Here is a 57,671-nt window from a genome sequence, read left to right on the forward strand (position 1 = left end):
GACACCGCCTGTATCTTGAAAAGTGGATGCAGATTGCTGCATATCATTCATTAACCGAAAGCAATCCTCAGCAGAGATCTTTATGCGAATATCATTCATTTCTTTCGCAGTCAGCGCATCATTTGCGAACACAAACCCTTGCCTACTCATTCCACAGCACGAAGTAATATAACGTTTGTTTTGCATGTCACGATAATAAGGATTGATTTTCGTCGTTTTCACATGAACATACCCTTCTTTTTCCTGTACCCATATTTCATCAATATCTTCATACTTTCGGATAATGCCTTCAGATGCTAGAAAGCCTATTACCATGTCTTCAATATACTCTGGAGTACTAACCATTGTAACAAATTCCTGGCCGTTAATTTTAACCGTAACAGGAAACTCTGTTACAATGCTGTCCTCTATATATTTAAATTCGCCTTGCTCATATTTAAAAATTCCCCGTTCCACCTGAATCGATTTCACGATGAGTATCCTTCTCTCACGTTATATTTTTATCAAAGACAAACACTGAAACTGCAATATCTTCATCTACTTTCATATCAGAAAACAGATGAACTAACTTCGCACCAACAAGTTCTTCTAAATGTTCATGAGGATTAGCCGCATACACTTCTTGAATCATTTTCGTGCGGGCCATATGAACCATTTCCGCCCCATCCATAGTTCCCGAAATGAATTTCTCTGTAGGTGTCAAATTCCCATAAAGTGTAGCAATCGCCATGTTTTCGGTAAATACAGTATGAATTCGTTCCGGCCCTTTCCCGAATAACTCTTTTCGAAGCTTTCGGATCATATCATTAAATTCATGTACCATTTTTGACATACTCTCATTCCTCCCCTGTTCATTACCAATAACTTATCACATATTCTTTCATCATAACTATTTTAACAACATAACCTTTTCGTCTAAACTATTCACGAAAATAATAAGACGAAAAGGTTCATTTTTAAAAATCACTTCAACATGCATACAACGTATGAAATACTATTATTGTTGCTTACCTACTCTTCTTTTAATCCTTTACCCATACCTTTTAAGAAATGAAGCCCAAATCCGATAGCACGGTTAATATCTGGATCCTTTAGTACTTTCATAAGATCGAATACACCAACCTTTTTATTACTTTGCAGATGCTCATTACCTTCTTCCAGCCCTACTAATAAACTACCTATAAGCTTTTTCGTAAGTTCTGGGTCAAGTTCTGTTAAAGCACCTGCAGCGCCCATCATATTATTAATTAAATTTGTAACAGGTTCACGAGTAACTTGACCGAGAATAATTTTTGCGATTGGTTCTTTCGCTTTCAACATTGAGTTTGCCGCTTCCAGCATCCCAATGTCATTCAGTTCACCTACTATATTAAACATTTGATTTAACGCTTCTTCATTATTCGTTAAAAGTTCTTTTAAATCTTCGAGTTTTTGTTGTTTTATTTCTTCCTCAGTTAGCTCCTGCTTTTGAATCGCTTGAATAGGTGCTGCCATCTCCTTTTCTCCTCCCTATTTATCTGTTAAGTGTACGTACCCTGGACGAGCCCACTTACGATTTACCTCAATACCTTTTTGAGGATGGCGCTTTTTATTACGTGGATTCGTTTTCGGCATCGGATTTTCACCTTCTACTTCTAACACTTCCATACGTACTTTCGTTTGTTTATATGCAGGCGTATTCGTACGTTGATCGACAGCAGGACCTGTTAAGAAATTAATCGCTGTTTCGTTATCTGTCGAGTTCATCGGTAAATATAGCTCATTCGCTTTTACACGATCCGTTACAAGTGCACGTAATTTAAGCGCTCCAAAAGGAGATACAAGGCGTACTAATGAACCTGTTTTCACTCCGCGTTCTTTTGCAAGTTCTGAAGAAATCTCAACGAAAACACCCGGAACTTTCGATTGAATACCATTTGATTTATTCGTCATATTACCTTCATGGAAATGTTCCAGCATACGACCATTATTAATATGGAGATCATATTCTGCTGGGAATTCAGCAGGACGTACCCAATCAGCAATTGCAAAACGAGCTTTTTTGTCTGGGAAGTTAAATCCATCTTTGAAAAGAAGCGGCGTATTCGTTCCATCAAAACTTCCCCAATGGAAACTGTTCCACCCTTCAAGCACTTCATAGTTTGCATGTGCAAATAATGGTGATAAACTTGCCATTTCAGCAAAGATTTCACTTGGATGATTATAATTCCAGTTTGCACCTAATTTATTGGCAATCTGCTGTACAATCCACCAGTCTGGTTTCGCATCACCTAACGTCGGCAATACTTGATATAATCTTTGTACACGACGCTCAGTATTTGTAAACGTACCTTCTTTTTCAAGAGATGGTGCTGCCGGTAATACAACATCAGCGTATTGAGCCGTTTTAGAAAGGAACACATCTTGAACGACAAAGAATTCAAGACTTGATAGCACTTCATGTACATGATTTGCGTTCGAGTCTACAAGAGCCATATCTTCCCCAACAAGATACATTGCTTTCATTTTTCCTTCTTCAATTGCATGAAGCATTTCAATGTTATTCAGACCTGGTTTGTTATCAATTTTCACTCCGTAAGCTATTTCAAATTTCATACGTTCTATGTCGTCAGTAACGTGCTGATATCCCGGAAGCCAACCTGGGAGGGTTCCCATATCACAAGCACCTTGTACGTTGTTATGACCACGAAGTGGATATGCACCAGCACCTGGGCGACGATAATTTCCTGTTGCAAGAAGTAAGTTTGAAATCGCAGCAGAAGTATCTGAACCACCAGTATTTTGCGTTACACCCATTCCCCAAAGAATACACGTACCATCTGCATCACGAATCATTTCTGCCATTGTAACGAGCGTTTCTTTTGAAATGCCTGTAATCTCTTCTGCATATTCAAGCGTATATTCCGCGAGACTATCTTTGAAATCATCAAAGAAGTTTACATTATCATCGATGAACTGCTGATCATGCCAACCTTGATCAATCATATATTTCGTAACAGCCATTAACCATACTTGGTCTGTTCCTTGCTTTGGACTAATAAAGATATCTGAACGCTCTGCCATTTCAGTTCTACGAAGATCTGCAACAATTAGTTTTTGACCGTGAAGCTTATGCGCACGTTTCACACGAGTCGCTAATACTGGGTGACCTTCTGTTGGATTACAACCGACGATAATAACAAGACCCGATTGCGCAATATCTTTAATCGTTCCTGCATCTCCGCCCATACCAATTGTACGGAATAATCCATCTGTCGCTGGCGATTGACAATAGCGTGAGCAGTTATCAATGTTATTCGTTTCAAACACTTGGCGCGCTAATTTTTGAATAACATAATTATCCTCATTCGTAATTTTAGAAGAAGAAATAAAGCCGATAGAACCTTTACCGTGCTCTTCTTTAATAGAGCCCATTTTATTCGCCACTACATCAAGCGCTTCTTCCCAAGTTGATTCAATGAACACTCCATTTTTACGGATTAAAGGTTTCGTAAGTCGTTTTTCAGAATTAACGAAATCCCAACCGAATTTTCCTTTTACACAAGTAGAAATTGCATTAACTGGCGCCTCAGAAGTTGGTTGCACCTTTAAAATTTTGCGCCCTTTCGTCCATACTTCAAATGAACAACCTACACCACAAAACGTGCATACTGTTTTCGTCTTCTTCGTACGAGTGTCGCGCATCGCAGCTTCTACTTCTGACACAGCGAAAATACCACTATATCCAGGTTCAACCTCTTTAATAAGATCAACCATAGGCTCAAGAATATCAGGCTTTAACCCTGTCATAAATCCAGCTTCACCGAGCATCGATTTCTCCATTAATGCATTACAAGGACAAATTGTTACACATTGACCGCAGCTTACACATGAAGAATCGTTAATATCTACTCCTTCGTCCCAAATAACACGCGGGCGCTCTGCCTCCCAATCAATAGATAACGTTTCATTTACTTGTAAGTTTTGACACACCTCTACGCATTGACCACACGCGATACATTGATTCGGGTCATAGCGGTAAAATGGATGGGACATATCAACTTCGCCTGCATCAACTTTTGGTTCGTAAGGATATTTTTGATGCTCAATTTCCATTAATTCGGCCGTATTATGCAATTTACAATTCCCGTTATTGTTGTCACATACCGTACAGTAAAGCAAATGATTTTCCAATAAACGGTCCATCGCCTCATGTTGTGCTGCCTTCGCACTAATAGAAGCTAGTTCGATATTCATACCGTCCGTCACTACTGTAGAACACGATCGCACTAACTTTCCATTCACTTCTACAATACAAGTATCACACGTTTGAATAGGATCCACTTCTGGCACGTAACAAATTTGTGGATGTTCAATTTCGTTCTCATTAATAATGCCTAGTATAGTTGAACCAGGCTCAGCACTATATTCTTTACCGTCAATTGTAATATGAACCATGCTGTCGTTCATGGTTACTCCCCCTTTTTGAGAATAAAAAAACTCCACCACGGAAATATACGCACCACACTTTTGGCACGTTATCATCATGGTGGAGTAGTTTATTAGCACATCTTGCTAAAATACCAATCCATTTATTCATAAATAAAATGATAGATTCATAACAGGTCATATCACGATTCCATCTTTAACACCGTAATTATAGCGTTAAATCGGAAAATACACAATATAATTATCAATAAAAAGGACAAAGCACATAATGCTCTGACCTTTTTATTACCTTTCGGGATTATTTTTGGCTGAATTATTTCCCGGTGTAAACCAACCAATTAGTGCGATAGCAACTAATACTCCATAGAAGATTAAAGTCCACGTTGTACTGTGCGGAAAATCATGGTCTAAAATACCAATATCCTCATGGGCCAGCGTAATTACAGCTAATTTGACACCAACCCAAGCAACAATCGCATATGCTGTTGTCTCCAATGCTGGCCGTTTCTCAAGTAATTGTACAAACCAAGTTGCCGCAAATTTAATTAAAATAAGTCCAGCAATCCCACCAAGAAGTACAACAATGAACTGTCCTCCATCCATACCTCCGAAATCGTCAAGCGGTGAATCCGGAAGCCCCAAAGCAAGAGCAACTGCGGCTAATATTGAATCAATCGCGAAAGCAAGGTCAGCTAATGCAATTTTACCTACTGTGAACCAGTAGCTTTTACCTGCGGCTTCCTTTTCATCTTCCTCATGAATATTTTGATTGTCTTTTCCAAATTGCGCCTGAATGACATGCTTCAATCCTAAATAAAGAAGATAGGCGGCGCCTATTGCTTGTATTTGCCAAACATTTGCAATAAATGAAATCGCAAATAGGGCTGCAAATCGAAAAACAAAGGCCATAATGATTCCGTAATTTATAGCTTTTTTTTTCTCTTCTTCAGGTAAATGTTTCGCAATAACCGCTAGGACAAGGGCATTGTCAGCCGATAACAAGCCTTCTAATCCAATTAGAATTAATAATGCCCAAGCGTACTCTAGCCATATTGACTCCATCCGCTTCTCTCCTTTCTAAAACAAAAATGAGGTAAAGACTTTGCTAACAATAGAATTTCCTATTAGGCAAAATCAAATCCTAGAAATGGCGGCTACAATATTTTAACAGTTACTTTACTGTCCCCTATTTGTTATAATTTCAACAAAAAAAGAGATAGATTGTGCTTTTCATCCGTATCAAAACCGCAAACTAATGATATGACCTCTTTTTCCAGGTCACATCCATATCTGGTTTATTGTTGACCACACATCATTTATTTCAGTTTCACTACCCATGTTTTTACAAAATACATATTTTTTTAGAACATTTTCATACAAAACAAAAGGGAAATACATAGTGTATATGTATTTCCCTTTTGTTTTGTACCCATTTTTTATTATGATATGGTCATAAGACCGCTACTATCAACCACAATTTTCATTTTTCCGTCTTGAGCGTTATATAATCCCAGCTTATGTAAATCTTGTTTACACTCTTTTACGAAGAAAGGCAACGTACGAATTTGATCGATATCAGAGCTCGCAATGAAATGAATTAAATGGTGCGTCATTTCTTTAATATCATGTACAAGGTCTTCCTTCTCTCTTTTTAACCTTTCATTTTCAGTTCGTAATGAATGTACCTCACCTTCAAGACTTCGAGCATTCTTTTCTTCTTTCGAACGCTCTGCAGCCATACTAGAAAGCTTATAGATTCCCTCCATAAACTGATGTAATTCATACTCTTTCTTTTCACGGGATTGACTAATTGTCTCAAAATTATCAACGATACCAGATATAACAGTTACGAGATTCTTTTCGTCCTCTTCACTTTGGAAATCTTCTTTTACTTCCTGTTTTCTTTCTTGTTTCGTCTCAACAACGGTAGCCTTTACAGGTGTATATTTGCGTTTTCGACCCGGCTTCTGTTTTTCAATATTTTCAAACGGGATTTCTTGTTTTTTTAATTTATAATACGTATTCTGTAATTGACTTTCTGTTTTTGGAAATAAATTCAGTTCATTTTTACTAACATATTTTGAAATATTCGCTATATTTAAGCCTTGACGCTGACAAAATTGATATACTTCATACAGTAATTCTAGTTCAGACTTTAACCATGTAATTCCTGATTTTTCATATACTCGCATACCGCCATTTTTTTCTATATCTATTTGAAATAATACCATTTTATTATATAAATCGATTAGTTCTTCATACTTTACTCGGAATTGTTTCTCTATTTTTTTAAATTCCGCCTCTAATTTCATATTGTTCGTTTTATTATTTGACATGTTTTGTAAAAGTTTTAATACATTGATTGCTGTGTGGTGATACATACTCTGTGTCACTCCCCCTCATCCTTTCACAATTCTCATCTGACTCCCATGTCTTTTAAGAAAATAGCAATTTTTACATATCCATATTATAGCATTTCGAAATTGTCTGTCAAATAATTAACACACTAAAAAGTATATAGAGTATATAAAAATAGAATAGATTTTTAAGTAAATCATACAAAATCTAACACGATGTTATATCGATAAAATTCATTCAATTCTATTATATGGTATTCCTAATATAATTTCACCGAAATTTTTTGAGCTATCGCGAAATATTACTAACACACTCCAGAGATACACTCTCTTATATTTTCAAATAAAGAAATCCTACCACTTATTAATTAAACCAATCAATAATCCCTAAATAAGAACAGCTAAATACTTGAAAGAGAGTATTGTCATAAACACTCTAGAGACGTTTGATTTTTTATACCTGTACATACTAAAAAGAAACTAGCCAGTACTATACGGCTGTTCCTCTTTTCAGCTAAAAATGTATTTTACGCCGACTCTTCCAACTAAAAACGCTTTTCAAAACCTTTTACAACACTAGCTTATCAACTAAACCAATTAACTCTTGAATGTCTGGCTTACTCACTTGAGCATCCGCCCCAACTGTCTCACCTTTATAGAATAATTCGTTTGTAATTAACGAAGAGAAAATAATAACTGGTAATTGCTTCATTACTTCACTATCTTTAATTATTTTCGTTAAATGATGTCCATCCATTTTTGGCATTTCAATATCTGTAATAAGCAGATGAATATGTTCAAACATTTTTTCATCTTGCTCTTTTGCTAGTTTTTCAATTTGTGCTAATGCTTCTGCACCATTACTGAAGAAATTCATTTTCGTATATCCAGCTGTTGATAATGTTTCTTCTAATATTTGGCGAAGCATCGCTGAATCTTCCGCAATATAAATAACTTTTTCAGCTCGATCTGTTTTTTGTTCTAATCCTGAAAGTGTTTTATTCTCATAACCACTGTTACTAATTTCGCAAACAATTTTCTCATAATCTAACAATAAGATGATTTTCCCATCTAGTTTTACAATTCCTGACGTCGTTTGTTCTAGTCCCATAGATAATGAAGCTGGTTCATCAATTTGTTCCCAAGAAATACGTTGAATTCGATGCACTTCATCAACACGGAAAATAACTTTCATTTGGTTTAATTCCGAAATGATAAATTTCGTTTGATCAAGTGGCTTTGTAGATCTTAAATTAAGGGCTGTCGCTAAATTAATAACAGGTAAAATTTCACCGCGTACTTGAACAACACCTTCAACTGCATGATGAGATTCCGGTACAGTTGTAACAGGGAATGGATTAATAATTTCACGCACTTTCATTACATTGATGCTAAATAAATTTTCACCAACAGTATAAGTTACGATTTCTAATTCGTTTGTTCCACTTTCTAATAAAATACTTTGTGCTTGTGACATAAAAGTGTCGCTCCCCTTCCATTAATTCTGTATATCTATTTATTAAGCTTTATTAAACATCAAAAGTCAATTATCTATATAAAAAATATAGATAATTGAGTGAGCCTTACAGTTTAAAAATAATAAAAACAGTGGTAAAGCTTAATCTTGTATAAACGAAGCAAGTGCCTCTAATAACACTTCTTGCGCTCCTACAATTTCTGTTGGCATCGCTTCCCATTTTTTCGAAAGCTCTATTTCCACTCTCACTCTAAGCTCTGGATTCATTTCTCCTAGCACATAATCCTTTGTCGCTATATCAACATCAAGGAGTGCAAGTGCATATAATTCCGGATCGTTTATTTTTTTAAATAATTGTTTCAATACCGCCGGTGCTATATGTTTTAATTTTTCAATATGAATTTCCTTATCCGTAAATAGTAACTCATATTGAATAAACGTAACATTTTCTTTAATCACTTTAAAATAGCAATTATTCTTTTTATCATTTACAAAATAACCGTTCGGATCTGCCATAATACCCTCTACTTTACGAATTAAATCTGGCAAACTACTCGCCGTCATTATAGTCCGCTGCTCAACCTCACTCGGCGAAATGAATGTAACGCGATACTTAGTCTGCGCCATCCTCCTCACCTCTCCTTTTATATAAACTTAGTCTAATTGTACAATATAACACAACTATCTTAAATTAATCTAAATAATCTATTTCAAATCACTACTTATAGACCCTATCTTCAAAGAGAGAAGAGGCACCACCACAATTGACTTTCGGCCTTCTCAACTAACCTATCTCATTCATGGCTCATCGCCTCTTCAACTATCTTAGAACCACTCCATATCTCTCGTTTTACAACATGCGAGCCACTCATAGACACTAACCGCTACTAAACATCGCTGGGCCCTCTCTCAAAACCTAAAAAAAGCGTTTAAGAACTTTTATGCCCCTTTCAACAACTCCATGTTATTAAACCAAAAAGCAAGATGCTGATCCGTAATATCCGGCAACATAACGAAAAACTCACGGCACTTCATCTCATCTTTAAACAGTTGATACTTCCAAGCGCCTTCACTACCAATACTTACGAAATAAAACTCGTGTATACGGCCAATGATTACTTGTTTTTCACCAAACGAATATGGGGGCACTTGTTTGATTTCAAATTGATCTGGTAAATATACATGCTCTTCTCGTTCTATTTTTAACACTTGCTCAGCAAGCTCACGTTTATTTTCGAAAAAAGGCAATTGTAAAATTCGCTCTTGTCTTGTCATACGAATATAAAACCCTTTCTACTACGTTACAATTTTTCTTTACTATTTATTATCGGATTAAGTTTACAACTTCATTTAATACTTCATCTGAAATTTTAATTACTTTCGCATTTCCTTGGAAGCCTCGTTGGTATAACATTAAATCAACAAATTCTACAGATAAATCTACGTTTGCACCTTCTTGTGCACCACCACGTACTTTTCCTGCACCATTTTGACCAGATACACCTAGTGCTAAAATACCAGTTGTATTTGTCGCTGTAAAGTTACCATTACCAGTTTTCATTAGGCCGCCTTCATTCGGGAGCATCCCAACAGCTAATTGACCTGCCGCTTTCATACTTCCATCAGAATATTTTACCATCACATATCCACCGTCAGCAATAAAACAATCTTTAACAGTTGCCGCGGGTCTACCATCTACGTTTGTTACTGCTATTGTTTTCTCTGTCGGGTGGTTTGTTAATTTACTAAAATCTATTTTTACTGTTCCACCATTAAATGGAATATCCGCTTCAGGATTTACTGGATCTGGCTTCCCTACTGCATCGAATGCCACATTACCACCTGCGCCTTGAACCTCTGTAAACTCAGTTTCTTTTTTCGAGTCATTACGCATCTTTACTGTATATTTGTAATTATGTTCACCATCTTGTGTAAACTCTACGCGCATTGTCCATGTATTACCGGCATCATCGTATGCAGGCAATTCTTGCGTAATGTGTTTTGCATCAGCTGGAATGTTCCCTCCAACTATACCTTTTGACGTTCGAATACCACCGATTGCTGATCCCATTGGAATTTGTAGTGGTCCTGGGATACCAGATAAGTCAACATTACCAGTTGATGGATCGGCTGGATAAGCGAATACATATTGACCTCCTGCATTCGTAATATAGTAATCTGAAGATATGGTAAAGGTCCCTTTACGTGTAAATTCCATATTTCCAGCTTTTGAATCACCAACAACGAAGAAACCATTACCTTCCATTGCTGCTTGTGCTTTACCACCGGTTAACGTAATTGTACCATCGCTATAATCCGTAACCGTTCCGCTCATTTTCACACCGTTACCGATACTTTTTGGGTTCGTCCCTGCGTATCTATCGTCACCTTTTGCACCAATTGAATTGTTGTACAGTAAATCATCAAACATTGCTTTTTGTTTTTTATAACCAACTGTTTGTGCATTGGCAATATTATTTGAAGTTACACTTAATGCATTTTGTGTTGCATTCATTCCTGTAATACTTGTATATAACGCTTTAATCATAATGCATGGACACTCCCTTATGAATTTGTTGTTTTTACTTCTTCAGTTACTTTTTGATCATCTTTCTTTACATCTTCTGGATTCGTTTCTCCAATCGGTTTATCAGATACTCTTTCAACGAAACGAAGAGATACAACTTTATTATCAATAACAAGCTGTACATCGTTATTTTCTGCAAGGCGAACTGTCTCTACTTGACCAGTCACTTTGTTCCCTTCACCGTCAATACCCCTTACATACTTTCCTAAAAACTTCATTCCGCCATCAAGTGCTGTCGAATACATCGTCGTTCTTAAAGAGTCAACTGCCTTTGTCATATTTTGCACTTGTTCCATAAGAGATAACTGCGCTGTTTGGTTTATCATTTGATTCATATCCATCGCATTGAATGGATCTTGATGCTGAAAACTCGCTAAAAACAATTTTAGAAAATCATCTTTCTCCATTGCACCGGGAGTTTTTTGAGTACTTGCTGATACTGATACTCCGTTTGTTTGTTGAACTGGCGACTGTACACCGTTAACAGGTGCGTTGCTTTTTTGCGCTCCCGCCTGTAACGGAATATGATTTGTACTCGTTGTATTTAATCCCACTGTTGGCACGCTTTATTCCTCCAATAATCCAGCAAATTCTTTCGATTCTTGTTTCTCTTGTTTCGTACTTGCTAGTTTTTGCTTTTGTCTTTGCTCTTGTTGGTCTTTACGATGCTCATCTTTTTCTGAATAACTAATTTGAATATTAATTTCTTTTTCTTTTAACTTTAGCTTCAATTCGTCAAAAATCATTTCAACACGTTTTTTCGCATCGTGTTTTTCCATTTCTACATGGACATCAATTTGATCTCCATGCTTTTTCATAAATACAGTTAATGTACCAAGTTTCTCTGGATTTAGCTGGAATAAAACACGTTCTTGTTTCACTACAAACTTTTGCAGAGCTTCTACTTGCGCTTCCATCTTCTTGCCTAAGTCAGGTAATGTAAACTTCTCAGCTCCACTATTTTGTTTTCCTATTTGGTCAGTACCCGTTGCTTTATTTAATAACTCAGCCCCGGTCGAATTTGAGTCATTTAACTGATCGGATTTTGGTAGCTCTACTTTCACATCATCACTCTCTGCTTTCGGGGGTTCTACTTCCTTAGCCCCCTCTTGTTTCTTTGCAATATTACAAATTTCTGATTCTACGACTTTTAATACTTGCAATGTCTGCTCTGGCATCGTCACCTTGTTTAACGCCACTTGCATTGTTTCTTCTAAATATATGACATTTTTAATATTCATGTTCGAAAGGATTTCTTGTAATTGTTGTAATTCAGCTGTAGACAATTCGTTCAGTTTAATATTTCCATATTCTTTATATAATTCTTGTATTTTCTGTATGTATTGATATAACGATTCCGACTGCACACGCAATTGCTCAATTGCAATCATTTGCCCAGATACAGCTAGTAATAATTGTTCTGTCTCTTTTTTTTCTTCTTTCTTTTCAATCGGCTTTTCTTTCGTTACCGTTTTTTTTGCGAGAAGATATTTTTTCTTCTCTTTTTCTGGTGCTTCTTCTCGTTTCGATTTCTCCGTTTTCGGCTGTTTTTTATTTTCAATTCTCATCGCACGATCGAATGAAGGATTTTCCTTTTTCGATTGTACTTCTAGCCCTTTGTCTTTTTGCGGAGGTAAACTTTGCTGCACCGGTAATACAAATTGTATCACTACATCCACCTCATCCGTTCATACACATTTTTAAATCAAGAAGCATTTTTTCTTCTAACTCTTCTTTTACTTTCGCAAGTTTCTTACAATCTTCTTGATACATTTCATCAATGACACGTTCTTTTTCTTTTATTTTCTCTAAAAGGCTTTCATTTTTTTGAATAAAACCTTCTGTTTTTTTAATTTTCCGATTCCATTCTTCTATTCTTTCAGGTGAAAATGTATGTGAAGACAGCATACCTACCATAATACGTTGCCCAGTTTGTACGACTTTACTACGTGATTTCAAAACATACAAATCATATTCTTTTTTTTGTTCTATTTTTCTTTTTTCAGCTGTTAGTTCGTACACTTCTTTCAAGATTTGTTCTTTCTCTTGACTAATCTGCAATTTTATCGTGTCGTACTGCTGTTTATCCACCCTTTTTCATAGCCCCTTCCTATTATAACGTTCCCTTTTTCTATTATATAGTTTTTTCACAAAAAAAACTGTGAAATATTAAAAACAAAAAAATAAGACCTCGAAGGGCAAGGTCTTATACAATATGGTGCATTGCTTGGACAACATCTTCAAAATGAAAGCTATCAGCTCGACCTTGTTTTAAAAACATATTTATATCTTCTACTCTATTTTTACATTCAAAAATATAAGCATTTTCTTCATTTTCTTGAATTGTTCCTAATTTAAAATACAATTCATTTTCTTTATAAATAGATAAAATTTTTCTCATTTTATTTGCAAGTTGCCAATGATTCGGCGATACGATTTCTTCCATAATCCTACTTACCGAATCTAATACAGAAATGGCAGGATAATGACTAAGAGTTGCGAGCTCACGTTTTAATACAATATGTCCATCTAAAATACCACGAGCTAAATCTGGTACAGGACCATTTAAATCATCACCATCAACTAACACTGTATAAATACCTGTTATTGATCCTTTTTGTGTTTTTCCGGATCGCTCTAATAACTTTTTCATATAACTTTCCATTAACAGTGTTTTACCACCGATTGGTAATTCCTTGACTGCAATGTCTACACTTCGGCGAGCGTCGGCAAAACGAGTAACTGAATCCATCATAAGTAATACATTATTTCCTTGGTCTCGGAAATATTCGGCAATCGATGTTGCAAGCTTTGCCGCCCGAAGTTGCATAAGGTGACTTTCATCTGACGTCGCTACAACAACGACGCTTGTTTTCATACCTTCTTCGCCTAATTCTTTTCGTATAAAGTCTTTTACTTCCCGGCCACGTTCACCTACTAAACTAATAACGTTAATATCAGCTTTTGCATTTTTCGCAATCATCCCAAGTAAAGTAGATTTACCAACACCCGATCCAGCAAAAATACCAATCTTTTGTCCGATACCAATCGTTAACATAGAATCAATCGATTTAATTCCCGTTTCAAATACGTCTGTAATTTCTTCACGCTCGAACGCATGAATCGGCGGTGCATCTAATTTTATTTTTTCCACTGGAATATTTTCAGCATCTTCGTTTAACACTTCTCCATTTGCACTTAACACTTTGCCAAGCAAATGATTACCACGGGGCACAACGACATCTTCTGCACTTAATGTAACTGAATCTCCGTAACACACTTTTTCTGTCTGTTCAAATGGGAGTAACATATTGTTTTCTTTTTCAATTGCAATCACTTCACATAAGATGCTATGCTCTCCAACGAGACAAACATCTCCAATCTTCGCTTTCGGTCCCTTCGCTACAAAAAACTGCTCTTGTACACTATGAACTTTGCCAACTTTCGTATAAAACGGTGTTTCAATAAACGTATTCCATTTATTATGTTCGTTCATGAACTTTCTGTTCATACATTTTGCTCCTCAAACAACTTTTTCTCTTCCCATTTACGACGAAGTTTCGCAAATATTGGTGCAAATTTAAATTCAAAGAACTCTTTCTCTTCCTCCAAAACAAACTCACCAAACTGTAAAGAAAAATCATACTTCCATTCTACTAATTGTAGTAACCAATACTCTTTCGTATTTTCTTTCTCTTCTTGTATACGCTCAAATGTTTCTGGATGAACCGTTATAATTAACTTTTCAAATGAAGTGGGTAATGTTTGAACGATCCCTGTTAATATTGGCAGAACGTCTAATAATCGTGAATCTATCGCTTGATTCACAATTTTTTCTGCTAATTGAAAAGATTGTTCCCATAATAATTCCGTCCATTCGTATGCTGTTTCTTGTTGCTCCTTTTGAAACTGCATATGCGCTGCTTCCATCTGTTCCATTTGTTCATGAATATGCATTTGAAACTCTTCTTTAGCCTGTAACAGCTGCTGACGTTCGTGTTCTAGCGTTTGCTGCTCTTTCCTTAGATGGTTCATTTCAATATGTAATGCATCATGCTGCGCAAGAAGCTCTGCATGATCTACTTGTATTTCCCCTTCATCATGAACTCGTATTGGTTTTGGAAACTGTAATTCATACGTTTCTTCAGAAAAAGAAACAGAATTCTTCGGAATTCTGTTTTTAAATAAGGACATCATCTTCACCTCTTTGAATGATAATTCTTCCTTCTTTCTCTAGCTTTTTCACTGTACCTGTGATCATTTGCTGCGCTTTTTCAGCATCCGTCATCTTAAGCGGTCCTAAGCCATCTAACTCTTCTAGAATCATCTCTTTACGGTTTGAAGACATACATGTAAATAATTTCTCTTTAATTTCTTCTTTTGCAATTTTAATTGCTTTCGCAATAACACCATTATCTGTAATTTCTTCTAACACACGGCGAATTGCAAGGTCTTCAAGACCGAGTAAGTCTTCAAAAACAAACATATTTTCTTTAATTTTCTCAGATAATTCATAATCGACTTCATCAAGCTTTTGAAAAACTGTTTTTTCAACGCCTCGTGAAACGTTATTTAAAATGTTCACAATCGTTTTCAAGCCATCTGTTTTGTTAATAGCACTAAATGCCATATTATTTAATTTTGCTTTTAATAACTCACCAATTTGATTAATTAGTTCACCATCTACTTGCTCTAGCTTCGCAATGCCCATTACCGTTTCTACACGTTTATGATCTGGTAATCTCTCAATTAATTGAGATGCTAGTTGCGGCTTAATATAAGAAGCAATAATTGCTATCGTTTGTGGCGATTCATCATTAAGCACTGTAAGAAGTGGCTCTAAATCTGTTAGTGAATTTAAGAATTCAAATGGATTATCTTTTTTGTACCAAAGGTCTTCTAATAATTTTTCCAACTCGTCTTCTGGCATATTTCTAAATATACGACGAATGTATTCTTTATCTGGAGTCACTAAATTCAATTCTTTTACATTTAGTTCATATAGAAACTCACCCAGTACATTTTCTAACGTTTCTGGTTTATATACACGAAACTTCGCAATTTCACGAAGTAACACTTCTTTTTCCTCAGCCGTCATATATTCAATGACTTTTGCTGCCACCTCTTCGTCTAATGTACGAATGAGAATGGCAGCTTTTTCTTTGGAGGAGATTTCATCTAACATTGTTTTTCCTCCCTTACTATCCGTTTAGCCATTTTTTAATAACTTTTGCCGTACTTTCTACATGCTCTCTCGTAGCTTCCTGCACTTGTTCATCTAATGTAGGTTCTATCGATTTTACTAGCTCTGGTTCTGGTACTATTTTTTCCTCAGGAATTTCCATAATACTTTCACTACTTGCAGCAACTTCCTCTTCTGCTAAGTATTCATCATATTCCTCTTCTTCTTTCTTTTTCTTACGTCTTGCTAAGAAGAACCATAATAGGCCACCAAGCGCTAACAAGCCACCTGTAATTCCACCGAATAACCACCAATTAATACCACTTTCTTCTGGTTTTTTCTCTTTCTCTACTTTCGGTTGATCGAACTGAACAGTTACAACGTTAACTTGACCATTTATAAAGTTTCCGTTCGGGTCAGCTTGAAGTCCAGCTGCTGTACCAATTGCTTCTTTAAACGTTGTCATATCAATTCTTCGTTTTACTAACGTATCGTTATCTACCCATACAACAACATTTGTTTTCGTTAACTCTGGATGTTTCTTGATTGTTTCAACTGTTTTATCTATTTCATAGTTTTCAATTTTGTTACTGTTATTATTCTCATAGACGACCTTACCATCTTGATTATTGTTCGTACCGTAGTTTGGCACTTCACCGTTCGCTGTAATACCAGCACTTTGCTTTGGATTATCTTGTGCCGTTGAGCGTTCTTCTTGCTCTTGTTTACTACGAAGTACACCTTTATCACCATATTTTTCTGACTGACGTGTAACTTCATCGTAGTTTACAGACACTTTCGTGTTCACTTTATATTCATTTGGTTTAAACATCGTCAGTAACGTTGCATCAATATCTTGCTTTAATTTACCTTCAATTTGATGCTGCATCTCTACTTCTTTTTCATAAGAAGAGGAACTAGTAGAATGTGCTTCATCTGCTCCTTTTGAGATAACACCTTTTTTACTATCAATAACGCTTACTTCTTCTGCTTTTACGCCAGGAACTGCCGCACTAATCATTTGCTGTATACCCGCAACTTGATCAGCTGTTAATAGTTGTCCACGTTTCACACCAATAGTAATTGCTGCTGTTCCCTTTGCCTTTTCTTCATCAAAAATGGTTTCTTTTTCAGGTAATGTAATTTGCACATTTGCCGTTTCAATTGTCGCAAAGTTTCGTACAATATCTTGCTCCAATTGCTTTTTCGTACCGACAATCTGCTTCATTTTCTTATCTTGCTCACTTGAACCGAGCGAGCTTTCTAATAAAATTTCCTCACCGCTTTTTGAATTAAATGGTAAGCCCATTCCATTCATTTCTTTTCGAACCCATGGAGCATCGTTCTTTTGCACACGAATCGAACCATCGGCTGCTAATTGGTAATCAACACCTAGCTTCGATAATTCTGCTGTAATCTCTTGCTTATCTGCATCATTTAAATTTTGATATACAACAACATATTTATCTGGCAAGGTGAAGTATAAAAGTGCTCCTGTTACAATTGCTAAAAGCGCAGCACCAATGATTAACTTATGCCACGTTTTTAACGATTGGAAAACATTTTTTATCTTTTCCATTTAAACACACCCGTCCATTTTCCTAAATTTGCATATTAATTAGTGACTTATAATTCTCAATAAGATTATCTCGTACAAGAGTAGCCGTTTTCATTTGTGCTTCAGCTTTCTTCTGCTGAATTAAAACGTCATGTGTTTCTCCTACCCCTTTTGTCAATAAATCATATACCGCAGTTTGTGTATTGTTTTGCGTTTTATTCATATCTTCCAATAAATCAATAAAGCTTTTACCTTCAACTACAGATGTTTGTGAAGTTTTCGGTGCTCCAAATGGCTGTGTATTTAACAATGGTTGGATTTTCATATTTCCCCTCTTCCCTCTTATCCTCGGCCGATTTCTAAATCTTTATCGAGCATTTTTTTGTTTGCATTTAATACACTTGTATTTGCTTCATACATTTTTTGAGCAACCATTACATTCGTCATCTCAGCTGTCACATCAATGTTCGGATAACGTACATATCCTTCTTCATTTGCATGTGGATGCGTTGGATCATATACTAGATTTTCATTTCGATCTGTTTCAATACTTTTTATTTTCACTCCGTTAGCAGGAACTCCCTCTAGCATATTTGCAAAATTATTATTTGATTCTAGCACCACACTTCGGCGGTGATACGGCTCTGCGTCTGGTGCTCCCGTCGTATTCGCATTTACGATATTGTTAGAAGTAACTTCCATCCATTTTCTCGCTGTAGTTAGCGCTGAGCCACTTGCATTAATTGCTTGGAACATTGTTGTCTCTCCTTCTACTCTTAACGTCCACGTGCTGCTTGGTTAATTGCGTATTGCGTATTAATCGCATTAATTGAGATACCATATAATTGGTTTGTTTTCATTAAATCTAGCATTTCTGTCGTTACATCCACGCTATTTCCATCTTTATTCGTTTGCATTGATTTCGTTTGGATCTTTGCATATGTATTTTTCATATTTGCTGTCGGTAAGTGCATTTCATTCGTTTGATATAAGTCTGAATTACTCTTTAAATCCGCAGCATTTTTTTTGAATAGTGGATTATTCATATTTATTTGTTCAGCAAATGTTACATCTTGCGCTTTATAGCCCGGTGTATTCGCATTTGCAATATTACTAGAAACAGTATTTCGCTTCGTTACTAAATAGTTCATATAATGACTAACATCACTAACTAAGTCCGGCATATTCCACACCCTTCTTTTTTCCATCATACCGCTTACGACATGATCATCCACTGATGGAAGTTTCACTTCATTATTTATTTCCTTATATGTATTTATTAAAATATTACCTATTTTGTACCCTTTCATATTTTATTCCATTTTCCCATTGTTGTCTTTAGAAAAATACAAAAATATATAAAAGAATATAAAAAACTGTATTCACCTAGTAATCTATATAATATTTCGATATAAGAAGAATAAAATAACGTTCATTTTTTTAGATTATTGCTATTTTTCCATTACAGTCATAAAGTGAAACCTCAATCAGCGGAACGTCTTTATTCAAACAACAGAATGGATCCCCCTTGTAATAAGAGGAACCCGTTTCCATACTTAACAATTAATATTTACCGTAAAACGAATTAGCTTTCATTCGCCCATCATTTGTCATAATCATTTCTTCCAAAATCTTTTTCTTATCTCGAATATGTTGAGCTGCCTTTATTATTAATGGACTCACTTCCGCTGCAACATCCGCTCGCATCTTTTCATCCAAAGTCACCATCCAGCGATTTAACATAGCACTTTTCTCAGCAAATTCTTCATCTGACACTTGCAATTCACCGATTTCATTAAAACAGCCGACAAACGCTTGATAAATATCATTGTTCATTTTCAAGTGCTCCGCGGTAACCATCTATTAAATCTTGTAACACTTTCACAATCGCATCAATGTCTTTTGCTTCACGCGTGACTTTCATCGTCTGAATTTGAATGCTAATCCAATCGTATAAACCGAATAGACTATCATACAAATCTTCAGTAATCTCAGGATTTAATTGAAGCTTTAGCTCTTCAAAAATACGTTCTAATTTTTCAAGAAGCGTATCTCCTTCTTGGAGTTTAAAAGTATTTAAAAGCTCTTCTAAATTACGAAACTCAACGATACATCTTTCATAAATAAAAATTGTATTTTTAATTGGATTACTCGTCATAATGTCATTTTGCATATAGCGTTGCCATGCTTGCATACGATCACTTCCTTAACTTTCATTAATCATCACTTTTTTGCTTTGTCATTGCTTTAATTGTTTTTAGTTGCTGATCTAACATCGATAACTGTTGTTCTAACTTTGAATATTTATCAATAATGGTCTCTTGTTTTTGTTTATTCAGCTTATCTATTGCATCAATTTTTTTATCTAGCTCTTTTATTTGCCCCTCTATACTTTTTGACCTCTGCCCTATTACACCTTCATCTCCTAAAATACCATCTAGTTTTTTTTCTATCTCATGCCCTAGTCCATTAAAGCCAAAGAAGAACTGTTTTGCAGTTTCTGGATTCTCCTTAAAAGCCTTACTTAGCTTTTCTTCATCGAGAACCATTTTTCCAGTCTTATCGACTTCAATTCCAAATGAAAACATAAATTTATCATCTTGTTTGTGTCTAAATACATTAGCCATAATATTACTAATAGAAAATGCAATATTATTACCTTGCATAGCTCCATTTTCGCCGGCAAATAAATCGAGCGTTGAAACAGCCTTATTATATTGATCTCTCATTTTTTTTATCATATTAATTGATTCTTTAATGTTTGAATCTTCAATCGTAACCTTAATTGGTTCAGTCGTTTCCTTTTCCAAATTAATAGTTAATCCTGGAATTGTATCAATTTTATTAGAGGGACTGCTATCAGTCATACCATTAATTATAAATTCGGCATTTTGAGGCGCTGTTACTTGTTTGGCAATTACATTTTTTCCATCTATCATTTCTGAAGTTACCAATCCAATGTCTTTTAATATTCCACCTTCACCATCAACTAATTTAATTTCTCCATTTTTCCCAGCAGTAGTTGATGTGAAAAACAACTGTCCACCTAATGAATATACAGACACTCCATAATTTCCATTATTCATTTTATTAACAAAATCCTTATATGTCATCTCTTTAGTAAGCTTAACTTCTTTATCGTTAATACGAAATGTAGCATCTTTTCCAATTTCCGAATCCAAGTCGATTATATTTTTAGGATTTTCAGAATCAGATTTATCTATGAGTGTAGTTGTAATCTGATGTCTTTCCGCTACTTTTTTAACATTAATCGTATACGTTCCTGCAATTGCGGAAGCATCAGCTTGAACATTAATAAATCCCTCTTTAGACACCCCTGCTTTCTTCTCATTCCCTTTAAACGCATACATCTCCTTGAATACTTGCATAAAACTACCGAATTCTTTTTTCATACTCGCATATACATTTCGTTCCGTAGCTAAGGTTTGTTTTTGATTATTGTAAGGTGTTTTTTTCATTTCTAAAGCCTGTAATTCTAAATTTACTAGATTAGAGGTATCAATAATATTGTTACCAAGATTCCATATTTGCTGTCTTCCACCTAAATTTGATACTGAAGTCCCCAAATTTTTCACTTCTTTTCTACATATAATCTAAAATACTTGTCTTACTCATTGTACTAACCGCTTTTAATGTTGCCTCATACGTCGCATTTATATAAGCTAAATCTGAAATTGCTACCGCTAAATCTACATCTTCTATCTCTTTTCTATTTTCTTGAAGAGCTAGATTTTGTTCACTTAATATCGTCTTAAATGTGTCCACTGTATTTAATATCGAACCTACTTCAGTCGTACGATTCAATATATTATCTAGACTTTTTTTATTTTCTCCCATTACAGATTCCAGTGCATCTTGGTCTCCATTTTGCATAACATCTCTTATTTTTGTTAACGTTTTAATTACGGGTTCCAATAAATCTTTTCCATTGCGAAACATTTTGAGTTCATATCCATCATTTAATTTCCAGGTAACGTCATTTTCCCCACCTTGATATGTACCATCTTCTGCAAATGGTGGTTTTGAAGCACTATCTCCACCAAAAATATATCGCCCTTGTTCTTGTTTATTCGCTAAATACACCACTTGTTTTAAAAGCTGATCAATTTCTGCAGCGCTTGCTTTTAGTTCATTAGGACTATTCGTCCCGTTTACCGCTTGCAAAGTTAATTGATCCACTCTCGTTAAAGATTTCACAATACCTTGTAATGTATTTTCCGTTTGACTTAACACATTTCTAGAATCTGCTATATCCTTTTGCATCTGTTCAATATTTGCTAACGAATGTTGAATCGCAAATGATTTACTTGCTGCAAGTGGATCTTCACTCATGAGAAGATTTTTTTTACCAGAAGTTACTTGATTTCGGTGATATTGCTGTTGCACATTCAAATCCATCATCTGATTCTTTGCCCAGTTTGCATTTTGAAACGTCGATACTCTCATCCCTATCTTCTCCTTTATCTATATTTGACTTGGCAAGGGGAAGTAACTGCCACTTTGTACGGTTATTTTCTTTCTTACCATTCAACCATTTCATTTCTCTGATTTTACACGGCTTGATCCACTAAAAGGCTCTGTGCGCTTCTACCCTAGATTGGATCCATATAAAAGCTTTTCAATTCTTCTACATGTTATCTAATAATCGAAAACAGACTGTCAAATACTTCATTCATCGTTGTAATAGCCTTAGAGTTTGCCACGAAGTATTTCTGGAAGGCCATTAAATTAACCATTTCCTCTTCCATATTGACGCCTTCTATACTCATTTTTTCTTGCTGAATACCTTCTAATAAGTCTTTATGAATATTTTGATAAACATTCACCGCACTTTTATCAGAAGCCACACCAACTATAAATTGGTCTAACGCTTGTTTATAAGAAAGACCTTCTTTATAATCTCCATCTGTAATTCCTGCCAGTTTATTTGCTTTTTCAGCAGAAATTTTCATTTTCGAAACATCTTTTGCGAATTCAGGATTTAACTGAATATCTTTCGCATGATCTCCAACGAAGAAATCTTTTCCCATCACTGTATTCACTTGATTTTTCACAGAACTCATTAAGTCTTCAATATTTTTCTTATAACTAGCAATCTTCGCTATCGTATCTATTGCCGATTGAATTGCTCCACCTGTTAAAGGAATATCCGAGCCATAAATCGCAACAGTCATCGGTTCGTTCCCCTTATTTAATTGAAGTGGATATGTGTCTTGTCCATTTACTGTTAAAACGCCATTTATTCTAACATTTGAGATATTCGGATTTAAGGATTCATAAGACACTTCTATATTGGTATATTTAGACATCTCTGTAATAATGCGATCACGTTCATCAAATAGTTGATTAGGTACTTGTGTCCCTGCTTGTCCAATTTTTTTATTCGCTTCTGCTAAACTAGCACCAAGACGATTAAATTCATTGACATGCGCTTCAATATCTTCTGTCGCCTGTACTTCCGCTGTATCTAAGTTTTTCGCAAGACGATTTACTTGACTTGTGAACTTTCCAGTTTCAGCAACTAATGTATCGTAGTAGTTTGATTGTTCCGGATTTTTCGCGACTTCACGAAACGCATTAAAAAAACCATCCATTAAACTTGATAATGAATTTTTCCCTGTAGTTCCTACCATAGACTCTACTCGTGATAAAGTAGAATTCATATATGCGTAGTACGAGAACTGTGACAACTGATCATTAAATTGCTTCGTTTTCACTTCATCAGTAATTCGATCAACACCTAATGTTTGTACACCATAACCAATTCTCTGTCCTGGCGTATGACCGTTACTAGCTCCTACAGAACCTAAATTCACGGCTTGACGCACATAACCAGGTGTATGAATGTTAGATAAGTTTTGTTTCGTCGTTTGTAATCCCATTTGAGCCGCTAGCATACCAGATAGCGGCGTATTATAATCAGATAACCTCATAATGCTTCACTTCTCCTTTACAATAGTTCATTCATAAAGATTTGCGAATTATTGTTTTTCTCCAAATTGTATTCAGAAACGGAATCTACAATAATCTCTATATTTTTTAATAGTACGTTTAAGTGATATTGATTTTTCAAAAGAACCATTTTTACATTTTTGTCTAATTCATTTAAACTTTTTTGTATTTCTTCCACCTTTCCAATTTCTTCCGATGAAAAATACGAAAATAGCGAACGCATACGCAATGGTTCAACTTTCTTTTCTTTACAAAACTGAACAACCATCTCCTCAAAAGAGCGAGATAATCCTTTTACACCTTCTATGTATTGTAATTGTTCCACTTGCAGCTTTTGAACTGCATTTATATTTTTATGTTTTAAATTCTCATATATTTGTTCTCCAAGCGTTTGAATATTTTCATATGCTTTTTGAATAATAACAAGCTTTTCATATAATTGTATGTACATATAGCTTCCTTTCCTTTTACAAAACTAAATTTACAATTAAACCATGAATTTCTCCAATTTGATTTAACATTTCTAAATGTCCTGTTTTCGTATTAATTAAATTCATAACATCTTCTAATTCATTTAATCCCACTTCAGCTTGTTTTACAATTGTCATTTTCTGCGAATATCCATAACGCGGATGACGAGACATAACGTCTTTATATTGCAGTAAGTTATCAACATAAAAATTCAAAAATGATTTCACAGTATTTTTGTATTCCATAATATTATCGAGCGTTAACTCTAATTCAATTTTCTCTTTAATCTCCCCAATATTATCAACTAACGCTTCCATTTGTTCTAACAATTTATCTTTTTTCGGATCTGCATGCAAATTATCCGAAAATGCAAGTCCTGTCCTGACATTTGCTTCTTTCGGCATTTGAGTAGCAGGCGGTATATGCGATAAATTCGGATTGTGCGAGATAGAACGTAGCATATATATCACCTATTTATTTTTTTATTTCTTTCAAAACTTAATCGTAAAATCCAGTTATTTATAATTATACTCTGAACACTCATATTTTGCAGTTATTTTTTATAGAAGATATGTTACAATTTAGCATGAGGTGGCACAAAACTATGAATATTTTTCTTTGTGGTTCAAATCAATTAACAGCATTAGATCAAGAAGAAATAAAAAAATTTTTAATTGACTATGCTCACAAACATAAAATTTATATATTATGTTATAAATCTATCGAAAATGAAGTTCTTCATTTTTTCATTGAAAATGAAAGACTCGCTCAAAATTTATGCCTTTATACGCTACAACCGTTACATTTATTAACAGGCGAATTTCAAGAAATCGTTAATTATTTAAAAAAACACGGAGCTGAATATATTGCTTTTGATCATCCTTCCGACTCCATTTATCGATCAGATTATATGTTTTTTGTAAAGCAAATCGTCGAAGATACTGATTTAGTTCTCTGTTTTTATAATGGGGATAAACATACGTCTGTCATTCCTATTGACATTGCAAAAGAAGCAGGAATTGACGCCGTTATTTATGATTTACCAGGCTTACATGAAAAGCAGATGAAAAAAAGCTTTGAACAAAAAATTCGTATGATGTAAAGGGGGAGGAACAATATCGTTATTGTTCCTATTGTAAATATGAAAACTGAACAAGATTATAATCATTTTATTACGAGTTTTAAACAGCTATTTAATATGGATATCGCTTCCTATAAGCAAGATAGAATGCGCAGAAGAATCGATGCTTTCATTTCAAGAAAAGGTTTTGACAATTATACAAACTTTTTAAATAGTTTACGCACTGATCAAACATTATTTTTAAGTTTTATTGCCTACATTACAATTAATGTTTCAGAGTTTTTCAGAAACAAAGAACGCTGGCAAACGTTAGAAACGAAAGCTTTACCAAAACTACTTGAACAAAATAACGGTAAATTAAAAGTTTGGAGTGCTGCTTGCGCTGCCGGTGAAGAACCGTATACACTTTCTTTAATCTTATCGAAGCATCTAGCTCCCTTTCGTTATGAAATTCAAGCTACTGATCTTGATTATCATGTTTTGGAAACTGCGAAACGTGGTCAATATACAGAACGCTCTTTAAAAGAATTACCTATTGATTTAAAACAACGTCATTTCACAAAAGAAGATGATACATATATATTACATGAAAATATTAAACAGCAAGTCACATTTAAGCAACACGATTTATTAATGCAGGCATTTGATACGAACTACGATTTAATCATTTGTCGAAATGTAATGATTTATTTTACAGAAGAAGCAAGAATAAAGCTCTATGAAAAATTTAGTCGTTCTTTACGAAAAGGCGGCGTACTATTCGTTGGTAGCACAGAACAAATTTTAACACCCGAACGCTACAACCTTCAGCGTTTTGATACATTTGTCTATGAAAAAATATAGCAAAAGGTCGTCATAATGAAATGACGACCTTTTTTATTATAGAATACGAATCAATATGATACCTATAACCCATACAAAGAGAAATAGAGCTGTAACAGACCATTTAAATTATTAGCCCCACTCTTTATTACTCTTTAAAACTAAAAATAGTACAAATAATCCTGACATAATAGCAAACACATTAGAGGCTTGTACTCCCTGTTCACTTTTTTCTTCTTTTTTCTCTTGTCGTTCTTCTATTTTTTCTTTCTTTTTAGAAACGACTTGATTATCATTTTTGCTTTTTGTATCTTTATGAGCCTTCCCATTATTTACTTCCTTATTGTCTGTCAACGGCTCTTTTATAACGTAGTTGATTTCCTCTTTCTCTTTCAACGGCTCTTTTATAAAATAGTTTACTTTCTCGTCTTGCTTTGGTATTTGAACAACTGGAAGTTTTTCTTCCGGAAGCGGAGTCTCCATTTTCGAATCTTCCTGCTTCTCAGTTTCCTTCTTATCTTCTAGTTTATTTTGATTCGTATGTTCTTCTATATTTTCATCCTCTTTCACTTTTGGTTCGATAATAGAAATGATATATTCACTCTCTGTCACAAGCTTGTTACCTGCCGCATCTGTTACTTCCACAATAAGTTGATGCTGATCAATAGGTAATGCTTCTGTTATTTCAATTATTTTCTGCCAATCCATGTCGTGTTTATTATAGTCTAATAAAAAAGTAATATCGGTACTTTCTTCTTTTCCCTTTAATATAACCCGCACTTCTTTAACAACCGATTCTATATCTATCGTCTTTACTCGTATATGAACAGATTCTTCCTTTTTCCGTTCAATAAAATTCTCGTTCGCCTCATCAATAGTAACCTTCTCTAACTTCGGTAATTCTTTATCTATAGTGGGTGTTTCATTATTCATTCGAATGAGCGGAACATTTAATTCATTCTCTACTACTTCTTCCTTCTCATCTCCTTTATAGCTTTCAACGAGCTGAAGATTCCAATCACCTTGCAAATCATATATTCCGACTTTGTAATTGGCGACCCATCGTTCCGTTTCTTCTTCATACTCGAAAGATATTACTCTTTCCTGCCTGTACTGCACACCATTTTGTTGTAATTGCAATACACCTTTTACACTTTTAATATTTTTTTCATTTGGCTCTACAGCAATTCGCAATTCTTCGCCAACCTTTAATTCCTGCTTATTAACTGTAATGGTTCCTCGGTCTGTTTCTATCTTTCGTTCTTCTCGTTGTTCTTTCTCATTCTCTACTGCTTTTCTTTCATCTTCAACCGGGGGCATTTCGGTTCGTTCTGTCTGTTCCCGATTTTCTATATGTTGCTCCTCTTTCTCATTCAATTCACTTATATTTTGCTCTTGTCCAATTACTTCTTCCGCTTGCCCTTGCAATGGGAAGAAAGTACATATATATATAAATAGCAAACTCACTAGAAAAAACTTTACATTTTTCATCTATTTGTTCAAACCCCTATGGCGATTTCGTCACTTTTACTCCGAAAAACCCATCTACATTTACAAGCTCTCCATACGCAACCAATACGTCGTTCACATAAATTTGAATCGGTTCATCAATATCTTCATCCAATACGACCGCTTCGTTTTCTTGTAGACTTAAAATATCTTGAATTGTCCTCACTGTACTTCCAAATACAAATTTAACATTCATTTCTACATTTTGTAGAATAGATGCATCCATATACACTGGCTCTACCTGTTTAACTTCTTGATATTCAATCGGCTGTATGACTGGTGCAGGAATTTCTTCCTCTTCAATAACTTCTCCAACTATTTCTTCTTGCTCTTCCACCATCGGATAAAGAAGTCGTCTAACCATTTCTTTTGCTTCTGCAATTGGTAGTATTTGATACATCTTTGACTGAAGAAGGTCACCAAATTCAATGTTAAACGTAATTTGAACAAGCTCGTCCACTTCCATCGCTTCTCCCAAATACTCCATTTCTTCTTTTAACGAAACAAATTTAACATCTGGTGGTGTCATATCCATCTTTTCTTTAAATATTTCTGACATTGCTGTTGCAGCATGCCCCATCATTTGGTTCATGATTTCTTTAATACCACTTAACTCTAATTCACCTAGTTCCTTCTCCGGATCAATTTCACCCGTTCCCATCATCATTAAATCTACCATCGTTAAAGCAACTTCTTTTGTAAACACGAATACGTTCTCATTCTTTAATCCTTCAACAAAATCGACATTTAATATAACAAAAGGAATTGGTACTCCATCATAATGACGAACATTAATTGCCTCTACATTTGGTGTACTAATAGAAACTGGTTTGTTTAAAAGCGTTGATAGTACTGTTGAAGCTGATCCAATCGAAATATTCGCAATTTCCCCAAGTACATCTTTCTCTTCTTGTGTTAACTGCTCTTTCTCAATCTGTTCTTCTACAACCTCAGCTTCCATAATTTCCGCTTGCTTTTCTATTCCTTCTTCCACACCACCAGATAATTGTAATAATTTTTTTATCATTTGTTTCGCATGTTCAACTGAAACAATTTGCACAAGTTTAGAATCTACAAGATTATCTATTTTTAATTCAAACGATACTTTAATAATTACGTTACTTCCATCAATACCAGAGATTTTCTCCATCTCTTCCTGAAGTCTTACAACTTTAATTGTAGGTGGAGACATATCCACTGTATCCTGGAAGAACTCTGACATAGATGTTGCTGCGAATCCCATCATTTGATTCATTGCTTCTTGTACTGCACTTAGCTCTAGTTCACCGAGCTCTTGCCCTTCTTCAACTACCCCTGTTCCCATCATCATTAAATCAGCAATAGATAAAGCGACGTCTTGCTTTAAAACAAGAAGATTTTCCATATCTAATCCTTTTGTGAAATGAATATTTAATACAACATGCGGAATTTCAACATCACTTGTATCATATAAATCCACCAATTCTATATGAGGAGTAGTAATACTTACTTGCCTATTCAAGATGGTTGATAATACCGTCGAAGCTGAACCAAATGATATATTTGCAATCTCGCCAAGAATATCGCACTCTTGAGGCGTTAAATGCTCATTTTCTTTCTCTAGTACAATAGTGCTCGTATCCCCTTTTGTGTGTTGCTCAGGCATTTTCCCTGCCTCCTCATTTCTGTTTTTCTTTCATGATATAAACTTTCGATTACACTCGTTTTTTCACCAAACTTATTAGCCACATTGTGAACATGTATTTATTTCCACAACATTTGTAAACGGCTGTTGTCACACACTTAATTAACAGTTCTAACTAAAAAGCTCCCCAATCGTATACAAGTAGGGAGCTTCCGTCATTCCTATTATAAACCTTCTGGGTTTAAAATGAGGACCACTCGTCCATCACCGAGAATTGTCGCACCCGAGAAATAGTTAGAACTCTCTGCAAAGAAGTCACCTAATGACTTTAAGACTATTTCTCTTTGTCCGATAATCGTGTTGACAATAAGTCCATAGCTGCGATATGAATTGCGAACAATTAATACTGGAACCATTTGACTATCATATGATGCAAACGCATCACCTTCTGTTTCCTCACCAAATACAGTGCTTAAATGTTTCACTTCAATAATTTGATTGCGATAATTTAAAACATCTTTTCCTTGTAACGATTGAATGTCTTCCTTTTGAATTCGAATCGCTTCAACTATATTACCAAGGGGTAACGCATAACGCGTATCATTTGTTTGAACAAGCATTGATTGAATAATTGACAAAGTTAATGGAAGTTCAATTCTGAATGTACTTCCTTTTCCTTCCTCAGAATCAATAATTAAATGCCCACCTAAACTATGAATTGTATGTTTAACAACATCTAATCCAACACCACGTCCAGAAAGATCCGACACAACTTCCGCTGTACTAAACCCCGGTTGGAAAATAAGATCATACACTTCACGATCCGTTAATTTATTTGCCTCTGTTTCTGTTATAACACCATTTTTAATCGCTTTTTCTAATACTTTCTCTTTATAGATACCGTTTCCATCATCAGTAATTTGAATTACGACATGATTCCCACTATGGAACGCTTCTAATTTAATAGTACCTGTTTCGTTTTTTCCAGCATCACGGCGTTTTTCAACTGTCTCAACCCCATGATCAATTGCATTGCGAATTAAATGAACAAGCGGATCACCAATTTCATCGATAACAATTTTATCAACTTCAGTATCTTCACCTGTAATTTGTAAATCTATTTTTTTTCCTAAATCTTTCGCTAACATGCGCACCATACGCGGGAAACGGTTGAAAATAGTTTCGATTGGTACCATACGCATATTTAATAGTACATTTTGAATATCTTTTGAAATATCCCCTAATCGATTTAAATGCTCGATTAACTCTTTATTTTGAATTGTTTCTGCTAATTCATCAATTCGTCCTCGCTCAATTACACTTTCTTCAAACATATTCATTAATCTTTCGATTTTTTCTAACTGAACACGAATAGAACGATTCTCTACTTTAGCATTTTTCGTTTTTGTAGTACTTTTCGTTGACGTATTGCTTACTTGTTGAGTTGGTAGCTCTAAAGGTGACTCCAACTGTGCAGTTTCAACCTGCTGAAACGTTTCTTCCACGGGTACGGCTTCTTGTACTACTATTTCTTGCGCTTTATGTTTCCCTTGTTTCACTTCTACTTTCTCAATTTCAGAAACGTGAAGAACTACCTGTTTCAACTCTTCAACACTACGATCCGTATTCATATATACTGTAAACTCAAATCCAAAAGCGTCTGCTTCAATTTCTTCAATGCTCGGAACCGTTTTTTGTATTTCCCCTAAATTTTGTAACGCTTCCAAACACATAATGGCACGTACAGCTTTTAAAATAGCTTGTTTTTCAACTGTTATGTGCACTTCATGCGAAACAGTATCATTGTTGTTTTTACTACCTTGCTCTGCATTTTCCATAGAAGCGTCTGCATTTCCGTTCAATAATGCTTCTAATTTAAATTTCGTTGATATGACATCTATATTACCTATTCCGCCTTGCTGCACATCTGCAACCATCTTTTCCAAATTATCAATGCATTCAAAAATAACATCAATAATATTAACATTGACCATCATATTACCATGACGAATTTCGTCTAAAACACTTTCCATCTTATGCGTTAAATCCGCCATTTCTGTAAATTCCATACTCGCAGACATACCTTTAAATGTATGAGCTGAGCGGAATATTTCTCCTACGACTTCCATATCGGCAGGATTCCGTTCTAAATTTAGCACATTTTCATTTAGCGACTGTAAATGTTCTTCTGCTTCTTCAAAAAATATATTTAATAGATCTGTTTGCATTTTAATCCCCTATCTGTCTAACAAACATTTCATTTATGTATAACGATTTAGTGTTTTAAAAAATAAAGAAGGGGCCACATATCTATCTACTATCATTGTTTTGATTCCTTGTGGCACCCCTTCTATATTAGCTGTTTGCTACTTTTGTTAAAGCTTCGATTACACGATCCGCTTGGAATGGCTTTACAATAAAGTCTTTTGCCCCGCCTTTAATTGCATCTAATACCATACCTTGTTGTCCCATCGCGGAACAAATGACAACCTTTGCACTCGAATCAATTTTCATAATTTCTTTTAATGCTTCAAGTCCGTCCATTTCAGGCATCGTAATATCTAGTGTTACAATATCAGGTCGAAGCTCTTTATACTTTTGGATTGCTTCTACCCCATTCTCTGCTTCACCGATAACCTCAAATTCAGAATTACTTTTCAACAAGTTTTTAATCATTGTTCGCATGAACATCGCATCATCTACAACTAAAATTTTATGTGCCATTCTTTTCGGTTCTCTCCTTACTATGTATAAAAATATCTTAATATTTCACCTTATCATTCTCACTCATTATACAAAATAAAACGATAAAATTTAATATTTTTTAAAAGAAATTCCGTATTTTTATTATTTTATTACTAAAATAGAAATATATTATTCCTTAATATATTACAACACGGCGGTTCTTCTCCCAATTTTGTGGTGAATCATTTGGCGCTACTGGTTTTGTGTCTGCATATCCTACCGATGCTAACACCTGTATCTTCTCGGTATACATTCACTTGACTAACACCATTATTATCCACATATGCTTTTAACTTTTTATACAATTCATCCATGTGCTTTTTTGAAACTGCTTTTTCATCATTTTTTCCATGTGAAATATCTGGTATTGTATTTTCCGTTACTTTTGCATCTACTTGCTCTGCGTCACTGAGCTCTTCAAGCATCTTTGATAATTTTACTGTATCTTGCTTTGAAGTCGCAACTAGTAATACAAAGAAAGTTAGCAATAACATCGTTAAATCAGTAAAAGTCGTCATCCAACGAGGCTATCCTTTTTGCGGTCGTTTTCTCATCATGCCACTCCTCAAACTGCTAGGCTGCTCGTTTTTCTTTTTTTATCTTCGTTTCATACACGTATGTATCGAGTTTTAACTTTAATTTAGAAGGAATTTGTCCTCGGTACAGCTCTGAAATTGCTTCTATTACAAACTTCTTCTCTGTATACAAATCTTCAATACCACGATACACTTTTTCAGATAGCGGTATTGCAATCATATTTGCAATAATAGATCCATATAATGTCGTCAACATTGCAACGGCCATCCCTGTACCAATTTGTGAAGTATCTTGTAAGTTTTGAAGCATAATGATAAGACCGATTAACTTTCCTATCATGCCCCATGCTGGAGCGAAATCACCAATCTTATCTAATAATGTTGCTCCTTTTCTTAACTCATACACTTCAGTTTCAACATCTTTCATTAACACTTCTTTTAATTCCGCTTCATCATAGCCGCTTAACATTAAACGAATTCCCTTTTGAATAAAAAGATTGTCTACTTGCTCTCCATCAACTTCTAATGAAAACACCCCATGTTTTTTCGACTTTTTTGAAAAATTAACAAACAAATCAGTTAACTGTTCTAAATCTTCTTCTCTTCTATGTAAAACAGTAAAAATACTTTTCATATATTTTTTTATTTCTCCAAATCTATATACCACAACGATTGTCGCTGTTATCCCCCCTACGACAATTAAAATAGATGAGACATCTAAGAAGTTTTTAAAACCTTTTATTCCACCGCGCCAAACATGATTGCCGCTATTACAATCGCAAAACCTACTATAATACCAATTGGGCTAGAAATATCAAACTTCCTTTTTTTCTTTGTGGTCTAGCTAATACTTGATTTTCGTCTCCCATATTCCTGCCCTTTCTTTTCATTTTTATAAAATATTTTTTCATTTTAATAATGCGTTTTTACATATAATATTCATTATATGTTTATAAACTATCTATCGCAATATAACAATACAATTGACACATTTCATTTCTATACTAGAATTATAATATAGCAATGTGAGGAGGATTCCTATGGAACATAATATTTTACAGGTCATTGCATTAGCAGAAAAACTAAAATACGAAATGCGACACAGTTGGCTTTCAAACGGACGTCAAGAAAGTGTTGCAGAGCATACTTGGCGTATGTCCTTAATGGCTATCTTAGTTGAGCCTTATTTGGATCAAAAAGTAAACATAGAAAAATTACTTAAGATGGTCATAATTCACGATCTTGTTGAAGCAGAAGCTGGTGACATCCCCGCCTTTGATACGATGAATAGCCGTGAATTACAATTACAAAAGCAAAAAAACGAACAAGAGGCTATTTTAAATATTAAACGTACACTAGAAGGTTCTCTTGGCGAAGAATTATACGATTTGTGGATGGAATTCGAAGCGAAAGAAACGTATGAAGCAAAAGTTGCTAACGCGCTTGATAAACTTGAAGTGAAAATTCAGCATAACGAAGCTGATATTGATACTTGGCTACCAATTGAGCATAAAATGACTTTCCAAGTTGGTAAACATACAGATTTTGACTCTTTCTTATCTAAATTACAAAAAATCATTGAACAAGACGGAGAAAAAAAATTACTCGCTGCTGGCATTGACGTTGAAGCATGCAAGCAGTAACCATTTAATTATGAACTAAGACACTCATTTCGAGTGTCTTAGTTCATAATTGTTGATATTGCCTGCTTATAAATAAGTTGTTGTTTTCCATCTACTAACATTAATACTGTAAATCTATCTACTCCAACTACTTCCCCTACTATTCTTACTCCGCTCTTTAAGAATATAGTAACTGCACCTTTTTCTTCTTTTATTTGCTTATACAACTCTTCTTGTAAATGTTCCAATAACTGTTCTCTCCTTTACCAGTAAATAATCCTAATATAAAAAATTAAAGATTAATTACTTATATACTTTGTCTTTTATATTCATAAACTTATTAATTAGTATATCTAAATCCCGACTAAATAACAAAACTTTATCATGATCCAATCCATGCCTAGCAACAAGTTGAATTAACTCTTTCTTTTTGTGTTCTATTTTATTGTGTAATTGTCCCATCTCCATCTCTATACTAAAACTCCCTTTTCCCATAATATTACTTGTAAAATTATAGTACATTTTTACCAATAAAAAAATAAAAAATGGTTTTTTTTACAAATTTTATATTTACGAAAAGAAATTTCAATGTAATTGTAAGCTACATCCACCTATTATACGCTTCCATATTGTTTTATCCTTTTCAAAAAGTGCTATGAAACTCAGTGTATGTCGTATCTAAATTAGCTCACAGGCTCTTGTCTAATTAAAAGTAAGACTTGCTCCTTCTCCAAATAAAAAACATATCTTATAAAGTAATCCATTAGTTATATAGATTAATTTCCTAAAAAGGAGGAAAAAACATGAGCTTTGGTGGTAGTTGCGCTGGTTTCGGCGGTGGATTTGCTTTACTCATCGTACTATTCATCCTTCTAATCATTATCGGATGTAGCTGTTGGGGTGGCGGCGGAGGGTTTTAAATATAATACGTATCCTTTTCGCTAAACTCTAAATGAATGAAATATGTTAACTAAAAACTATACGAAAACAGCTCATATTTGAGCTGTTTTTTCATACTTTCGTATGAATTTATGTCCATCTTTTTTGTGATTTCAACTAACAAGAAATCGTTTACTATGGAATAAGAAACATTTTTACTAAGGAGGATTATAATGATTAAAGGTCTTTATGAAGCACATTTACCTGTCTGTAATTTAGAAATTTCGATACCTTTTTATGAATCACTGGGGCTAAAATTATATAAAAGAGACAAAGATATCGCCTTCTTTTGGATTGTAGAAAATGAAAGTTGGATTGGCCTTTGGGAAGGAGAAGAATACAAAGTTACTTATCATCCATCTTTACGACATATCGCTTTCCAAGTAAGCTTACACGATTTAGAAGACGCGATACACTGGCTCAAACAGAAAGGAATTCCAGCGCGAAAAGACTTTGGAATGGAGCCAATTGAGCCAATCGTTTTTCCAGAATTAGCACATGCCTCCGTATATTTTAACGATCCTGATGGAAATAGCTTAGAATTCATTGCACAATTACCTGTTGGACTACATAAAGCAGAGAAAATGTATTTAAGTGAATGGAAAAAGCATGTACAAACATCGCCAATAGATAGGGAGTAATTTTTATGTCAGTGCAATCAGTTTCTTATTCCACACTGCTTAAAACAAATAAAAACTTCAAAAAACTATTTTATGGTCAAATGTTAAGCGTACTTGGAGATTGGTTTCATACTGTAGCTTTATTAACATTTGTCTATAGCATAACAGAATCTCCATTTATGATGGCGCTCACTTTTATGAGTAAAGGATTACCTCAACTCCTTCTTAGCCCATTCATAGGCGGTATTGTAGACCGTTTTTCGAAAAAAAAGATTATGATTTTTACCGATATTTTACGAGGAATTATCGTCCTCACTTATTTATTAGCGATCTATAAAATTGAGATTATTTTCATTTCTAATATATGTTTATCAGTACTTTCTTGCTTATTTGATCCCGCTAAGCAATCAACTCTAAAGAATATCGTAAACCAAAATCATTTAGTAACCGCTAACTCTCTTTCTAGTACAATTAATGGTTTTATGTCTATTATGGGGGCTTCTTTAGGTGGGATTATCGCACAAGCTTTAAGTATTGAGGTCGCTTTTTTAATGAACAGCCTATCATACTTTATTTCAGCCTTTATTATTCATAGAATGAAGATCCCTTCTCGTAATACTTTTAGCACGAAAAAAGCGTTTTTCACTGATATAAAAGATGGTTATACATACATAATGCAGCAAAAAATCATCTTAACTTTAATTCTTGTCGGAATTTCATGGGGCATTATTGGAGGGGCTTATCAGCTACTTCTAACAATCTATGCCGAAAGAATTTTCCACTCTAACATTGGAATTTTATATACAGTTCAAGGAGCTGGGCTTATGATTGGTAGTCTTCTCGTTAACTTATATATATCTAAAAATGAAGAAAAAATGAAAAGAGCATTTGGTTGGGCCTATTTACTACAAGGGATTTTCTTTCTCGGATTCATTCTATCCAATCAACTTATTATCGGTATCATTACATTACTCTGTATGCGTATAGCAGGAGGAATCATCGTTCCACTTGATACGACATTACTACAAACGTATACGCAAGAAGACATGATTGGTAAAGTTTTTTCATTCCACTACTCCATTTACGGATCTCTTATTCAATTATCTATGTTTATTACCGGATGGCTTTTAGAAATACTTTCTCCGCAAATAATCGGTAGTTCGTTAGCTATATGCTGTATTTTCGTTAGTTTTATATGGCTTTTCTTATTTTATCGTGGGGAACTTAGTGAAGAATCTACTATCACTTAATAGCATGTATATGTACATGCTATTTTTATTTATGTCGAAATTTACAGGAAAAAGGCGATTTATTCCTCTTATGTTCTAATTTTTTAGAACGTATAATAAAATTAGATTATAAGAAAGGAGCTATCATAATGTTTGAGGATCGACTTGCCATTTCAGCTGAACAACAAAAGCTAATTTCCAATGCAACTCGCATTCAAATTCTTCACCTTTTAAAAGACGAGACACTCACTGCAAAACAAGTATCTACTAAACTAAATAAATCTGCTGGTAGCGTTCACTATCACATCCAAATTTTATTTGACGGAGGCTTACTTGAATTAGTAGATACAAAGGAAAAACGGGGGATTATTGAAAAGTACTATAAAGCAAAATCTGCTCACTTCTATATTGAAGAAGCTGGCACGGAAGGAACAAATACAGGGAGCCATATTGTATCTCATTTATTTTTAACTCCAGAGGAATTACAACAACTCACTTGGGAGATCTCACAAGTTTTATTACGCTGGGAAAACAAAACCGCTCGTCAATCAAACTCTGAGGAAGAATACGCTATTTCCTGCCGTATAAAAAAACAATGAAAGAAAAGTCCATATACACATGAAAAATAAATTATTGTTATTGTCAGGCACAGGCGTTTCTCGTTTAGGTGATTTTATGTACCTCATAGCTCTAAACTTAATGGTGTTAAATAGTACAAACTCTCCCGCTGCTGTAGCCGGCACATGGATTGTCGGCCCAATTGCCACCGTTGTTACAAAAATATGGTCTGGTAGTATTGTAGATCGATTAAATAAACGGTCAATTATGCTCATCACAGATATTATTCGAACAGTTCTCATCGGCTGTATTCCACTATTTGACTCTATTTGGGCAATTTATATTTTTATCTTTTTGACTCGCATTGCTACATCATTTTTCGATCCAGCTTCATTCACTTATAAAACAATGCTCATACCAGCTGAAGAGCGTGCTCAATTTAATGCTTGGAATAGCCTATGTACAAATGGGGCTTTTATTATCGGTCCGGCTCTTGCTGGAATACTTCTCACTACATACTCGGCAGCCTTTGTTATTTACTGCAACTCAATTTCATTTCTACTTTCTACCATTCTCATTTACTTCCTGCCAAACATCACATTACAAACAAAGCAAAACGAAGAGGTTGCAAATACTTTCGTACAAACGTTACGAAGTGATTGGAAACAAGTCTTTTCATTCGCACGAACTGAAACTTACATTATTCTCGTATTCGTTTTATTTCAAGCTACGATGCTTGTCTCTATGGCACTTGATTCACAAGAAGTTGTTTTTACAAGACAAGTACTGTTTTTATCCGATGTAGAATATAGCATGCTTGTTAGTATAACCGGAGCAGCTTACGTTTGTGGTTCATTTCTTGTCTCTCTCTTTGCAAAACGATTACCGATTCAATATTGTATCGGTTTAGGTATGATTTTCACAGCAATAGGCTATGTGATTTTCGCCTTTTCAAATTCATTTACGGTCGCAGCAAGTGGTTTCATTTTACTTGGGATCGCTTCATCATTTGCTGGTACTGGATTTATAACATTTTATCAAAATAACATCCCAGTACATATGATAGGACGTATCGATAGCGTATTTGATTCAATAAAAAATTTCATTCAAATCTTTTTCATTTTAGCAATTGGAGCATCCGCACAATTTATTTCAATTCAAATTGCTGTAATAAGCAGTTCATTATTAATTTTTGCTCTTTCCTGCTTATTAGCAATCCGGGTAATGACTCCTTCACGAGAAAAATATTTTAAAACTACAGAATCTTCACTAGAATATTAATTGCACGATAAAAAGCGGCTATTATGCCGCTTTTTACATTAAATATTTTAAAAATAATAGACCGGATGTTACTATGACTAGAACATTGAAATAAATCATCCAGCCTTTCTCAAAATCTTTATATTTCTCTTCTTTTACTCCATGCTGTCTTAATTTCATAATAATCATAGCTAGTTCTTGTTCGTGCTCTATACTTCCAAATTGGATATATTTTTTATTATATTTAATCCCGTATACGTTTTTCATTTTTTTATGTTGTGAAATTGCTTGAATATCTTCTATTAACATACTGTATTCATTTACCTTTTTAAAATAACAATCTAATCCTTTCATCAGCAACCTTTTATTTGTTAAAACAATATAATAGTAAAAAGTTGCACCTACAGTATAAATATTCGGTATTACTTTTGTATTTACCATGCATCCCTCTTCTACTAACAGTTCATTCTCAATTTCTTCATTTTCTTGTAACTCTTCGCGAATTGACTCTTCAAGCATTTGTAAAGTTAATTTTTTTAGCAGTTCACCATTTCTCACATAGTACTTATCTATATTTATAGAAGCATTCGCCTCTTGCTCTAAACGTTTAATTTCTTCTTCTGAATATTGGAGTTCGTTTAACATCGATAATATTCTTTTATCCATATTACACACTCCCTTTCCACAGTTTTTGAAGTTTTTTCTTCCCACGAGAAATTCGATTATATATATAATCCGCCGTTACTTTTAATTCTTTTGCAATGTCGTCAATGGAATATCCATCAATATACCTCTTTAAAAAGATATATCGATCCTTCTTATTTAAATCTTGCACTATTTCCATAATCTCTTCTTCTTGTTCTATTTCATAACTATCATGGATACTTTTATCTACTTCTACGTCTTTATCGATTTTGTTCTCTTTATATACTTTCTTTTTATATTCCAATGCCTTTAATTTAGTAATACCAATCATCCAAGATTTTAAGTTTCCCTTTTCTGTATCAAATTGGTCAATATTAAACCAAATGACAGTAAATACATCGTTATAACAATCATCCACATATTGTTTTTCAATAGGGGTACTTAATGATTTATGAATAATGTACAAAATTAATTTTCCATATTGATCAATCACTTCTTTCAAAGCATCTTGATCATGTTTTTTCATAGCTATAATTAAATCCTCTTCAGAATTGAAAATCATAAGCATCTTCCTTCCTCAGTTCCCCTTTAGCAGCTGCTTTTACTTACTATTGGCATTTCATTCTCATTTTCTATCACTTTTGTAAAAATTTATTAATTTTTATTTCTACGTATATGATAACAAACAAAATACCTAAGTTCAGAAAGAATCGACAGCTCTCTAAACTTAGGTATTAATATAAAGCTATTCACTTAAACTAAAGTTTCATCGCAAAGTTCCGTTATATTTTTAAAGTATTGTAAGTTCTCATTCACTTCAAATTCATTAAATAAATGCAGCTGCCTCACTATTTCAACTGCAAATTCAACATATGCAGATCCTACCGCTGTAATAACCTTACCATCCACAGTTACATCTTTCTTTTGTTTATATTTCCATTCATGTAGATCTGCTAAGTGTTCTTCATCTGGAGTTAATGATGTTGAGAATTTCTTCTTATTAAGCACGCCTGCTGCATGTAGTAAAGATGTCCCTGCACAAATACCCGCTATCCATTTATTTCGCTTATGTAATTCGTTCACGATAGATAACAACTTTTCATTTTCTAAATGATCAAAAATATGTCCTCCTGGTACAATAAACACTTCGTAATCCACTACTTCAATATTCTCTATAGAGACATGTGGTTGACACAAAAATCCGCCTTCTCCTGTAACTGTTTTTCCGTCTACAGTTGCTGTTATTATTTCGAACTCCTTACTTGTCAAAAATAAACTCGCTATATTCACTTCAAATTCTGCAAATCCATCAAATAAAAAGATTAAAGCTTTTTTCATATTATCGCCTCCCTCTATACCAATTCGAAAACAATCACATTTCTCCCCCAAAAAGACAAACCCGCATCACAGGTTTGCCTTTTTACTCATTTCTTATTTAATCCTTTTTCATTTAAAAACTCTTTCATATGCATTCTTTTCTCTTTGGACATAAATGAACTCATTGATTCTGTCCATGTTACGTTTTTTTGATTTAACGATCTTTCTTTGTAATACGCACTCATCGTTTCATCATATTCGTTTAATAATTCATCATATTTCTTTTCATCGTATCCATTTTTATGAAGAATTGCTGCTACCGGTAATCGTGGTTTTACTCCATGCTCTTCATCTGGTACGCCGACTGTCATTCCGAATACCGGATATACTTTATCCGGTAAATGAAGCAATTCACTCACTTCTTTCGGGTTATTACGAATTCCGCCAATATAACAAATACCGTATCCTAACGATTCTGCTGCAAGTGCTAAGTTTTGTGCAAAAAGTGAAGCATCTACCGTCGCAACGATAAAGTCTTCCACTCCTTCATGTTTTATCTCTGTACCATGTTTTTCACACGCCATTTCAAGTCGTTTTAAGTCTGCACAACAAACAAAGAATGCTGCGCAGTCTTTCACGTGACGATTCCCGGATAATTCAGCTAGTTTACTCTTTAGTTCCTGATCTGTTACATATATAACAGAATACGCCTGTACAAAATGTGAGGAAGCCGCATGTTGTGCAGCTTGCACCATTCTTTCTACTACCTCTTTTGAAATTGGTTCTTCTTTATATTTACGAACTGAAACGTGTTGCTCCATCTTATGTATCATCTCATTCATGAAAGTCACTCCTTTTTTTCTATTCCTAATGAAAAATTAACATATCTTTTTCAATATTCACAACTTATAAGCACAAAAAGAGCAATTCTTTTTGAATTACTCTTTTTTTAAGTATCTTTCATTACGGTAAATGAAATTATATTAATTTAATGGAAACTACCGAGAAATCCGTACTCTATTATTGTTACGCCGTTTTTAAAACTTTAACACCTTTTACAATATTCCAAATGAAATAGTAAATTCCTACAAGAATAAACACCGCATACGTTATAACCATCCCAATTCCAACACTCTCAGACTGATTGAAACTTAAACCGTATACTCCTGATAAAGCTAACCCTCCTAATAAAATTGCATACGGGAAAACATGTGACCAAAATGCTTTTTTTGCATGATATTTCACTTCATCTTCCGCAATGAAGTAAACTATAATTGGCAGTAAAAATGGTGCGAAAAAGATACTAAAGTAACATAGCGAAGATAAAATATTATTTCCTTTCATACGATTCACCTCTAAAGTTTTTTGTTACCTTCATTATGTCAGGAAACCACTTTAGAAACTATCGCTTTACCTTTCATGAACATGACATCTTTGTAAGATTTTCCTCAAACTAAAACCCACCTGATTCCAGGTGGGTTTTAGTTTAAATTTCATTATATTCGATTTAATAACCAATATTGTGTGATCGCTAAATATTCTCGAACGTTCGATTGAATAATAATTGGCTTCGGTGTTTTCGCCGGAAGGCCTTCTAATGTCAATCCTTGTTTTTCTGCAATCTTTTTCGCTCGGAACATATGAAAATCGTTCGTTACAATCATCCCTTTTTTCATATTTTCAGGGATAAGAGGTTTTGAGAATTTAATATTTTCATCTGTGCTCGTCGAACGGTCTTCCATTATAATACGGTCTTCTGCAATATTTTGTTTCATTAATCCTTGTTTCATCGCTAATGCTTCTGTAATGTCTTCACCTTTTCCTTGGCCTCCAGATACGATAGCAATTGTTTTATCATGTGATTTTAAATATTCAGCTGCTTTATCAATACGATATTGCAATGAATAAGACGGTTTCGTTCCATTTACTTTCGATCCGAGTACAATAATGTAATCAGCATCATCAGGCGCTTTCATATGTCCATACTTATAAATATTATATTGCAAAAAACCTGCATAAACAGCACCAATCATCAAGATTACTAAACTATACTTTATAATTTTTTTCTTTAACATTCATATATACTCCTATTTTTTCTATTTATCATAATATCCACTGATTCATTTGTATACAGATAAATTCCAATTCAGCATAAATTCCCCTCTAAAGTAATATTAATCATATCTTTGGGAATAGTAAGTACAACTTCGCACGAAGGAGTGTACATATTGCTCGTTTTTTTATGTAATGTATCATTCTTTTTTATTTTATTTTATTTTTAATGTCGCTTAAGTTATTAGGAAAATCCGCGCTAGCACAACTAACTCCTCATGATTTTGGCGCTATTATCTTTTTATCTTATTTAGCCTTTCAAGCAATACCAGTCGACGGTGCTTTACAAGCATTTTTCGGCATGGTTACCATTACATGCTTACATCTACTTCTTACAAAACTAAGCTTATTAAATAAATTAAATCGCTTCATTCTCGGGCATCCCATTATTTTAATAAAACATGGGGATATTATTTTTGAGAACTTAAAGAAAAGTAGATATCCAATTGCCGAATTACTCTCAAACCTCCGAGTGGCAGGATATCCAAGTGTTCATGAAATTGAATATGCAATTTTAGAATCAAATGGATCTATAAGTATTTTGCCAAAGAGAGAACTCGTACCATTGACTCCGAAAGATATGAATATAGATGTTAAGTATGCAGGGTTACCAATTGCTCTTATCGTTGATTCACAAATTCAATACGATAACTTAAAGTTAATCCATAAAAACGAAAAGTGGTTACATGCAGAGTTAAAGGAGAAAGGCGTTACAAATATTAAAAACGTTGCTTTCGCTTCTGTGCAGGAGATAGATGGATCTTTTGCGATTAGTTTAAAAGAATGAAAAAATCCCCTTATTTATTCAAGGGGATTTTCTTCACTATATTGCTGCTTTCTCTCTCGCCATGTTTAACGGAACAGGATGTTTCATACGATTCATCGTAAATACGATAATTGCTGTCAATACTTCCGCTACTGGCATAACGAGCCAAATTCCATTTATCCCAAATAATTTTGGCATAATCCATAATAATGGAATAATAAATAGTAAGCCTCGACTCATTATAATCAGCACTGATTTTTTCGTTTGTCGCACTGATTGGAAATACTCGCCATACACAATGTTATAGCCTAAAAATACGTATTGGATAAAGAATAAGCTTATACCCGTTAATGTTAACTCCAATAGCTCTGGAGATTGGACATCAAATAGACCAATAATATATTTCCCGAAGAATAAACCGATAACAATTGCAATACCTCCGAGTACTACCGCAATTTTTACTGCGAACTGCAATCCTTCACGTAATCTTTCTGATAAATTTGCACCGTAATGGAAACTAGCAATTGGTTGTAATGCTGCACCAACACCGAAGAATAATAGTAATGTCATTGCATGAATACTATTCACCATCGCATAGGAAGCGACTCCTACTTCTCCTGCATATTGAACGAAAGCAATATTAAAACCAATCGTTACAATTGCAACTGTACTTTCTGCTGTAAAGCTTGGGAAACCAATCACCATAATTTGTTTAACCGTATCCCATTCAAAATGGAATTTCGTCCATTTTAATACACTACTTTTTCTAAAGAAGTGAGTTAATAACACAAGGAAACCAATCGCTGCCGAAAGAATAGTCGCTGAGGCAGCACCTGTTACACCCCATCCAAAGATAAAAATAAAGATATAATCAAACACTATATTTAATACAGCCGTTACAACAAGACCCGCCATTGCTAAATTAGGATTTCCGTCATTTCGTATAAATGTACTTAAAATATTTTCTAACACGTATATCATTCCAAATGTTAATAACACGTGTAAATAGTCTAACGCATATGGTAAAATCACTTCATTTGCACCGAATAAGTATGCTATATCTTCTATTCTCCATAAGCAAATAGCTGCTAAACCAGCTACGATAATAACTGCCACTGTCATAGATTGAGTAAAAATAGACCTTGCTCTTTCCAGTTTATTTTCCCCTAGTGCAATGGAATATAACGTTGCTCCACCCATTCCAATCCATAATGAAATAGAGAAGAAAATTGAAAACGCTGGAATAGCTACGTTTACTCCTGCCAAGCCGTTTGCGCCAACTCCTCTACTAATCATGACCGCATCAATCACAATATTAACCGACATTAATACCATTCCAAGAACAGCTGGTATTAAATAAGTAATAAATAAACTTTTAATTGGTTTTTCTCTTAATTTTTCTGTTGTTTCCATCATATAAATGCTCCTTTTTCAATGCTCTGTTCACAGTTTAAACCTTCAAGTTACTTGAAGGTCAATAGAGAATCAAAAAATATATAAGCCTATTTATTTATTTTTTAACAACAGGTATTTGAATTTCCGTTACTTGCTCCTTCGGATTTTCTGTTACAGACCAGTCAATTAGCGCAAGCTCAAGTGCATCTCCACTTACTTCGTATCCTTCGTTATCAATGTGCTTTAATAATTCCGTATACGTTGCGTCTGTTTCTTCATATGGTCCATGGTGATAAGAGCAAGCAAATAAACCTTCTTTAATTTCATCAGAAGTCTGAACTTGAAAAGGCATATAATCCAAAAGAATAAAAATACTACTATACGCTTGAAACTCATTTTGAATTAATGCTTTTTTTGAAACTGTTACACCGATATCTCCTGAAAATACACTATTGTCAATTTGCTTCATATTTTTTTGCAGCGAATGGATATAATATTCAAACATATCATCTGTTGTATTGGGGGCAACCGCAATTGCTGTTATTTTTCTCTTCGATATCTTTTTAATTACAATTCGATCTGTTTCCGCTTTCGTCGCTTTCTTCATTAAATGAATTTTATGTTCCATTTTTGCCAAAGCATACTCGATTTCTCTTTGCTTTTTTCGCATCATTTCTTGTTGTTTTTCTAGTAAATTCAGCGCATAAGACGGATTCCGTTCATCAATATATTTTTTTATTTCCTTTAATGGGATATTTAATTGGCGTAAAAATTTAATTGTATCTAATAGTGAAAACTGATCGATTGTGTAATAGCGATAATTGGTTTGCGGATCAACAATTGACGGATGAAAAATTCCTTTTTCGTCATAATAACGCAATGTAGATTCCGCTATATTATGCATTTTCGCCATTTCTCCAATGGTAAAACGTTTATTTAATAACATTTTTCTTTCTCCATTCATTATATGTAAACTTTATTACTTCTTATTATATATCTATATCTCCCATTTCTAAAACGAATCCTCTCATGAAAATCTGCTATTTTTTCATTGATTTTTAATAAATTTTATTATATATTAATTACAGGTTCAAATTACAAGTTCAAAAGAACTTGTAATCAGACCCTTTGTTTAATGGGTTTTACATATTTTCATTAGGCAAATTCCGAGAAATCGTATGATAAAAATAAAAATGATGAGGAGAGGATCCGATGGAATTCGAATTTTTCTTTCAAATTGCACTTATTTTATTAAGTACAAAGCTTGCTGGTGATCTTAGTGTTAGATTAGGTCAACCTTCTGTACTAGGTAAATTAATTGTCGGTATCGTTATCGGTCCAGCTGTATTCGGTTGGATTGAAAATTCAGAGCTTTTAACACAATTAAGTAATGTCGGTGTTATTCTTTTAATGTTTATGGCAGGACTTGAAACAGACTTAGAAGAATTAAACGCAAATCGTAATTCTTCTTTAGCCGTTGCACTTGGAGGTATCGTTCTTCCATTCGTAGGTGGTTACGTTTCTGGCCTTGTTATCGGAATGGAACAAGGGAATGCTGTCTTTTTAGGATTACTTCTATGTGCAACAAGTGTTAGTATTTCCGTACAAACACTTCGTGATTTAGGTAAAATGAAAACACGTGAAAGTACAACGATGCTTGGAGCAGCTGTATTTGATGACATTCTTGTTGTTATTTTATTAGCATTCGCAATGAGCTTCTTAGGTACAGATGATGTTAACTTAACAATGGTTATCTTGAAGAAAGTAGTATTCTTTGCTTCTATTATTTTAATCGGTTGGAAAGGTGTTCCAGCGATTATGCGTTGGTTATCACCACTACGCGTATCGGAGTCTATCGTTAGCGCAGCACTTATCATCTGTTTCTCATTCGCATATTTCGGCGAACTATTAGGAATTGCTGGTATTATTGGTGCTTTCGCAGCTGGTATCGCTATTTCTCAAACGAACTACAAACATGAAGTAGAAAAGAAAGTAGAGCCAATCGCTTACGCTATGTTCGTACCAGTCTTCTTCGTTAGTATCGGTATGAATATTACATTTGACGGTATTGGTGATCAAATTTGGTTTATCTTAGCATTAACAGTTATCGCTGTATTAACGAAACTAATCGGTTGTGGATTCGGTGCACGAATGACTGGATTTGATGCAAAGTCTTCTGCAATTATCGGTGCTGGAATGGTTTCTCGTGGTGAAGTTGCCCTTATCATCGCAGGAACAGGACTTTCTTCTGGACTATTAGCACAAGATTACTTTACAGCTATCGTTATTGTCGTTATTTTAACTACAATGATTACACCACCAATGTTAAAATACACTTTTGGCGCTAAAGATAAAGCAATGAAAGCAAGTAAATAACTTTACTATAATAAAAGGAGATTACTATTTTATAAGATAGTAATCTCCTTTTTCATTTTATCTTTAAACAATTCCATTCGTTTTTAACCATTTTTCAAAAATGAAGCGAGCTTCTTCATCATCGATATCATCACGAAATGAATATACTTTAATTCCATAATCATCGATATATTCACCTAGCTTCATTTCCTCCACTTTCTTATAAAAATCGTCTGCCTCATAGTGCGGAATATAAGCATCCCAAACTGGTTCTTTTATTCTTTTGTACGCCGTCACTTCTAAATCATATCCATCTTCATAATATCCGATGTGATAATGTTTGTTAGGATCATATTTTGTCATAAAATTCCCCTCCCTAAAAAAAATTATCATATTTCACATGATAAACAAAAGCGAGCTGTATATTACAGCTCGCTCCATTAATTAAATACGTTCCATCGCCGTCTTCAACGTTCCAACAACAAAGGCAATTTCTTCACTTGAAATAATAAGCGGCGGTGCTAATGTTAAAACGTTATTATACCCCGCTGTTGTCATACCGTTCCGCCCTATAATTAAACCTTTTTCTTTACAAGCATTTACAACACTTGCGATTTTGTCATTATCAATTGGCTCTTTCGTCTCTTTATCATTTACTAGTTCAATTCCAACTAGTAGACCTTTCCCTCTAATATTCCCAACAAGTGGATGCTCTCCAATTTCTTCTTTTAATTGCTCTAATAAAAGGGAGCCCATTTGTGCAGAGCGCTCAATTAAATTTTCATTTTCCATAATCTCTAGGTTTTTAAGCGCTAATGCACAAGCTGCTGGATTTCCACCAAACGTATTAATATGGCGGAAGAATTCATATTCTCCTTTCCCTTTAAATTCTTCATATATTTCTTTTTTCACAGCTGTTGCTGATAATGGTAAATATGCACTCGTAATCCCTTTTGCCATTGTAATAATATCTGGTTTCACATCATAATTCATAAATCCAAATGCTTTTCCTGTACGCCCGAAACCGCAAATCACTTCATCGCTAATGAGTAGTGCACCGTGTTTTTGACACGTTTCATGAACAGCTTTCATATAGTCTTGTGGCGGCATTAAAATACCTCCACCTGTAATAATTGGCTCCATAATAAATCCCGCTATGGTTTCACTTAATTCCCATGTCATCACACGATCTACTTCTTTCACACACTCTACATCATAAATATTTTGTGATTCCATTTCTGGCATACGGTAACAATCTGGAGGCGTTATGTGTAAAAAACCTGAAGCAAATGGCTCATATTGATATCTACGCTGTGCTTGGCCAGTTGCTGCCATCGTTGCCATTGTATTTCCGTGATAACCACGATAGCGTGACATAAATTTATAACGATGTGGTTCACCCTTTTGAGCATAATATTGCCTTGCTATTTTAAAAGCCGTTTCATTCGCTTCTGATCCACTATTAGAGAAGAATATAACATACTCTCCACCAAGCCACTCATTTAACTTTTCAGCAAGCTTTATAGCTGGCTCATGTGATTGTGACATCGGAAAGTACGATAATGTTTGCAATTGCTTATAAGCTGCCTCTGCCAGCTCTTTTCTTCCGTATCCACTATTCACACACCAAAGACCACTCATACCATCTAAATATCTTTTTCCTTGTATATCTTCAACCCAGCACCCTTCTGCTTTTGCCCCTACCATTGTACTACTTGGACTAAAGGGACGCATTCCGTGCCAAACATATTGCTCATCTTTTGCTAATAATTCATCGGTTTGTTTTGTCTTCATCATTTCTTCCACCTTCCATAACAACTTATTTTTCACAAAGCTGCGCTGGTACCATGATGAGTTAAATTTCTCCCTGCTTATTTTCATTCCACAAAATTATGACAAATCCTACTTACAATACAGTAATATTTATCCCGCATTAACGGGCAGTAAAACTCCCACCCCAAAATTAAGCTGGAGCAAAGAAGTTAGGTGGGAGATTAACTGCCCGTAAAAGCCCGATTGGTGCGGGCTAATAATCAGTGGGGGATGAACACCCCCCACTGATTAAAGTTTCACTTTATAAGAAAATGACAAAAGAAAAGGAGCTTTTCTTATAATTCGAAAAGCTCCTCTATTTTAATGTGAAGATGCGTCGCTAATACCATGACCAGTATTAGATTTCACAAGAATTTCATCAAACTTCGCTGCATCTTCTTTCTTACTAGAGAAAACAGTTCCTAAATATGCTGCAAGAAATCCAAGCGGAATTGAAATAATTCCAGGTGTCGTATATGGGAATATCGCTTCCCCAACAAATATAGCTTTCCCTGCTACAGGATTCCATACATTAGGACTTAATGCTACAAGAACAATTGCTGATACAAGACCGACAATCATACCACAAATTGCTCCCGTTGTATTAAAACGCTTCCAATAAATTGTGAATAATATTACTGGTAAGTTTGCACTAGCAGCAACTGCAAATGCTAGTGATACTAAAAATGCTACGTTTAATGTTTGCGCAAATAAAGCGAGTATAATAGATACTATCGCTACTCCAATAGATGCATAACGAGCCATGGAAACTTGTTCTTTTTCCGTTGATTTTCCTTTGCGAATAATCTCGTTATAAAAATCATGAGCAAATGCGGAAGCTGCCGTTAATACAAGACCTGCTACTACAGCTAAAATTGTCGCAAAAGCAATCGCCGATACGAATGCGAATAAGAAATCTCCACCTAACGCTTTAGCTAATAAAGGTGCTGCCATATTACCGGCTGGATTTGCTTTAATAATTGCTTCATTTCCTACAAATGCAGCTGCACCAAATCCTAAGAAAATCGTCATAATATAAAATGCACCTATTAACCACGTAGCGTACACAACAGATTGACGTGCAGTTTTTGCATCACGTACTGTGAAAAAGCGGACAAGAATATGCGGTAATCCTGCCGTACCAAGAACTAGTCCTAAATTTAAAGAAAGTGTATCAAGACCATCTTTATACTTTACTCCTGGATTTAAAAATGATTCCTTCAGTGGAGTAGCTGTTTTCATTTGAGCGAACATTTCAGTCACACTGAAATTAAATTTGGAGAAAACGATAACAGAAATAATAAACGTCCCTGCCATAAGTAGTACAGCCTTTACAATTTGAACCCAACTCGTAGCTGTCATTCCTCCAAAAATAACATACACAGTCATAAGTGTGCCCACGATTAATACAGATGTCGTATATTCGATACCTAATAATAATTTAATAAGTGCACCCGCACCGACTAATTGGGCAATCATATAAAAAATCGAAATAGTCATCGTATTAAGCGCTGCAATACCGCGAACCTTTTTCGCATCAAAACGTGCCGCAATCATATCAGCGAGCGTATACTTCCCTAAATTTCTAAGCGGTTCTGCAACTAGGTATAATACAACTAAGTAAGCAACTAAGAAGCCTATACTATAAAAGAAACCATCAAACCCAGTTAACGCTATTGCTCCAGCGATACCAAGAAATGACGCAGCAGACATATAATCCCCAGCAATGGCCAGACCATTTTGCCAACCAGTTAATCCCCCTCCAGCCGTATAAAACTCACTCGCATTTTTCGTTTTTTCGATGCGAAATACGTGATAACGAGTGTACCAAGGACGATAATTAAAAATAGTGCAAACGCAGTAGTATTCAAATTCAGCCCCTCCCTTGTTGCATATCTTGTAGAATTTTTCGCGAGATTTTATCAAAGGATTCTGCTTTTTTGCTATAAATCATACATAATGCCCATGTCATTATAAATTGTGTAAAAGCAAATACCCACGCCCAAGTAACATCACCAAATGCCGGTGTATTGAGCACCTTTGAATACGATGTTAAAATAGGTAGTGCAATAAAAAAGCTTAAGAAGAAAATACTCATTGGAACGATAAACTTCTTTTTCGTATTTAACAGTAATTGAAATTCTTCTGACTGAACAACCTCTGTATAATTCACCTCATTTTGCAACTTACGTGCTGATGTATCATCTCGTTTCATTCTCTAGTCCCCTCTCTTACTTAAAATATAATTCCCCCTTGCATACCTAAAAACTAAATTTTATAAATATTCAGAAACTTATTTCCATTTTAGACAATCCATACATTCCTGCAAAGATTTTTCGATAGACATTTTTCGTCAATTTCTCTTAAATTTTTAATATACTTTTTCAAAATAAAGCGAAACCTCAATTATTTCCCCCCTCATTAAGACAGAAGTAGTGCTTATCGCACTACTTCTGTCTTTGTCTCCTTTTCTAAATTACGAGCTGTTTCACTTAATTCAACGTCTTTTCCATCTTTAAGTGTTCCAAATATAAAATCGAATACTGGATTTGAAACTCCGAACCAAAACTTTTCATTTTTATAATGGTGTAATATGTGCTGTTTTTTTAGCCATCTTCCAAACTTAGTGAAGGGACGAATCGGTTTATGTGCAATATAATGTTTCCATTCATAAACGAGGAGCATGATAATCATTCCTATTCCAAATGAAAGTGTAACAGTAACACTTTTTGTAATACCATACGATATAAGTAAATATATAGTAAAGCTAGGTATACTAAACCATACAGGCAAAAATAAAAGTTTCAAATCATCTGGATATACATGATGATCATAATGTAATCTTCTTAACATTTTTAATAAAAATGCGTTTTTAGGCGGCTTTAAATGGAATAAAAAACGATGCGTCATATATTCGTTAAAAGTATAAAAAGCAATCCCAAACACACACGCTAACATACCGATCCATGTGAAAAATTGCATTTTTAAAATAATGATGAAAATAAATAGAATACTATACATAATAACAATATCATGTTGTAAAAAGAACTCCTTTACCACTCTCTTCATCTTTCTTCCCCCTTTTCCCAAAAAACAGCCGTAACATATCGTTACGACCATTTCTTTTCTATTTTATTCTTATTCTATTCACTTTACAAATTTGCCTGCTGCTCTATTGTCGAGAAAAAAGTGTTCGAACCAAATATATTTTGCTTCGGGATAATGTGTTCTACTGCAAACACCGTTACTTCACCCCTTTGTACTTCTCCAATAATAAGCCCAAATATTTCATGATTTACCGCAAACGTTGGTTGTTTCGTTTGCAGCAACCTTGCTGCATTTTTAAATACCGCTTCATATAATGGGTTCCTGTCAGTAATTTCTTTTCGGATTTTTGGTGCTAGTGTGATGATAATTTCTTTTCCGTCAATAGTGGTTCGATACATAAAAATCTCCCCTTCAATCTTATGTGAACAACTGTAAAGCTTTGTATGCAAAATGGATAGAATATCCTACTAAAATAATACCTGCTCCGGCTGTAATATAGCCAAGTGCTTTTGGTTTTAATAAAGTTCTTCCAAAATGTACAGAAAAAGCAATATTTAAGTTCCACAAAATAATACCAATAATAATGCAAAGACTGTACAAAAAAGCTTCTTGTTTCGTTACCTTTGTAAGCAATGAGCTAAGTGTACTTCCGTATATGCCAAACCAAAAAACGAGATTTAATGGGTTGGATATCGCAATTAAAAATCCCGCCATAAAGGATTGTTTAAGTCCACCTACCTCTTCTTTGTTATATTCCATATTCGAGTGGGAGATTCCTTGTTTTACACTTTGAAATCCTAAATAAAATAGCAGGAAAAACCCAGTGCAGTACATAAAAGCTTGTACATATGTATACATAAACACAGAAGATAAACCAAAATAAATAAGAAGCATAAACAAAATATCAGCAGTCATTCCTCCGATTCCAACAATCCACGCATGCCAAAATCCACGTTCAATTCCACGTTTTAACATTTCAATATTAATTGGACCTACCGGTGCAGCTAATGAAATACCCAATACTATTTGTTGTATAATTGCTCCAAACATCGCTCTATCCTTTCTACTTCTTTTACTATTAAATAATGATGCAAATATAGAAAATAGACTAGCTTTCATAAAAATTATTCACTAATACAATACCCTTTTTTATCCAAAATATACAAAAGAGCCATCCAGTTGATGGCTCTTATTTCTCTATCCTATGATGAAAAGGACATTTACCTTTAATCGGTTCTATATCATCTCCAATAAAATATTGCTTCCATTCACGATGGTCAGGATCGCCATAGTGACTAATGTTAGGATGCTTCGGCAGCTGATCCCACTTTTCAACTCGCTCACGAACCATTTGTCTCGAATATGAGCCTTTTGGACGATCTCCTTCTAAGCCCTCGAAAATAGTTCGTGGTTGGAATCCAATAACGAGAGAATTTCCTAAATGCCTAGTCTTTCGCTGTTTATAAGCCGGTGCATTTCCAAACGCAAATATCGGTTCACCACCAAATGAAAATTCCCATAAATAATGATCTGGATCTTCAGGAATTTGCTTCGGCCATGTTTGATCATCGTTTTCATGTAAATATTGTAGTACTTTCCAAAAATAATCTCGATAATATTCGATTGATTTCTCTTCACATTCCGGTTCTACAAAAAGAAAAAAGCCTCTTCTTACAATTGGCCGTTCTTTCATTAACTCCAAAAAAGATAACATTGTATTGGGTAAATGTCCCCAATCATTATGAGAGAGAAATGAATAACGAAGTTCATTCTTTTTCAAAGCTGTTAAACCGAAATAACACGGAAAAGTTGATTCTAGCACGACATTCGAAAAATCATGAAATTCTTTTGCAACCCAATTCGGTATGTCGACTCTATTTTTCATTCCTTCATTATCTAATAAATAAGACTCATTCATTCTTTCACCTCATTATGTACAGCTTTCATTTAAGAATATTACATACGCGGCTTGTCCTATACCTTATTAAAAATTTGAGCGGAAAGTTATTTAAAAATACAAAAAATAAAACCGCTTACTTGACTAAATTCTACCAATTCGTGTATATTTAAATTAATCATTTAGCAGAATATTCGAGAATATAGCATTTTTAAATTATATTTTCTTTTTAATGAATTTCACTAAATGAAAAAAGTAATCGTTTTTTAGGAGGAATTGTAACATGCAAGGAAAAGTAAAATGGTTTAACAATGAAAAAGGTTTTGGATTTATCGAAATGGACGGCTCTGATGATGTATTCGTACATTTCTCTGCTATTCAAGGCGACGGCTACAAAGCTTTAGAGGAAGGTCAAGAAGTATCTTTCGACATTACTGAAGGAAACCGTGGACCTCAAGCTGCTAACGTAGTAAAACTTTAATCCAACATATGACAGGAGGTTACCTTACTTGGTAACCTCCTTTGTTATTCTTTTGTATATTTCCGTTTTACAGAGCGAAAACTATGTGAAATGTGCAAAATACAAAGGAGGCAATAACAATGAGTTCACATGTAAATGATTTTGAAGAAGTAAAATTCCGTGTAGAAACAGCACAAAAAATGGTAGGTTCTGCAACAATTTCAATGGATCCGGACACATTAGAGCATGCCACTACTGCAGTAGAAGCGGCTCGTTCTCAACTAGAAATTATGAAATCCGTTGCGACGGATTTAGACGAACCGTTTCTAATGAATGAAGAAAAAAAATTAAGTAAATGTGAGCATCAATTACACGAAGCGAAGCACTAAAAAACATCCAGAGAAAATTCTCTGGATGTTTTTTCATGACAATTGCTCTCCATACTTTTTTAATTTCTCTCCAACCGTACATTGCCGTATACAAAAAGAATGGGCATAGTATTTACTATGATTTTTCCGATTATGATTCTGTAAGAAACATCCTTCGCAATACGTCTCTAATAAGTCATTTACCTCTGTAATGAGTTGCTTTTTATTCACCTTTGCACCTCTCTATTCGGTTATTTCTTTATGACTGTCAATCGCCGTCCCTTCTAATGCTTGCGTTGCTAATTGATGCGCCTCTTTATTTTGCTTTCTAGATATCGGTTCACAAACAAGCTTTAATTTCATTTTCTTTGCTTTTTGTTCAATTTGATCTAAGTAATGATTTAAATGTTCATCATAGCAAGGCCATTCACCAGCTAATTGCTGCAGTACAACTTGAGAATCCCCTCGAAGTGTAACTGGTTCATATTTAATTCCTAATTCCTCGAGTATATTCATCCCGTATAATAGTGATGCATACTCCGCTTCGTTATTGTCATATATGCCTTCTATGTATGCATTGCGACGAATTCGATAATTTATATTTCCTTTTTTATAGTATACACATATACCAACCCCAGCTTCTTTCGTCTGTACATCATAACCACCATCAAAATAAACTTGAATTTCTTGAGGCTCTTCCTCCACTTGCTTACTCAGTTTTTTCATTTCTTTTAATGACCATTCCGCGTCCATTTCATCGAAAAATAATAGTTCTTTCGCTCTTCCTGTTTTCTCAAAATCCTCCGCAAATTGAAGTACTTCTTCTATGTTCATGTACTCTGTTGTTAATTCCGTTTGTAAACCACGCTTTGTTTTATACAACCAATGAATTTTATATTTCATACTAGATTCCCCTTATATAAGACTTCTTATATTTATCCCACTATTTACGGCCATTAAGACTCCCACCTTAAAATTTAGCGAAAGCGAAGAAATCAACTGTCCGTAAATACCCGATTGGTGCGGGCTAATAATCAGTCGAGTCCCTCACTAATTAAAGTTTCACTTTATTTTATTATATTTTATCAAGAGTCACAGTATTATATACAATTTAATCATATACAAAAAGAGCCCTCCTAAGTAAGGAATGGCTCTTTCACCTATTACATAAATCTTTCAAATTGTACTCGTTTATTAATCCAGTACATTACAGGCATACCAATCGCCATTACTACGAATTCACCCGCTGCACATGTTAACCAAGTCAACATAAATGGTAAATCAAATGCAAGATGAAGTTCAATTGCAATCATAAACATTGTAATCGTAAAGATAACTGTATTAAAAATCATACGAGCCCAAACACCTTTAATAAATCGCATAGAAATAATCGTTGCAACTAATGCAAGAATAGATTGCCCTACTCCAAATACTAAATCATAAGCGATCATAGGTGAGAAAAAGAGATTCGTTAAAAATACACCTAATACAATTCCGTAAATTGCTTTCTTGTTAAATACAACGAGATGATTAAACATCTCTGAAATACGAAACTGTACATTCGTAAAGCCAAATGGCTGAATAAGCATAGAAACAGCAATATATAATGCCGCTAAAATACCATTACCGACTAAAGTTCTAATATTCATGACAAAATCTCCTTAGTTTTTTTTACGTGGGATGGTTTCGAACCACGTTATTCGTTTTTTAAGCAACAAGATTATATTTTACGCAATAGGTAGTCTTTCGTCAATAGATTCCTATCCTTCACTACCTTTTTCCTTTTAGAAAACGTATAATAAGACATATGAAAGATTTAGGAGGTTTCACTTCATGACAGCAACAATTCAAAATGAAAAAGTGATCGTTTCCATTTCTGACAAAGGTGCAGAATTACAAAGCGTTCGCTTAAAAGAAGATAACACTGAATATTTATGGCAAGGCGATTCTACTTATTGGGGGCGCCGCGCACCAATTTTATTCCCAATTGTCGGCCGATTAGTAGATAATACATACTACGTAGATGGTGAACCATATTCTCTAACACAACACGGCTTTGCTCGTGATCTTACATTCTCTGTAAAAGAACAAAGTAAAACGAAAATCACTTATATTGTAACTAGTAATGAAGAAACATTAAAAAAATACCCATACGAATTCGAATTACTCGTTTCTTATGAGCTAGACGGACAAATCGTTCATGTAACATATGAAGTAAATAACCCTACTTCAAAAGAGATGTTCTTCTCAATCGGAGCACATCCTGGTTTCAACTTCCCCTTATTAGAGGGCGAATCATTTACAGATTATCATTTATCATTTAATGGTTCTGAACGCTTAGAAACAAACGTATTAGAAGGACCTTATCTTTCAAGTAAAAAGCAATTAATCGCTGAAAATACAAATGAATTACCACTTACATACGATTTATTCAAAAATGATGCGCTTATTTTTGAAAATATGAATACGGATGAAATCTCTATTCGTTCTCATAAACATAATAAATTTGTAAAAGTAGAATTTGATGGCTTCCCATTTGTTGGCGTATGGACACCAGGCGAGAACGCACCTTTCTTATGTATTGAGCCTTGGTACGGGATTGCTGATGAAGTAAATCCAGCAAAAGATTTCAAGGAAAAAAAGGAATTCAATCTTTACCAGCGAATGAAACATTTACATGTCGTTATAGTATTACAATCGGCTAAGTTACTCTATCCCCTACTTAAAAGGAAACATATAAGTAGGGGATCATCTTATCATTTGGAGGTTTCTCATTTTGATTGAAGTATATATTGATGGTGCATCAAAAGGAAATCCTGGTCCTTCTGGTGCAGGCGTATTTATTAAAGGGGTTCAACCAGCTGTACAATTATCATTGCCCCTTGGGACAATGTCCAATCATGAAGCAGAATACCACG

The 57,671-nt window shown here is 34.5% G+C and carries 64 protein-coding genes, 5 pseudogenes and 1 riboswitch (2 of these 70 cut by a window edge); of the genes and pseudogenes, 14 read left to right on the forward strand and 55 right to left on the reverse strand.

Annotated features, from left to right (window positions below):
• The 28 genes from fdhD to CDB3_RS16115 form a co-directional block, all read right to left on the reverse strand.
• On the reverse strand, positions 1-471 hold the 5' portion of the coding sequence (gene fdhD / locus CDB3_RS15980; protein WP_128855197.1) for a formate dehydrogenase accessory sulfurtransferase FdhD. It extends 327 nt beyond the left edge of the window; only the first 471 of its 798 coding nucleotides appear in the window; it begins with the start codon at positions 469-471; its stop codon lies off the left edge, out of view.
• A gap of 16 nt (positions 472-487) precedes the next feature.
• On the reverse strand, positions 488-832 hold the full coding sequence (locus CDB3_RS15985) for a Na-translocating system protein MpsC family protein (protein ID WP_000041502.1): 345 nt from the start codon (positions 830-832) through the stop codon (positions 488-490).
• Between the two features lie 179 nt (positions 833-1,011).
• The gene (locus tag CDB3_RS15990) at positions 1,012-1,494 is read right to left on the reverse strand and encodes a helical membrane plugin domain-containing protein (protein WP_128855198.1); all 483 of its coding nucleotides are present in this window, start codon (positions 1,492-1,494) and stop codon (positions 1,012-1,014) included.
• A 15-nt stretch (positions 1,495-1,509) separates the two neighbouring features.
• Entirely contained in the window at positions 1,510-4,449 is a 2,940-nt protein-coding gene (fdhF, locus tag CDB3_RS15995) for a formate dehydrogenase subunit alpha (RefSeq protein ID WP_128855199.1), read from the reverse strand.
• Positions 4,418-4,609 (reverse strand): hypothetical protein, encoded by a 192-nt coding sequence (locus CDB3_RS16000; protein WP_097831632.1) that lies wholly within the window; start codon positions 4,607-4,609, stop codon positions 4,418-4,420. Before CDB3_RS16000 ends, fdhF begins: the two co-directional genes overlap by 32 nt.
• Before the next feature lie 104 nt (positions 4,610-4,713).
• On the reverse strand, positions 4,714-5,490 hold the full coding sequence (locus CDB3_RS16005) for a TerC family protein (RefSeq protein WP_128855200.1): 777 nt from the start codon (positions 5,488-5,490) through the stop codon (positions 4,714-4,716).
• 377 nt (positions 5,491-5,867) lie between these two features.
• The gene (locus tag CDB3_RS16010) at positions 5,868-6,809 is read right to left on the reverse strand and encodes a DNA-binding domain-containing protein (protein WP_128855268.1); all 942 of its coding nucleotides are present in this window, start codon (positions 6,807-6,809) and stop codon (positions 5,868-5,870) included.
• A 544-nt stretch (positions 6,810-7,353) separates the two neighbouring features.
• Positions 7,354-8,262: a chemotaxis protein gene (locus CDB3_RS16015; protein ID WP_128855201.1), complete on the reverse strand. Its 909-nt coding sequence runs from the start codon at positions 8,260-8,262 to the stop codon at positions 7,354-7,356.
• 141 nt (positions 8,263-8,403) lie between these two features.
• Positions 8,404-8,889, reverse strand: coding sequence for a LysR family transcriptional regulator (locus CDB3_RS16020; protein ID WP_128855202.1), 486 nt, complete (start codon positions 8,887-8,889; stop codon positions 8,404-8,406).
• 312 nt (positions 8,890-9,201) lie between these two features.
• On the reverse strand, positions 9,202-9,537 hold the full coding sequence (locus tag CDB3_RS16025) for a DUF3964 family protein (protein WP_128855203.1): 336 nt from the start codon (positions 9,535-9,537) through the stop codon (positions 9,202-9,204).
• A gap of 49 nt (positions 9,538-9,586) precedes the next feature.
• Complete coding sequence (locus tag CDB3_RS16030) at positions 9,587-10,810, reverse strand: flagellar hook protein FlgE (RefSeq protein ID WP_128855204.1); 1,224 nt, start codon at positions 10,808-10,810, stop codon at positions 9,587-9,589.
• A gap of 17 nt (positions 10,811-10,827) precedes the next feature.
• Positions 10,828-11,412 carry a flagellar hook assembly protein FlgD gene (locus tag CDB3_RS16035; protein ID WP_128855205.1) on the reverse strand — a complete coding sequence of 195 codons (585 nt, stop codon included), beginning with the start codon at positions 11,410-11,412 and terminating at the stop codon, positions 10,828-10,830.
• A 3-nt stretch (positions 11,413-11,415) separates the two neighbouring features.
• The gene (locus tag CDB3_RS16040; protein ID WP_179139712.1) at positions 11,416-12,519 is read right to left on the reverse strand and encodes a flagellar hook-length control protein FliK; all 1,104 of its coding nucleotides are present in this window, start codon (positions 12,517-12,519) and stop codon (positions 11,416-11,418) included.
• Positions 12,520-12,529: 10 nt separating this feature from the next.
• Positions 12,530-12,940, reverse strand: a complete 411-nt coding sequence (locus CDB3_RS16045) for a cytoplasmic protein (RefSeq protein ID WP_128855207.1) — start codon at positions 12,938-12,940, stop codon at positions 12,530-12,532.
• A gap of 115 nt (positions 12,941-13,055) precedes the next feature.
• Complete coding sequence (locus CDB3_RS16050; protein ID WP_128855208.1) at positions 13,056-14,360, reverse strand: flagellar protein export ATPase FliI; 1,305 nt, start codon at positions 14,358-14,360, stop codon at positions 13,056-13,058.
• Positions 14,357-15,043 (reverse strand): FliH/SctL family protein, encoded by a 687-nt coding sequence (locus CDB3_RS16055; protein ID WP_128855209.1) that lies wholly within the window; start codon positions 15,041-15,043, stop codon positions 14,357-14,359. The genes CDB3_RS16050 and CDB3_RS16055 overlap by 4 nt, the downstream gene beginning before the upstream one ends.
• Complete coding sequence (gene fliG / locus CDB3_RS16060; protein WP_128855210.1) at positions 15,030-16,034, reverse strand: flagellar motor switch protein FliG; 1,005 nt, start codon at positions 16,032-16,034, stop codon at positions 15,030-15,032. The genes CDB3_RS16055 and fliG overlap by 14 nt, the downstream gene beginning before the upstream one ends.
• 16 nt (positions 16,035-16,050) lie before the next feature.
• Positions 16,051-17,610 carry a flagellar basal-body MS-ring/collar protein FliF gene (gene fliF / locus CDB3_RS16065; protein WP_128855211.1) on the reverse strand — a complete coding sequence of 520 codons (1,560 nt, stop codon included), beginning with the start codon at positions 17,608-17,610 and terminating at the stop codon, positions 16,051-16,053.
• Positions 17,611-17,632: 22 nt separating this feature from the next.
• Positions 17,633-17,914: a flagellar hook-basal body complex protein FliE gene (gene fliE / locus CDB3_RS16070; protein ID WP_128855212.1), complete on the reverse strand. Its 282-nt coding sequence runs from the start codon at positions 17,912-17,914 to the stop codon at positions 17,633-17,635.
• Between the two features lie 17 nt (positions 17,915-17,931).
• Complete coding sequence (flgC, locus tag CDB3_RS16075; RefSeq protein ID WP_128855213.1) at positions 17,932-18,345, reverse strand: flagellar basal body rod protein FlgC; 414 nt, start codon at positions 18,343-18,345, stop codon at positions 17,932-17,934.
• Positions 18,346-18,365: 20 nt separating this feature from the next.
• Positions 18,366-18,797 carry a flagellar basal body rod protein FlgB gene (gene flgB / locus CDB3_RS16080; protein WP_128855269.1) on the reverse strand — a complete coding sequence of 144 codons (432 nt, stop codon included), beginning with the start codon at positions 18,795-18,797 and terminating at the stop codon, positions 18,366-18,368.
• A 355-nt stretch (positions 18,798-19,152) separates the two neighbouring features.
• Positions 19,153-19,425 carry a flagellar biosynthesis protein FlgG gene (locus CDB3_RS16085; protein WP_128855214.1) on the reverse strand — a complete coding sequence of 91 codons (273 nt, stop codon included), beginning with the start codon at positions 19,423-19,425 and terminating at the stop codon, positions 19,153-19,155.
• A complete protein-coding gene (locus CDB3_RS16090) occupies positions 19,415-19,783 on the reverse strand; it encodes a flagellar export chaperone FliS (RefSeq protein ID WP_128855215.1) in 369 nt (122 codons plus the stop codon). Before CDB3_RS16090 ends, CDB3_RS16085 begins: the two co-directional genes overlap by 11 nt.
• Before the next feature lie 22 nt (positions 19,784-19,805).
• The gene (locus CDB3_RS16095) at positions 19,806-21,176 is read right to left on the reverse strand and encodes a flagellar hook-associated protein 2 (protein WP_097831649.1); all 1,371 of its coding nucleotides are present in this window, start codon (positions 21,174-21,176) and stop codon (positions 19,806-19,808) included.
• A gap of 16 nt (positions 21,177-21,192) precedes the next feature.
• Positions 21,193-22,056, reverse strand: coding sequence for a flagellar hook-associated protein 3 (locus CDB3_RS16100; RefSeq protein WP_128855216.1), 864 nt, complete (start codon positions 22,054-22,056; stop codon positions 21,193-21,195).
• Positions 22,057-22,244: 188 nt separating this feature from the next.
• Positions 22,245-23,543 (reverse strand): flagellar hook-associated protein FlgK, encoded by a 1,299-nt coding sequence (gene flgK / locus CDB3_RS16105; protein ID WP_128855217.1) that lies wholly within the window; start codon positions 23,541-23,543, stop codon positions 22,245-22,247.
• A gap of 17 nt (positions 23,544-23,560) precedes the next feature.
• On the reverse strand, positions 23,561-24,013 hold the full coding sequence (locus tag CDB3_RS16110) for a hypothetical protein (protein WP_128855218.1): 453 nt from the start codon (positions 24,011-24,013) through the stop codon (positions 23,561-23,563).
• A gap of 16 nt (positions 24,014-24,029) precedes the next feature.
• Complete coding sequence (locus CDB3_RS16115; RefSeq protein WP_128855219.1) at positions 24,030-24,494, reverse strand: YaaR family protein; 465 nt, start codon at positions 24,492-24,494, stop codon at positions 24,030-24,032.
• A 143-nt stretch (positions 24,495-24,637) separates the two neighbouring features.
• Here CDB3_RS16115 and CDB3_RS16120 point away from each other — a divergent pair, with 143 nt between their 5' ends.
• A complete protein-coding gene (locus CDB3_RS16120; protein WP_128855220.1) occupies positions 24,638-25,135 on the forward strand; it encodes a flagellar motor switch protein FliG in 498 nt (165 codons plus the stop codon).
• A 39-nt stretch (positions 25,136-25,174) separates the two neighbouring features.
• Complete coding sequence (locus CDB3_RS16125) at positions 25,175-25,957, forward strand: CheR family methyltransferase (protein WP_097831655.1); 783 nt, start codon at positions 25,175-25,177, stop codon at positions 25,955-25,957.
• A gap of 111 nt (positions 25,958-26,068) precedes the next feature.
• Here the strand turns inward: CDB3_RS16125 and CDB3_RS16130 are convergent, their stop codons facing one another.
• The 6 genes and pseudogenes from CDB3_RS16130 to CDB3_RS16155 all read right to left on the reverse strand — a co-directional run bounded on the left by CDB3_RS16130 (position 26,069) and on the right by CDB3_RS16155 (position 33,219).
• Positions 26,069-27,427, reverse strand: a complete 1,359-nt coding sequence (locus CDB3_RS16130; RefSeq protein WP_128855221.1) for a transglycosylase — start codon at positions 27,425-27,427, stop codon at positions 26,069-26,071.
• Positions 27,428-27,443: 16 nt separating this feature from the next.
• Positions 27,444-29,090, reverse strand: a complete 1,647-nt coding sequence (locus CDB3_RS16135; RefSeq protein ID WP_128855222.1) for a flagellar motor switch protein — start codon at positions 29,088-29,090, stop codon at positions 27,444-27,446.
• A 203-nt stretch (positions 29,091-29,293) separates the two neighbouring features.
• On the reverse strand, positions 29,294-31,297 hold the full coding sequence (locus CDB3_RS16140; RefSeq protein ID WP_128855223.1) for a chemotaxis protein CheA: 2,004 nt from the start codon (positions 31,295-31,297) through the stop codon (positions 29,294-29,296).
• Between the two features lie 127 nt (positions 31,298-31,424).
• The gene (locus tag CDB3_RS16145) at positions 31,425-31,793 is read right to left on the reverse strand and encodes a response regulator (protein WP_071770096.1); all 369 of its coding nucleotides are present in this window, start codon (positions 31,791-31,793) and stop codon (positions 31,425-31,427) included.
• Positions 31,794-31,950: 157 nt separating this feature from the next.
• Positions 31,951-32,332: pseudogene (locus CDB3_RS16150) on the reverse strand (flagellar motor protein MotB).
• A 55-nt stretch (positions 32,333-32,387) separates the two neighbouring features.
• Positions 32,388-33,219 (reverse strand): annotated as a pseudogene (locus CDB3_RS16155) (MotA/TolQ/ExbB proton channel family protein).
• Positions 33,220-33,390: 171 nt separating this feature from the next.
• Between CDB3_RS16155 and CDB3_RS16160 the strand changes: the two are divergent.
• Positions 33,391-33,993, forward strand: coding sequence for an HD domain-containing protein (locus tag CDB3_RS16160; RefSeq protein ID WP_000400778.1), 603 nt, complete (start codon positions 33,391-33,393; stop codon positions 33,991-33,993).
• Between the two features lie 38 nt (positions 33,994-34,031).
• Here the strand turns inward: CDB3_RS16160 and hfq are convergent, their stop codons facing one another.
• Together hfq and CDB3_RS16170 are read right to left on the reverse strand one after the other, a co-directional pair.
• Complete coding sequence (gene hfq, locus CDB3_RS16165) at positions 34,032-34,220, reverse strand: RNA chaperone Hfq (protein ID WP_128855224.1); 189 nt, start codon at positions 34,218-34,220, stop codon at positions 34,032-34,034.
• 55 nt (positions 34,221-34,275) lie between these two features.
• Positions 34,276-34,494: an aspartyl-phosphate phosphatase Spo0E family protein gene (locus CDB3_RS16170; RefSeq protein WP_033658168.1), complete on the reverse strand. Its 219-nt coding sequence runs from the start codon at positions 34,492-34,494 to the stop codon at positions 34,276-34,278.
• 281 nt (positions 34,495-34,775) lie between these two features.
• Between CDB3_RS16170 and CDB3_RS16175 the strand changes: the two genes are divergently transcribed.
• The 5 genes from CDB3_RS16175 (at position 34,776) to CDB3_RS16195 (ending at position 38,599) form a co-directional block, all read left to right on the forward strand.
• Entirely contained in the window at positions 34,776-34,892 is a 117-nt protein-coding gene (locus CDB3_RS16175; protein ID WP_000007805.1) for a YjcZ family sporulation protein, read from the forward strand.
• Positions 34,893-35,084: 192 nt separating this feature from the next.
• Positions 35,085-35,552: a VOC family protein gene (locus tag CDB3_RS16180; RefSeq protein ID WP_071770098.1), complete on the forward strand. Its 468-nt coding sequence runs from the start codon at positions 35,085-35,087 to the stop codon at positions 35,550-35,552.
• Between the two features lie 5 nt (positions 35,553-35,557).
• Positions 35,558-36,781, forward strand: a complete 1,224-nt coding sequence (locus CDB3_RS16185) for an MFS transporter (RefSeq protein ID WP_128855225.1) — start codon at positions 35,558-35,560, stop codon at positions 36,779-36,781.
• Between the two features lie 128 nt (positions 36,782-36,909).
• Entirely contained in the window at positions 36,910-37,359 is a 450-nt protein-coding gene (locus tag CDB3_RS16190; protein ID WP_128855226.1) for an ArsR/SmtB family transcription factor, read from the forward strand.
• A 19-nt stretch (positions 37,360-37,378) separates the two neighbouring features.
• Positions 37,379-38,599 carry an MFS transporter gene (locus CDB3_RS16195; RefSeq protein WP_128855227.1) on the forward strand — a complete coding sequence of 407 codons (1,221 nt, stop codon included), beginning with the start codon at positions 37,379-37,381 and terminating at the stop codon, positions 38,597-38,599.
• A 33-nt stretch (positions 38,600-38,632) separates the two neighbouring features.
• Here CDB3_RS16195 and CDB3_RS16200 read toward each other — a convergent pair whose 3' ends face one another.
• From CDB3_RS16200 to CDB3_RS16225, 6 genes are all read right to left on the reverse strand, one after another.
• Positions 38,633-39,244, reverse strand: coding sequence for a flagellar motor switch protein FliG (locus CDB3_RS16200; protein ID WP_128855228.1), 612 nt, complete (start codon positions 39,242-39,244; stop codon positions 38,633-38,635).
• A 1-nt stretch (position 39,245) separates the two neighbouring features.
• The gene (locus CDB3_RS16205; protein WP_128855229.1) at positions 39,246-39,791 is read right to left on the reverse strand and encodes a sigma-70 family RNA polymerase sigma factor; all 546 of its coding nucleotides are present in this window, start codon (positions 39,789-39,791) and stop codon (positions 39,246-39,248) included.
• 185 nt (positions 39,792-39,976) lie between these two features.
• The gene (locus CDB3_RS16210; protein ID WP_128855230.1) at positions 39,977-40,561 is read right to left on the reverse strand and encodes a DJ-1/PfpI family protein; all 585 of its coding nucleotides are present in this window, start codon (positions 40,559-40,561) and stop codon (positions 39,977-39,979) included.
• Positions 40,562-40,647: 86 nt separating this feature from the next.
• Positions 40,648-41,382 (reverse strand): oxygen-insensitive NADPH nitroreductase, encoded by a 735-nt coding sequence (gene nfsA, locus CDB3_RS16215; protein ID WP_128855231.1) that lies wholly within the window; start codon positions 41,380-41,382, stop codon positions 40,648-40,650.
• A gap of 184 nt (positions 41,383-41,566) precedes the next feature.
• Positions 41,567-41,884: a magnetosome magnetite crystal formation protein family gene (locus CDB3_RS16220; RefSeq protein ID WP_128855232.1), complete on the reverse strand. Its 318-nt coding sequence runs from the start codon at positions 41,882-41,884 to the stop codon at positions 41,567-41,569.
• A 152-nt stretch (positions 41,885-42,036) separates the two neighbouring features.
• Positions 42,037-42,615 (reverse strand): YdcF family protein, encoded by a 579-nt coding sequence (locus CDB3_RS16225; RefSeq protein WP_128855233.1) that lies wholly within the window; start codon positions 42,613-42,615, stop codon positions 42,037-42,039.
• A gap of 153 nt (positions 42,616-42,768) precedes the next feature.
• On the opposite strand from CDB3_RS16225, the pseudogene CDB3_RS16230 reads away from it, so the two are divergent.
• Positions 42,769-43,439, forward strand: a pseudogene (locus tag CDB3_RS16230) (DUF421 domain-containing protein).
• 36 nt (positions 43,440-43,475) lie between these two features.
• Here CDB3_RS16230 and CDB3_RS16235 read toward each other — a convergent pair.
• Both CDB3_RS16235 and CDB3_RS16240 read right to left on the reverse strand, forming a co-directional pair.
• Positions 43,476-44,831, reverse strand: coding sequence for an MATE family efflux transporter (locus CDB3_RS16235; RefSeq protein WP_128855270.1), 1,356 nt, complete (start codon positions 44,829-44,831; stop codon positions 43,476-43,478).
• A gap of 97 nt (positions 44,832-44,928) precedes the next feature.
• Positions 44,929-45,759, reverse strand: coding sequence for a MerR family transcriptional regulator (locus tag CDB3_RS16240; RefSeq protein WP_128855235.1), 831 nt, complete (start codon positions 45,757-45,759; stop codon positions 44,929-44,931).
• Between the two features lie 266 nt (positions 45,760-46,025).
• On the opposite strand from CDB3_RS16240, the gene CDB3_RS16245 reads away from it, so the two are divergent.
• The gene (locus CDB3_RS16245) at positions 46,026-47,189 is read left to right on the forward strand and encodes a cation:proton antiporter (RefSeq protein WP_128855236.1); all 1,164 of its coding nucleotides are present in this window, start codon (positions 46,026-46,028) and stop codon (positions 47,187-47,189) included.
• Positions 47,190-47,252: 63 nt separating this feature from the next.
• Here the strand turns inward: CDB3_RS16245 and CDB3_RS16250 are convergent, their stop codons facing one another.
• The 8 genes and pseudogenes from CDB3_RS16250 to CDB3_RS16285 all read right to left on the reverse strand — a co-directional run bounded on the left by CDB3_RS16250 (position 47,253) and on the right by CDB3_RS16285 (position 53,946).
• Entirely contained in the window at positions 47,253-47,531 is a 279-nt protein-coding gene (locus CDB3_RS16250) for a DUF3986 family protein (protein ID WP_128855237.1), read from the reverse strand.
• An 81-nt stretch (positions 47,532-47,612) separates the two neighbouring features.
• Positions 47,613-48,962, reverse strand: coding sequence for an aspartate aminotransferase family protein (locus CDB3_RS16255; protein ID WP_128855271.1), 1,350 nt, complete (start codon positions 48,960-48,962; stop codon positions 47,613-47,615).
• Positions 48,963-49,301: 339 nt separating this feature from the next.
• Positions 49,302-50,851, reverse strand: a pseudogene (locus CDB3_RS16260) (solute symporter family protein).
• 2 nt (positions 50,852-50,853) lie between these two features.
• Positions 50,854-51,195, reverse strand: a complete 342-nt coding sequence (locus tag CDB3_RS16265) for a DUF485 domain-containing protein (RefSeq protein WP_128855238.1) — start codon at positions 51,193-51,195, stop codon at positions 50,854-50,856.
• Between the two features lie 224 nt (positions 51,196-51,419).
• The gene (locus tag CDB3_RS16270) at positions 51,420-52,049 is read right to left on the reverse strand and encodes a sterol desaturase family protein (RefSeq protein ID WP_070141582.1); all 630 of its coding nucleotides are present in this window, start codon (positions 52,047-52,049) and stop codon (positions 51,420-51,422) included.
• Positions 52,050-52,132: 83 nt separating this feature from the next.
• The gene (locus CDB3_RS16275; protein ID WP_097831673.1) at positions 52,133-52,426 is read right to left on the reverse strand and encodes a cytoplasmic protein; all 294 of its coding nucleotides are present in this window, start codon (positions 52,424-52,426) and stop codon (positions 52,133-52,135) included.
• 19 nt (positions 52,427-52,445) lie between these two features.
• The gene (locus tag CDB3_RS16280; protein ID WP_000466555.1) at positions 52,446-53,078 is read right to left on the reverse strand and encodes a LysE family transporter; all 633 of its coding nucleotides are present in this window, start codon (positions 53,076-53,078) and stop codon (positions 52,446-52,448) included.
• A gap of 139 nt (positions 53,079-53,217) precedes the next feature.
• A complete protein-coding gene (locus tag CDB3_RS16285) occupies positions 53,218-53,946 on the reverse strand; it encodes a YqcI/YcgG family protein (RefSeq protein ID WP_128855239.1) in 729 nt (242 codons plus the stop codon).
• A 262-nt stretch (positions 53,947-54,208) separates the two neighbouring features.
• On the opposite strand from CDB3_RS16285, the gene cspB reads away from it, so the two are divergent.
• Positions 54,209-54,406, forward strand: a complete 198-nt coding sequence (gene cspB, locus CDB3_RS16290) for a cold shock-like protein CspB (protein WP_001161729.1) — start codon at positions 54,209-54,211, stop codon at positions 54,404-54,406.
• 119 nt (positions 54,407-54,525) lie between these two features.
• Complete coding sequence (locus CDB3_RS16295; protein ID WP_048373299.1) at positions 54,526-54,774, forward strand: DUF2564 family protein; 249 nt, start codon at positions 54,526-54,528, stop codon at positions 54,772-54,774.
• A gap of 33 nt (positions 54,775-54,807) precedes the next feature.
• Here the strand turns inward: CDB3_RS16295 and CDB3_RS16300 are convergent, their stop codons facing one another.
• The 3 genes from CDB3_RS16300 to CDB3_RS16310 all read right to left on the reverse strand — a co-directional run bounded on the left by CDB3_RS16300 (position 54,808) and on the right by CDB3_RS16310 (position 56,402).
• Positions 54,808-54,984: a zinc-finger domain-containing protein gene (locus tag CDB3_RS16300; RefSeq protein ID WP_033711748.1), complete on the reverse strand. Its 177-nt coding sequence runs from the start codon at positions 54,982-54,984 to the stop codon at positions 54,808-54,810.
• A 12-nt stretch (positions 54,985-54,996) separates the two neighbouring features.
• A complete protein-coding gene (locus CDB3_RS16305; protein ID WP_128855240.1) occupies positions 54,997-55,656 on the reverse strand; it encodes a ribonuclease H family protein in 660 nt (219 codons plus the stop codon).
• A gap of 260 nt (positions 55,657-55,916) precedes the next feature.
• Positions 55,917-56,402: a QueT transporter family protein gene (locus tag CDB3_RS16310; protein WP_001026466.1), complete on the reverse strand. Its 486-nt coding sequence runs from the start codon at positions 56,400-56,402 to the stop codon at positions 55,917-55,919.
• Positions 56,403-56,408: 6 nt separating this feature from the next.
• A riboswitch (PreQ1 riboswitch) is annotated at positions 56,409-56,454 on the reverse strand.
• Positions 56,455-56,586: 132 nt separating this feature from the next.
• On the opposite strand from CDB3_RS16310, the pseudogene CDB3_RS16315 reads away from it, so the two are divergent.
• Positions 56,587-57,458, forward strand: a pseudogene (locus CDB3_RS16315) (aldose 1-epimerase family protein).
• Positions 57,459-57,529: 71 nt separating this feature from the next.
• Positions 57,530-57,671 carry the 5' end (the start) of a reverse transcriptase-like protein gene (locus CDB3_RS16320; RefSeq protein WP_000573873.1) on the forward strand. 245 nt of this gene lie beyond the right edge of the window, so 142 of the gene's 387 nt are visible here — the first part of the coding sequence; it begins with the start codon at positions 57,530-57,532; its stop codon lies off the right edge, out of view.

Origin of the sequence: Bacillus sp. CDB3 (assembly GCF_002081505.1) — a bacterium.
GTDB classification, from domain to species: domain Bacteria; phylum Bacillota; class Bacilli; order Bacillales; family Bacillaceae_G; genus Bacillus_A; species Bacillus_A cereus_AT.

Bases quoted from the DNA above. Each gene is read 5' to 3' on its own strand.
- CDB3_RS15985 (WP_000041502.1), bottom strand. From the start codon at position 832: ATGTCAAAAATGGTACATGAATTTAATGATATGATCCGAAAGCTTCGA.
- CDB3_RS15990 (WP_128855198.1), bottom strand. From the start codon at position 1,494: ATGGCAGCACCTATTCAAGCGATTCAAAAGCAGGAGCTAACTGAGGAA.
- fdhF (WP_128855199.1), bottom strand. From the start codon at position 4,449: ATGAACGACAGCATGGTTCATATTACAATTGACGGTAAAGAATATAGT.
- CDB3_RS16000 (WP_097831632.1), bottom strand. From the start codon at position 4,609: ATGACCTGTTATGAATCTATCATTTTATTTATGAATAAATGGATTGGT.
- CDB3_RS16005 (WP_128855200.1), bottom strand. From the start codon at position 5,490: ATGGAGTCAATATGGCTAGAGTACGCTTGGGCATTATTAATTCTAATT.
- CDB3_RS16010 (WP_128855268.1), bottom strand. From the start codon at position 6,809: ATGTATCACCACACAGCAATCAATGTATTAAAACTTTTACAAAACATG.
- CDB3_RS16015 (WP_128855201.1), bottom strand. From the start codon at position 8,262: ATGTCACAAGCACAAAGTATTTTATTAGAAAGTGGAACAAACGAATTA.
- CDB3_RS16020 (WP_128855202.1), bottom strand. From the start codon at position 8,889: ATGGCGCAGACTAAGTATCGCGTTACATTCATTTCGCCGAGTGAGGTT.
- CDB3_RS16025 (WP_128855203.1), bottom strand. From the start codon at position 9,537: ATGACAAGACAAGAGCGAATTTTACAATTGCCTTTTTTCGAAAATAAA.
- CDB3_RS16030 (WP_128855204.1), bottom strand. From the start codon at position 10,810: ATGATTAAAGCGTTATATACAAGTATTACAGGAATGAATGCAACACAA.
- CDB3_RS16050 (WP_128855208.1), bottom strand. From the start codon at position 14,360: ATGAACAGAAAGTTCATGAACGAACATAATAAATGGAATACGTTTATT.
- CDB3_RS16055 (WP_128855209.1), bottom strand. From the start codon at position 15,043: ATGTCCTTATTTAAAAACAGAATTCCGAAGAATTCTGTTTCTTTTTCT.
- fliG (WP_128855210.1), bottom strand. From the start codon at position 16,034: ATGTTAGATGAAATCTCCTCCAAAGAAAAAGCTGCCATTCTCATTCGT.
- fliF (WP_128855211.1), bottom strand. From the start codon at position 17,610: ATGGAAAAGATAAAAAATGTTTTCCAATCGTTAAAAACGTGGCATAAG.
- fliE (WP_128855212.1), bottom strand. From the start codon at position 17,914: ATGAAAATCCAACCATTGTTAAATACACAGCCATTTGGAGCACCGAAA.
- flgC (WP_128855213.1), bottom strand. From the start codon at position 18,345: ATGTTCCAAGCAATTAATGCAAGTGGCTCAGCGCTAACTACAGCGAGA.
- flgB (WP_128855269.1), bottom strand. From the start codon at position 18,797: ATGGAAAAAAGAAGGGTGTGGAATATGCCGGACTTAGTTAGTGATGTT.
- CDB3_RS16085 (WP_128855214.1), bottom strand. From the start codon at position 19,425: ATGAACAATGATATTTATCAAGCGTTTGTCGGCTGTTTTAATGAAATC.
- CDB3_RS16090 (WP_128855215.1), bottom strand. From the start codon at position 19,783: ATGCAAGCATGGCAACGCTATATGCAAAATGACATTATGACGAGTAAT.
- CDB3_RS16100 (WP_128855216.1), bottom strand. From the start codon at position 22,056: ATGAGAGTATCGACGTTTCAAAATGCAAACTGGGCAAAGAATCAGATG.
- flgK (WP_128855217.1), bottom strand. From the start codon at position 23,543: ATGAGGTTATCTGATTATAATACGCCGCTATCTGGTATGCTAGCGGCT.
- CDB3_RS16110 (WP_128855218.1), bottom strand. From the start codon at position 24,013: ATGTACATACAATTATATGAAAAGCTTGTTATTATTCAAAAAGCATAT.
- CDB3_RS16115 (WP_128855219.1), bottom strand. From the start codon at position 24,494: ATGCTACGTTCTATCTCGCACAATCCGAATTTATCGCATATACCGCCT.
- CDB3_RS16120 (WP_128855220.1), top strand. From the start codon at position 24,638: ATGAATATTTTTCTTTGTGGTTCAAATCAATTAACAGCATTAGATCAA.
- CDB3_RS16125 (WP_097831655.1), top strand. From the start codon at position 25,175: ATGAAAACTGAACAAGATTATAATCATTTTATTACGAGTTTTAAACAG.
- CDB3_RS16130 (WP_128855221.1), bottom strand. From the start codon at position 27,427: ATGAAAAATGTAAAGTTTTTTCTAGTGAGTTTGCTATTTATATATATA.
- CDB3_RS16135 (WP_128855222.1), bottom strand. From the start codon at position 29,090: ATGCCTGAGCAACACACAAAAGGGGATACGAGCACTATTGTACTAGAG.
- CDB3_RS16140 (WP_128855223.1), bottom strand. From the start codon at position 31,297: ATGCAAACAGATCTATTAAATATATTTTTTGAAGAAGCAGAAGAACAT.
- CDB3_RS16145 (WP_071770096.1), bottom strand. From the start codon at position 31,793: ATGGCACATAAAATTTTAGTTGTAGATGATGCGATGTTCATGCGAACA.
- CDB3_RS16160 (WP_000400778.1), top strand. From the start codon at position 33,391: ATGGAACATAATATTTTACAGGTCATTGCATTAGCAGAAAAACTAAAA.
- CDB3_RS16170 (WP_033658168.1), bottom strand. From the start codon at position 34,494: ATGTACTATAATTTTACAAGTAATATTATGGGAAAAGGGAGTTTTAGT.
- CDB3_RS16175 (WP_000007805.1), top strand. From the start codon at position 34,776: ATGAGCTTTGGTGGTAGTTGCGCTGGTTTCGGCGGTGGATTTGCTTTA.
- CDB3_RS16180 (WP_071770098.1), top strand. From the start codon at position 35,085: ATGATTAAAGGTCTTTATGAAGCACATTTACCTGTCTGTAATTTAGAA.
- CDB3_RS16185 (WP_128855225.1), top strand. From the start codon at position 35,558: ATGTCAGTGCAATCAGTTTCTTATTCCACACTGCTTAAAACAAATAAA.
- CDB3_RS16190 (WP_128855226.1), top strand. From the start codon at position 36,910: ATGTTTGAGGATCGACTTGCCATTTCAGCTGAACAACAAAAGCTAATT.
- CDB3_RS16195 (WP_128855227.1), top strand. From the start codon at position 37,379: ATGAAAAATAAATTATTGTTATTGTCAGGCACAGGCGTTTCTCGTTTA.
- CDB3_RS16200 (WP_128855228.1), bottom strand. From the start codon at position 39,244: ATGGATAAAAGAATATTATCGATGTTAAACGAACTCCAATATTCAGAA.
- CDB3_RS16205 (WP_128855229.1), bottom strand. From the start codon at position 39,791: ATGCTTATGATTTTCAATTCTGAAGAGGATTTAATTATAGCTATGAAA.
- CDB3_RS16210 (WP_128855230.1), bottom strand. From the start codon at position 40,561: ATGAAAAAAGCTTTAATCTTTTTATTTGATGGATTTGCAGAATTTGAA.
- nfsA (WP_128855231.1), bottom strand. From the start codon at position 41,382: ATGAATGAGATGATACATAAGATGGAGCAACACGTTTCAGTTCGTAAA.
- CDB3_RS16220 (WP_128855232.1), bottom strand. From the start codon at position 41,884: ATGAAAGGAAATAATATTTTATCTTCGCTATGTTACTTTAGTATCTTT.
- CDB3_RS16225 (WP_128855233.1), bottom strand. From the start codon at position 42,615: ATGTTAAAGAAAAAAATTATAAAGTATAGTTTAGTAATCTTGATGATT.
- CDB3_RS16235 (WP_128855270.1), bottom strand. From the start codon at position 44,831: ATGGAAACAACAGAAAAATTAAGAGAAAAACCAATTAAAAGTTTATTT.
- CDB3_RS16240 (WP_128855235.1), bottom strand. From the start codon at position 45,759: ATGTTATTAAATAAACGTTTTACCATTGGAGAAATGGCGAAAATGCAT.
- CDB3_RS16245 (WP_128855236.1), top strand. From the start codon at position 46,026: ATGGAATTCGAATTTTTCTTTCAAATTGCACTTATTTTATTAAGTACA.
- CDB3_RS16250 (WP_128855237.1), bottom strand. From the start codon at position 47,531: ATGACAAAATATGATCCTAACAAACATTATCACATCGGATATTATGAA.
- CDB3_RS16255 (WP_128855271.1), bottom strand. From the start codon at position 48,962: ATGAAGACAAAACAAACCGATGAATTATTAGCAAAAGATGAGCAATAT.
- CDB3_RS16265 (WP_128855238.1), bottom strand. From the start codon at position 51,195: ATGAAACGAGATGATACATCAGCACGTAAGTTGCAAAATGAGGTGAAT.
- CDB3_RS16270 (WP_070141582.1), bottom strand. From the start codon at position 52,049: ATGAAGAGAGTGGTAAAGGAGTTCTTTTTACAACATGATATTGTTATT.
- CDB3_RS16275 (WP_097831673.1), bottom strand. From the start codon at position 52,426: ATGTATCGAACCACTATTGACGGAAAAGAAATTATCATCACACTAGCA.
- CDB3_RS16280 (WP_000466555.1), bottom strand. From the start codon at position 53,078: ATGTTTGGAGCAATTATACAACAAATAGTATTGGGTATTTCATTAGCT.
- CDB3_RS16285 (WP_128855239.1), bottom strand. From the start codon at position 53,946: ATGAATGAGTCTTATTTATTAGATAATGAAGGAATGAAAAATAGAGTC.
- cspB (WP_001161729.1), top strand. From the start codon at position 54,209: ATGCAAGGAAAAGTAAAATGGTTTAACAATGAAAAAGGTTTTGGATTT.
- CDB3_RS16295 (WP_048373299.1), top strand. From the start codon at position 54,526: ATGAGTTCACATGTAAATGATTTTGAAGAAGTAAAATTCCGTGTAGAA.
- CDB3_RS16305 (WP_128855240.1), bottom strand. From the start codon at position 55,656: ATGAAATATAAAATTCATTGGTTGTATAAAACAAAGCGTGGTTTACAA.
- CDB3_RS16310 (WP_001026466.1), bottom strand. From the start codon at position 56,402: ATGAATATTAGAACTTTAGTCGGTAATGGTATTTTAGCGGCATTATAT.